Source organism: Nocardia sp. NPDC051570 (assembly GCF_044454005.1).
Lineage (GTDB): Bacteria > Actinomycetota > Actinomycetes > Mycobacteriales > Mycobacteriaceae > Nocardia.
In genome coordinates this window covers 1-57,671 of the sequence record NZ_JBITDI010000004.1, presented here as the reverse complement: position 1 = coordinate 57,671, position 57,671 = coordinate 1, and the positions used below count along the sequence as shown (strand labels likewise).

The window sequence follows — 57,671 nt, the reverse complement described above, 5'->3', positions numbered from 1 at the left end:
GCCCGGCTGCTCAACAGCGGGCTGGTTCCGGTGGTGCCGGAATACGGATCGCTGGGCTGCTCGGGCGATCTGGCGCCGCTGTCGGCGGTCGCGCTGGCGATGATGGGCGAGGGCGAGGTCTTCGGCGTCGAAGGGGCGCTGGTCGCGGCGGGTCCCGCGCTGGTCGCGGCGGGCATCGAACCGCTGGTGCCGGCCGAGAAGGAGGGCCTGGCGCTGATCAACGGCACCGACGGCATGCTCGGCATGCTGCTGCTGGCGCTGGCGGATCTGCGGCAGCTGCTGGATCTGGCCGACCTGACCGCGGCGATGAGCGTCGAGGCACTGCTGGGCACCGACCGGGTGTTCGCGGCCGATCTGCACACCCTGCGGCCGCATCCGGGGCAGATGGAGTCGGCAGCGAGAATGCTTGCGGTGCTGGCGGATTCGGGCATCGTCGCGAGCCATCGCGGCGATGACTGCCCGCGGGTGCAGGACGCCTATTCGCTGCGCTGCGCCCCGCAGGTGCACGGTGCGGCCCGCGATACGGTCGCCCATGCCGCGACTGTCGCCGAGCGCGAATTGGCCTCGGCCATCGACAATCCCGTGGTTCTGTCCGACGGGCGGGTGGAATCCAACGGCAACTTCCATGGCGCGCCCGTGGCCTATGTGCTGGACTTCCTGGCGATCGCGACGGCGGATGTGGCGAGCATCGCCGAGCGCCGTACCGACCGGATGCTGGATGTGCACCGCTCCCACGGACTTCCGGCCTTCCTGGCCGATGATCCGGGCGTGGACTCCGGTTACATGATCGCCCAGTACACCCAGGCGGGCGTGGTCTCCGAGCTCAAGCGGCTCGCGGTGCCCGCCTCGGTGGACTCCATCCCGTCCAGCGCCATGCAGGAGGACCATGTGTCCATGGGCTGGTCGGCCGCGCGCAAGCTGCGCCGCGCGGTGGACGGCCTGACCACCGTGCTGGCCATCGAATTGCTCACGGCCGCACGGGCTCTGGACATGCGTGCGCCGCTGACTCCCGCGCCGGTGACCGGCGCGGTGCGCGATCTGGTGCGCACCGCGGTGGCCGGGCCCGGCCCGGACCGGCATGTGGCCCCGGAGATCGCCGCGGTCGTCGAGCTGATCCGCGCCGGCGCCGTCAACGAAGTACTCGATCGAGAGGTGAACCTGTGACGACCCGAACCATCCGTGCCGCGAGGGGAACCGAGCTGACCGCTCGTAACTGGCAGACAGAGGCCGCGCTGCGCATGCTGCACAACAACCTCGACCCCGAGGTGGCCGAGCGTCCCGAGGATCTGGTCGTCTACGGCGGCCGCGGCAAGGCCGCGCGCAATTGGGCCAGCTTCGACGCGCTGACCCGCACCCTCACCGATCTGGGCGCCGACGAGACGCTGCTGGTGCAGTCGGGTAAGCCGGTCGGCGTGATGCGCACCCACGAGTGGGCGCCGCGGGTGCTGATCGCCAACTCCAATCTCGTTCCGGACTGGGCGAATTGGCCGGAGTTCCGGCGTCTCGAGGCGGCCGGGCTGACCATGTACGGCCAGATGACCGCGGGCTCGTGGATCTACATCGGCACCCAGGGCATCCTGCAGGGCACCTATGAGACCTTCGCGGCGGTGGCGACCAAGCGATTCGGCGGCACCCTGGCCGGAACCCTCACCGTCACGGCCGGACTCGGCGGCATGGGCGGCGCGCAGCCGCTGGCGGTCACCATGAACGACGGTGTCGCGCTGTGCATCGACGCCAGCGCCGAACGCGCGAAGCGCCGCGTGCAGACCCGCTATCTGGACGAGATCGCCGACGACCTCGACGACGCGCTGCGCCGGGTGCTGGCCGCCAAACAGCAGCGAAAGCCGTTGTCGGTGGGCCTGATCGGCAATGCCGCGGAGATCCTGCCGGAGCTGCTGCGCCGCGACGTACCGGTCGATATCGTCACCGATCAGACCTCCGCGCACGATCCGCTGGCCTATCTGCCGATCGGTGTCGCGCCGGAGGAATGGGACGATTACGCCGCCAAGAAACCCGACGAATTCACCCGTCGCGCACGGGAATCCATGGCCACCCACGTCGAGGCGATGGTCGGATTCCTCGATCGCGGCGCGGAGGTGTTCGACTACGGCAACTCGATTCGCGGCGAGGCGCAGCTGGGCGGCTACGAGCGCGCCTTCGACTTCCCCGGTTTCGTGCCCGCCTATATCCGGCCGCTGTTCTGCGAGGGCCGGGGACCGTTCCGCTGGGCGGCGCTGTCGGGCGATCCGGCCGATATCGCGGCCACCGATCGCGCGATGCTCGAGCTGTTCCCGGAGAACGAATCGCTGGCGCGCTGGATTCGCCTCGCCGGGGAGCGGGTCGCGTTCCAGGGCCTGCCCGCGCGGATCTGCTGGCTCGGCTACGGCGAACGGGACAAGGCCGGACTGCGATTCAACGAGATGGTCGCCAGCGGTGAGCTGGCCGCGCCGGTGGTGATCGGCCGCGATCACCTCGACTGTGGCTCGGTGGCCTCGCCGTATCGCGAGACCGAGGGGATGGCCGACGGTTCGGACGCCATCGCCGACTGGCCGCTGCTCAACGCGATGATCAATACCGCGTCCGGGGCGACCTGGGTGTCGATCCACCACGGCGGCGGCGTCGGCATCGGCCGATCCATCCACGCCGGGCAGGTCACCGTGGCCGACGGCACCGAGCTGGCGGCGCAGAAGATCGAGCGCGTGCTCACCAACGATCCCGGCATGGGCGTCATCCGCCATGTCGACGCCGGATACGACGAGGCGGAGACGGTCGCGCGGGAGCAGGATGTGCGAATTCCGATGTGGGACAAGTGAACGGCGCCAACGGGCTGCTCGCCGAGATCGAGCGGCTGGGCGCCGATCCGGCGCGCGGCGGCTATTCGCGGCATGTGTTCGCACCGGCCGAACTCGAACTGCGGGAATGGTTCACCGCGGCCGCGCGGGCGCGCGGGCTGACCGTGCACACCGATCGCAATGCGAACATCTGGGCGTGGCTGGGCGAACCGGGCCCGAATGCCGTGGTGACGGGCAGTCATCTGGATTCGGTGCCGGGCGGCGGGGCGTTCGACGGTCCGCTCGGGGTGGTGAGCGCGCTCGCCGCGCTGGATGAGCTTCGGGCGGAAGGGTTTTCACCGCGTCGTCCACTGGCGGTGGTGGTATTCGCCGAGGAGGAGGGCGGGCGCTACGGGGTGCCGTGCCTGGGCTCGCGGCTGCTGACCGGGGCCATCGCGCCCGAACGGGTGCTCGCGCTGCGCGACGGCGAGGGCGACAGCTTCGCCGACGCCGCACGGGCGGCGGGCTTCGACACCGAGCACCTCGGTCGCGACGACGAAACCCTCGGGCGCATCGGCACATTCGTCGAACTGCATGTGGAACAAGGCAAGGGACTGATCCACCTGGATGCGCCGATCGCGGTCGGCAGCGCCATCATCGCGCACGGGCGGTGGCGGTTCAGCTTCGCCGGACAGGGCAATCACGCCGGGACGACGCTGATGGACGACCGCCGCGATCCGATGCTGCCCGCGGCCCAATTGGTCGCGGCCGCACGGCGACTCGCGGCGAGCGTGCCGCAGGCCCGGGCGACGGTCGGGCGGATCGTGCCCACGCCGGGCGGCACCAATGTGATCGCCTCGCGGGTGGATGTCTGGCTCGACGCTCGGGTGCCCGAGCCGGGCGTCGTTCACGATCTGGTGGACCGGATCGCGCAGACCGCGCGCGAGGCGGCCGAGCTCGAGGGGTGCACGGTCGAGGTCGGCGAGGAATCCTACGAGGGGACAGCGGCATTCGATCCGGCGCTGCGCGATGAGCTGGTCGGGCTGCTCGGCGATGCGCCGGTGCTGCCGACGGGTGCGGGCCACGATGCCGCGGTGCTGGCGTCGCATGTGCCGACGGCCATGCTGTATGTCCGCAATCCCTCCGGTATCAGTCACTCGCCGGAGGAATACGCCGAACCCGCCGATATCGACCACGGCGCACGGGAATTGGCCCGGGTGCTGCGGAGGTTGGCGGGATGAGCACCTACTGGTGCCGGCGGGCGTGGCTGCCCGACGGGGTGGCCGAGAACGTCCGGATCGATCTCGACGGGACCGTCATCCGGTCCGTGCGCGCCGACGAGAAGCCCAGTGGCACAATCCTTTCCGGAATGGTCGTGCCCGGCTTCGCGAATGCGCATTCGCATGCCTTCCATCGCGCGCTGCGGGGACGCACGACCGACGATCGGGGCAGCTTCTGGACCTGGCGGGAGCGGATGTACGCCGTGGCCGGGAAGCTGGAGCCGGAGTCCTACTATCGGCTGGCGCGGGCGGTGTACGCGGAGATGGTGCTCGCCGGGTACACCAGCGTGGCCGAATTCCACTATCTGCATCATCCGGCCCGGGCCGGGCGCTACGACGCGGCCAATGCCTTCTCCTACGCACTGGTGGCCGCGGCCTCGGACGCCGGGATCAGGCTGACCCTGCTCGACACCTGTTATGTGGCAGGCGGTTTCGGTAAGCCGACCGAGGGCGTGCAGCGGCGATTCGACGACGGGGACGCCGAGGCGTGGGCAGTGCGGTTCGGGTCGTTCCGTCCGGTCGGTGATCTCGTCCGGGTCGGTGCGGCCATCCATTCGGTGCGCGCGGTGCCCGCCGAGCAGATTCCGATCGTGGTCGAGGCCGTGGGCGATCGGCCGCTGCACGTGCATCTGTCGGAGCAGCCGCGTGAGAACGAGGAGTGCCGTAACCACACCGGACATACGCCGACCGAACTGCTCTCCGCCGCAGGGGCTTTGACGCCGAATACGGTCGCGGTGCACGCCACCCATCTCACCGATGGTGATATCGCCGCTCTGTCGGGCTGCTGGGCCTGTCTGTGCCCGAGTACCGAGGCCGATCTCGCCGACGGTATCGGTCCCGCGCGGCGGCTGGCCGAGGCGGGCGCGCGGTTGTGCCTGGGTAGCGACGGTCAGACGATCATCGATCCGTGGTTCGAGGCTCGCGCCCTCGAGCTGCACGAACGTCTGGGCAGCGGTCAGCGCGGCCGCTTCGACGTCGCCGAACTGCTGCGCGCGGGCACCGCGCATGCCGCCTCCGGCTGGTCCGAGGTCGGCGCGTTGGCGCCGGGCCAGGGCGCCGACCTGGTGCACATCACGACCGAATCCGTCCGCACGGCGGGTGCGTCCGGGCCCGGAATGCTCTATGCCGCAACCGCTTCGGATGTCTCCGACGTCATGGTCGCGGGACGCTGGGTGGTCCGTGACGGCGCGCACGAAACCGTTCCGGACGTGGCGAGGGTGCTCGATCGGGAGATCGGGGCACTGTGGTCCTAGACCGAGGTCCGCGCCTTTATGATCGTCTGCGGCGGGTAGTACGCAGGACGGTCCCGTCGCGCCGCGATTCGCGGCGGCCGGCGGATCTGTCCCCGAACGATATTCGAGCCATCTGCACCCAGATCGGAGCGCACCACGGCCATGAGTGATGCCACGGTGATCACCGGAATCGGTGAACTCGTCACCAACACCGAGGAATTCGGGACCCTGCGCGACGCCGCGGTGGTGCTCGAGGGGGAGCGGGTGCGCTGGGTGGGCCCGGCCGGCGAGGCGCCCGCCGCGGATCAGCGCGTCGACGCCGCGGGCCGGGCGGTGCTGCCGGGCTGGGTGGACAGTCATACGCATCTGGTCTTCGCCGGGGACCGCACCGCCGAATTCGAGGCGCGGATGGCGGGGAAACCGTACGAGGCCGGGGGAATTCGCACGACCGTCGCCGCGACGCGGGCGGCCTCCGATGAGGTGCTGGCGCTGAATCTGCATCGGCTGCGGCAGGAGGCGCTGCGACAGGGCACCACCTGCCTGGAGACCAAGACCGGCTACGGGCTGACCGTGGCCGACGAGAAGCGTTGCGCGGCATTGGCCGCGGAGGTGGCCGATGAGGTCACCTTCCTCGGTGCGCACGTCGTGCCCGATACGGTGACGGCCGACGAATACGTGGATCTGGTGTGCGGGCCGATGCTCGACGCCGTCGCCGACCATGTGGGCTGGATCGATGTGTTCTGTGAGACAGGGGCTTTCGACGCCGGACAGTCGGCGCGGGTGCTGGCCGCAGGCCGGGCGCGCGGGCTCGGACTGCGGGTGCACGGCAATCAGCTCGGGCCCGGGCCGGGGGTGGCGCTGGCCGTCGAATACGGCGCGGCCAGCGTGGACCACTGCTCATATCTGACCGATGCCGACGTCGACGCGCTCGCCGCCTCGACCACCGTCGCCACTGTGCTGCCCGCCTGCGATCTGTCCACCCGCCAGCCCTTGGCCCCGGCGCGGCGGCTGCTGGATGCCGGAGCGCGAATCGCCTTGGCCACCAACGCGAATCCGGGCAGCTCCTACACCACCGCGATGGCCTACTGCGTGGCGACCGCGGTGCTGCAGATGAAACTCTCGATCGCCGAGGCGATCTGGGCCGCCACCGCGGGCGGCGCGCTGGCCCTGGGCCGCGACCTCGACGCCGACGGGGCCGTGGGCGTGCTGCGGCCGGGTGCGCGCGCCGATGTGCATATCCTCGACGCGCCCTCGGCGGTGCATCTGGCCTATCGGCCGGGCGTGCCGCTCACGTGGGCGGTGTGGCATCGCGGAACACAGGCGGTGATCCCGGCCGTGCCGTGAGCGCCCGGCTCAGTTGCGCTCGGCGGCGCTGACCTCGCGCTGCGCGGTGGCGGTGTGCTGGGCCGCCTGCGCGGCGAGCAGATCGCGGATCTCGAGCAGCAGTTGGATCTGGGTGGGCTCGGCGACGACCGCCTTCTTGCCGCCGAACCGCTTCTGCATCGTCTTCATCGGCAGGACGAGCACGAAGTACAGCACCGCGGCCACCATGACGAAGTTGACGGCCGCGGTGATGATGGCGCCGAGCGAGACGAAGGTCGCCGGTTTGCCGGATACCAGCTGCACGCCGAGTCCGAACTGGCTGCTGCTGCCCAGCACCGCGAGCAGAGGTTCCACGACACCCTTGGTCACGGAGCTGACCACCGCCGTGAACGCGGTGCCCATGACCACCGCGACGGACAGGTCGATGACGTTTCCGCGCATCAGGAAGTCTCTGAACCCTTTGAACATGACCCCGCAGTGTAATAAGGCCGCGCCGGCCGAATCAGGCAGGTGCCCAGCCGGATAGTGAGGTTCTCAATCGACGTGGAATGTGATGGTCGCCGCAATGGCGTCGGTGTGCCCGGTGAGCGTGCTCATGACCAGCGGTGCGCGCTGATTGTGCAGCAGCCGATAGCGGCGGCGGCGCGATTCGATACGGGGCAGTAGCACGATCACCATGGTGTCGGGCGCGGCGAGTGAGTCTGCGTAGTCGACGAGCGGTTCGACCAGTCGCTCACAGGGGCTGGGCAGGACCCGCAGTTCCAGGCCCGGATTCCAGGCCTGCCAGCGCTCGCGGAGCCAGGCGGTGCTCTCGGCGTCGACGTCCACGGCGATCGGATGTATCTCATCGCCCATGCGCGTGGCGGCCTCGAGCGCGCGGCGGGTGAGCCAGCTGACCGCCGCGATGGGCACCACCACGATGGTCTTCTTCGTCGAATCGAGCTGGGGCACCGGGATTTCGGCACTCAATCCGAGATGATCGGCGACATCGCGATAGTAGTGCTCGGTGCGATCGAACAGCAGCATGAGCACCGGTGCGACGAACAGTAGAACCCAGGTCGCCGAGCTGAATTCGGCGAGGAACTCCACGATCGCGGCCGCGGCGGTGAGCGCGGCCCCGATGCCGCTCACCAGTACCTTCCAGCGCCATCGCGGACCGTGCTCATCGACCCAGTGCCGCACCAGACCCACCTGCGACACGGTGAATCCGGTGAAGACCGCGATGGCGTAGATCGGCAGCAGCAGCTCCACCCGCGCATTCGCACAGGCCAGCGCCAGCGCCGCGAGCACCGCGAGCCCGGCGACCGCGTAGCGGTAGACCGGGCGTTCGGCCCGCAGCGCGAACAGAAACGGCATCCGGCGGTCGCGCGCGAGCCTGCTCAACAACATGGGCAGCCCGGCGAATCCGGTATTGGCGGTCAGGCCGAGCGTCCCCGCGATCACCAGACATATCGCGTAGAACAGGATTCCGGTGCCGCAGGCCGCGGCGGCCAACTGCGCCAGCATCGTCACGCCGTCGCGCGGCAGAACCTGGTGTGCGGCAATATCTTTCGCGATGCCCAGCAGTAGGACCGCCAGCAGTAGGCCCAGCATCAGCTCGGTGCGCTGCGCACGGCGGGCGGCCGGTGCGCGGAAGGCGGGCGCGTTGTCGGCGACCACCTCGAGTCCGGTCGTCGACGTGGCCGCGGCCGCGAGCGCCCGCAGCAGTACCCACGGCCCGATCACCCCGGGCAGATCGTGCAGGTCCGCGGGCGTGCCGATCTGGGCGGCCGGTTCGCCGCGCAGCAGCCCGGCCACGACGATCCCCGCGATCGCGGCGATGTACAGCAGCGTCGGAACCAGCAGCACCGCCGTGGATTCGGCGATGCCGATCAGATTGAGCGCGGTCAGCCCGGCCAGCGCGATGAGCGCGGTCACGAGCCGATGATCGGCGACGATCGGAAAGACGCTGCCCAGCACGGCCGTACCGACCGCCAGGCCGAGCGCGACCGTCAGCACCTGATCGAGTACGGCCGCGGCCGCCGCGATCAGGCTTGCGCCGCGCCCGAGTTCGCGGGTCGCGATCGCATACGAGCCGCCGCCCTCCGGGAACACCGCGATCGCGCGCCGGTAGGACCACACCAGGATCAGCAGCAGGACGGTCACCGCGATCGCGACCGGAAGGGTGTAGCGCACGGCCGAGGCGCCGACGGTGACCAGCACCCCCACGAGGGCCTCCGGGCCGTAGGCCAGGCTGGACAGGGCATTCAGCGAGAGCGCGGCCACCCCGCCCAGCGCGGTGAACCGATGCGCGGCGCTCTGCCTGCGGCGCTCGCGGCGATCGGGGATGAGGTCCCGCTGGGCCGCGGTGTCCATGGGCGCCCGTCCTCCCTCGTCTGATGCTGAGCAATTGCCGAACGGACCGACGGGGCGGTCGTACTCAGACTAGAGGGGTTGCCACGGACTCGGGTGAGGCGCGGGGCGTGCCGCGCTAGTCTCGGCTGGTGTCGATCGATCCGGTGCCCGCGTATCGGGAACGGCCCGCGCGCGGGATCGAGGGCGCGCTGGTGTGGAGCCGGACGGTCGCGCCCGGCGCCGCCGCGCCCGTCCTGCCGGACGGGTGCATGGATCTGCTGTGGACGGGCGAGCGGCTGCTGGTCGCGGGCCCCGACACCCGGGCGTATCGGACGGCGAGCCGGGAGACGGTGACCACGATCTCGGGCCTCAGATTCTTCCCGGGAACGGCTCCGGCCTTGTTCGGCGTGCCCGCGCACGAATTGCTGGACCGCAGAGTCGAACTCACCGACCTGTGGCCCGCGGCGCGGGTGCGGGCACTCGCGGGAATCGTGGCGGGTGCGGGCGATCCGATGCTCGGTCTGGAGGCGGCGGCTCGTCGTGGCGCGGCCGGGACCGAGCCCGCCGATCCGCGGCTGCGCCGGATCGTGACCCGGCTGGCCGACGGTGCGTCGGTGGCCGCCACCGCCGACGAGCTGGGCCTGGGCGCCCGGCGGCTGCATCGAATGTCGTTGGCGGCCTTCGGTTACGGGCCCAAGGTGCTGGCGCGGGTGCTGCGGCTGCAGCGTGCGCTGGCATTGGCCTACGACGGAATTCCGTTCGCGGAGACCGCCTTTCGCGCCGGATATGCCGATCAGGCGCATCTGGCGCGCGAGGTGCGCCGGCTGTCGGGACGCTCGCTGGGGCAGCTGATCGGTCAGGCCGACGGCGCGTAGAGGTCGACCCCATTGCCGTCCGGATCGTGCACCGTGGCGTAGCGCTGCCCCCAGACCGCGTCGAACGGTGTCAGTTCGCCGTGATAGCCGGCCTCGGTCAGCTCGGCGTAGAGCGCGTCGACCTCGGCCGCGTCGGCGCAGCGAAATGCCAGGCCGATCCGCCCGGCCGCGTCGCGCCATCCGGGATGGAACTCGCGGATGTTGTCCTCGGTATCGAGGGTCAGCCGGAATCCTCCGGGCAGCGCGGCCTCCACATGCCCGGCGATGGGTTCGCCCACATGCCCGCCCAAGCCGAATTCCAGGCCCAGGCGGCGATAGAAGTCCTGCGCGGTGGACAGATCGGCGACGACAACGCCGATGACATCGAATCGTGCGGTCATGGGCGCAACGGTAGGCAGGGCGGCCGCGGGCGGTCTTGTACGAATCGGACATCCGCGGCACAAAAGTGTCGGTGACCACACGTACCACGATTACGGTTCGAGAACGTCTGACCACAGATAGCGTTCCGCACAAAACTCGGCACGAATATGGATCGCAGGGCCGAGACCGAGGAGGGCTATGGGGACCGATCAGACGTTGTTGCACCGGTTCGTGATCGCGCAGCTCGGCACGGTGGGTCTGGAACCGGACCGGTTACTGCGCGAATGCGGGCTGCCGGACTGGTCCATGGCCGGGCCCGGCGTGCATGTCCCCAGCGAGACCTTCTCGCGGCTGTGGGAGGTCGGCGAGAGCCTGCTCGGTGATCCGAATGTGGCCCTGCACGTGGCCGGACGGTACGAACTGACCGCGACCCGGCTCTACGACTATCTGTTCTCCACCGCGGCCACGGTCGGCGCGGGGCTGGCCACCTGCGGTCCGTACGTCACCGCAGTCACCACCAATCACCGCTTCGATCTGGTGGCCGAGAACGACGGGGAGACCACGCTGTATCTGGACATGATCTCCGGCGACGGTCGCGGCCGCGACCATACCCAGCTGTGGGGACTGGTGGCCGTGCTGACCCGGGCGCGGGCCTGCGTGCGGGCCCGGCTGGATCCGATCCGGGTGTCGCTGCGTCAGCGCGCCCCGCGCGATCTCAGCGCCTTCACCGACGTCTTCGGCACGGCCGTGATCGAATTCGGCGCCCCGGTCGACGCCATGACCTTCCGCGCCGCCGATATGGATCTGCCGCTGGCCACCGCCGATCCGGTGCTGGCCGAGGTGCTGCGCCCGCTGGCCGCCGCTCTGCCGCCCCCGCCGCCGCTGGCCGCCGCCTGGCCCGAGCGCGTGCACGCGGCCCTGGTCGAGATGTTCGACGATGGTGAGGTCTCACTGGATCGGGTGGCGCGTCGGCTGGCCACCAGCCCGCGCACCCTGCAGCGTCGGCTGGCCGAGGCCGGGACCACCTGGCGCCGGGAACTGGATCGGGCCCGATTGGAACGGGCGGCCGCGGCGGGTCCGGTGACCCGCGAGCGGCAGGCCGAGCTGCTCGGCTACGCCGATGCCACCTCGCTGCGCCGCGCGGCGCTGCGCTGGTCGGTGGTCGCGCGATCGCATCGATCCGACGAACTGGACCGGTTGCGTTAGACGCGCAGATTGCTGGCGGCGATATTCCAGAACGTGCCGCGGTCGATCTCGGCGAAATCCCAGCTGTCGGCGATGGCGTGCGACGCCGCGACGATGGCCGGCACGTCGAAGTCGTCCCGCGTGGCGGTGCCCTTGGCCTCCAGCTCGGCGATCACATAGGCGGTCGCACTTTCGCAGGTGTTCGACACGGTGTTCTCCAATCGGTCGCAGGGACATACGGTCGATCACGGCTCGCTCGGGGAGCGGAACCGACACCGCGGGCGTCCCGTCGTCCCGGGAGGGGGATCCGTCAGGTGGAAGAGAGCCGGATCCGAGGACGACGGGTCGGTGCCCCGCGGCGGGCACGATTACCAGTTTTGTGGCTGAGAGACCGGTCGGCCAGCGCCGAACGCGCCACATTCGGGCAAACGCGCCAAGTTCGGCCCGCCGCGATGCGAGGGTCTCCCGCCAAGGCTACGGCACCGGTATCCGTTTTCGTCGCAATGAGCGGGCAATCACCAACCGGCGGTTTGCGGCAGTATCTCCTCGTAGCGGTACTCGGTCGCGAGGGGCGTCCCCGCGGCATATGCCTGCTCCTCGCGACGGCGCAATTCGACGCGGCGGATCTTGCCGGAGATGGTCTTGGGCAGCTCGGCGAACTCGATGCGCCGCACCCGGAGATAGGGAGCCAGGTGGTCGCGGGCGTATTCGAGGATGGCCCGGGCGGTCTCCGCATCGGGCAGCCAGCCGTCGGCCAGCGCGATATACGCCTTCGGCACGGCCAGCCGGGTCGGATCGGGCTGCGGCACGACCGCGGCCTCGACCACGGCCGGATGTTCGATGAGCACGCTCTCCAGCTCGAACGGCGACACCTTGTAATCGGAGCATTTGAATACGTCGTCGGTGCGGCCGATATAGGTGATGTAACCGTCGGCGTCGCGGGCCGCGACATCGCCGGTGTGATAGTGCCCGCCCGCCATGACCGCCGAATTGCGTTCGGGGTCTTGGAGATACCCGGTCATGAGGTTGACCGGATGGGTGCTCAGATCCAGGCAGATCTCGCCCTCCTCGGCGAGTTCGCCGCTGATCGGATCGACCAGCACCACCGGCACGCCCGGCGCGGGTCGGCCCATCGAGCCGGGTTTGACGGGCTGGCCTGGCGTATTGCCCACCTGCAGTGTGGTTTCGGTCTGGCCGAAGCCGTCGCGGATGGTCAGGCCCCAGGCCCGCTCGATGCGGGCGATGACATCCGGATTGAGCGGCTCACCGGCGCCGAGGATTTCGCGCAGACCGTCCGGGCGCGATCCGAGCTCGGCCTGGATCAGCATGCGCCACACCGTCGGTGGCGCGCAGAAGGTGTTCACCCGCGCCCGGCGCAGCTGATGCAGCAGGGCCGCGGCGTCGAATCGGCCGTAGTTGTAGACGAAGATCGTGGCCTCGGCGATCCACGGCGCGAACAGACAACTCCAGGCATGCTTCGCCCAGCCGGGCGCGCTGATGGCCAGATGTACGTCGCCGGGCCGCACGCCGATCCAGTACATGGTGCTCAGATGGCCGACCGGATAGCTGATCTGGTTGTGCTGCACCAGCTTCGGCCTGCTGGTGGTGCCGGAGGTGAAGTACACCAGCAGCGGATCGCCGATATCGGTGATCGCCTCGAACGAATGCGCCTCGCTGCGCGCGGCGTCGGCGTAGCTGTGCCAGCCGGGGACCGGCTCGCCCACCACGATGCGGAGGTAATCGCCCGGCACGGCGACGAACTTATCGGTGTCGTCGGAGTTCGCGATGACGAAACCGACTGCGCCCCGGTGGATCCGGTCGCTGAGATCGGCCGGGCCGAGCGCCGCGGTGGTCGGCATGACGACCGCGCCCAGTTTGGCGATCGCCAGCATCGCCTCCCACAGCTCCACCTGATTGCCCAGCATGAGCAGGACCCGATCGCCCTTGCCCACACCGAGTTCGGCCAGCCACGTGGCGACGCGGTCGGAGCGCCGCGCCATCTCGTCGAAGCTGACCCGCCCTTCGCGGCCGTCCTCCTCGACGATCCACAGCGCGGTGCGGTCGTTGTCGCGGGCGATCACATCGAACCAATCGGTGGCCCAGTTGAATCGGCCGCTCAGCGCGGGCCAGGCGAACTCGCGGACGGCGGCGTCGTAATCGGTCGCCCGCGCGACCAACTGGTCGCGGGCGGCACGGTACAGCTCGGTATTCGAGGTCACTGCGACCCTCCTGACGGAACGAACAGTCGCGCGGAGATCTCCCGCATGTCGACCTTGCGGATCTTGCCGGTGACCGTCATCGGGAACTCCTCGACGACGTGCACATAGCGGGGAATCTTGAAATGCGCGAGCCGCCCGGTGCAGAATTCGCGCAGCGTGCCGGCGTCGAGAGCCGTTGCGCCCTCGCGCATCCGGACCCAGGCCACCAGCTCCTCGCCGTACTTCGGATCGGGCACGCCGACCACCTGGGCGTCGAGGATATCGGGGTGGGTGTAGAGGAACTCTTCGATCTCGCGCGGATAGATGTTCTCACCGCCGCGGATGACCATATCCTTGATGCGTCCGGTGATGGCGACATAACCGTCGTCGTCCATCACGGCCAGATCGCCGGTGTGCATCCAGCGCGCGGAATCGATGGCCTCGGCGGACTTCTCGGGCTCGTTCCAGTAGCCGAGCATGACCGAGTAACCGCGCGTGCAGAATTCGCCCGGCTCACCGCGCGGTACGGTGAGACCCGTTGCCGGATCGACGATCTTGATCTCCAGATGCGGCCCGACCCGGCCGACGGTGGCGGTGCGCTGGGCCAGCGAATCGTCGCGGCGGGTCTGGGTGGATACCGGGGAGGTCTCGGTCATGCCGTAGCAGATGCACACCTCGGCCATCCCCATCCGCTCGATCACCTGCTTCATCACCTCGACCGGACAGGGCGAGCCGGCCATGATGCCGGTGCGCAGCGAGGACAGGTCGTGGCGGTCGAAATCGGGTTCGGCCAGTTCGGCGATGAACATGGTCGGCACCCCGTACAGCGAGGTACACCGTTCGGCGACAACGGTTTCCAGGGTCCGGCGCGCATCGAAGGCGGGCGCGGGGATCACCATGGCGGCGCCGTGCGTGGTGGCGGCCAGATTGCCCATCACCATGCCGAAGCAGTGGTAGAACGGCACGGGCAGGCAGATCCGGTCGGCCTCGGTGTAGCCGCACAGCTCGCCGACGAAGTAGCCGTTGTTGAGGATGTTGTGATGCGACAGTGTGGCGCCCTTCGGGAAACCCGTGGTGCCCGAGGTGTATTGGATATTGATCGGATCGTCGGGGGACAATCGCGCCTGTGCCGCGACGAGTTCCGCCGGATCGCCCGCGCGACCGGCGTCGATCAGCGCGGACCACTGCGCACCGTCGAGCAGCACGACCCGATCCAGATCGGGGCATTGCGGCCGCACCTGTTCGATCATCGCCGCATAGTCCGAACCCTTGAACTCGCGGGCCGCGACCAGCAGCCGAATTCCGGCTTGTCCCAGCACATATCTCAGCTCGTGGGCGCGGTAGGCGGGGTTGATGGTGACCAGGATCGCGCCGATCTGCGCGGTGGCGTACTGCACCAGCGTCCACTCGGCGCGGTTGGGCGACCAGATGCCGACCCGGTCACCCTTGCTCACGCCCGCGGCCAGCAGTCCGAGCGCGACGGCGTCGACCTCGGCGGCGAACTCGCGATAGGTCCAGCGCACGCCGGTGACCCGGTCGACGAGTGCCTCGCGATCGCCGTGCGCGGCGACCGTGCGGTCCAGATTCGCGCCGATCGTGTCGCCCAACAGCGGTGCGTCCCATACTCCATGCGTATAGCTGACCGGCCGAGACCGGCCCATACTCGAACTCACGGATATAGGATCCAGGTCACATTTCCCGCCCACTACCCCCGGAAAGGGGTGCCGAGATGAGCGGCGCCGAGCTGTTGCGCCCGCGCGATGCCGATGCGTTGCGCGCCGAATTGCGGCAGGTGGCAGGCGTTTCGGGGATGTCGGTCGTATTCGGCGGGCAGGTGTACGAGGGCACCCTGATCCTGAGCGAGTTCTTCGGCACACGCACCAGTGCCATGCGCGGTCTGGCGGTTTCGCCCGCCTCCGGTGTCGGCGGGGCCGCGGTCGCCACCATGCGCCCTGCCTCGGTGTCGGACTATCGGGGCGCGACGACGATCACCCATCACTACGACGCCCCGGTGCTGACCGAGGGGCTGCGAGCGGTGGTGGGCGTGCCCGTCGTGGTGGGCGGGCGGTCGCGGGCGGTGCTGTACGTCGCCAGCCGCGATGTGGGTCCGATCGGCGGCCGCGCGGCCGATCTGGTGCTGCGGGCGAGTCGGCGCCTGGCGGTCGAGATGGCCGTGCGCGACGAGGTCGACCGGCGGCTGCGGCTGCGCGAGGCGGCGCTACCGGTCCAGTCGGATGCCGCTGCCGCCCAACAGCTTCGCGATATCCACGCCGAGGTGCGCGGCATCGCCCAGACGGTGGTCGACGCCGCGGCGCGCGCCCGGCTGCGGGATGTCTCGGATCGGCTGGCCCGGCTGCTGGCCGGGCCCGAGATCGCGGGCGAGACACCGGCATTGGCGCCCCGGGAGCTGGACGTGCTCGCGCACGTCGCGCTCGGTTGCACCAATGCCGAGGCCGCCCGACGCCTTTCGCTGCGCCCGGAGACGGTCAAGAGCTATCTGCGCAGCGCCATGACAAAGCTCGGCGCCCACACCCGCCACGAGGCGGTGGTGCGGGCGCGGCGAACGGGCTTGTTGCCCTAGGCCTTCGGCTCGACCAGCTGGATGTCGAGCTCGATGGCGATCTTCTCGCTGAGCATGGCCGAGGGGATGCCGTTGCCGACGCCGAAATCGGTGCGCTTGAGCGTGCCGGTGGCCGAGAAGCCGATGTGGCGGTCGCCGGTGTTCGGGTTCTCCTGGATGCCACCCCATTCGACGTCGAGGGTGACCGGGTGGGTCTGGTCGCCGATCGCGACCTCGCCGACGACCTGGAAGTCCTCCGCGACGCGGACCGGCTCGGTGGCGGTGAAGGTCAGCGTGGGCCGCTCGTCCACGTGCAGCAGGTCGGCGCTGCGCACATGCGCGTCGCGGTCGGCGTTGCCGGTGTCGAAGGAGTCCAGGTGGATGGTCGCCGAGACCTGGGCGGTGCCGGCCTCGTCGACGACGAAGCTGGTCTCGAAGCGGTTGAAACGCCCGCGGACCTTGGAGATGCCCAGGTGCCGCACGGTGAAGTTGACCGCGGAGTGCGCGGTGTCCAGCGGCCAGGAGCCGGCCTTGAGCGTCTGTTCGGAAGTCGTCATGAGTACAGATTTGCGGACCGTGGTCCGGATAGCCACACCGCCGTTATCCTGGCACTGGCAGGGCGCGGATAACGAGACCCGGATAGGACAGGATGGACAGGTGGCACGCTCCGAACTCGCTGAATTCCTCATCGCCCGCCGCGCCCAGTTGCAGCCTCAGGAAGTGGGCCTACCTGCGGGGCGGCGGCGTCGCACGCCCGGTCTGCGCCGCGAGGAGGTGGCCGCCCTCGCCGGGGTGAGCGCCGACTATCTGGCCCGGATCGAACAGGGCCGGGATACCAATCCCTCGACCGCGGTCCTGGGAGCACTGGCCGACGCGCTACGTCTCAACGAGGTCGAGCGGCATCACTTCGCCAAGCTGGCCCTGCGCGGCGACGGCGCGGGCGGCTGCCCGTCCTCGGGTCAGGCGCTCGAACAGGTTCCGGAGACGCTGCAGGCGGTGCTCGAGGCGCTGCATCCGACGCCGGCATTCGTGGTCGGCCGCTGGCTCAACGTGCTGGCCTGGAATCCGGCCTGGCGCGATTTCGTCGAGCCGCTGGGCTTGTTCGACGCCGAGGCCGAGGGCAATCTGGCCCGCTACTTCTTCGCCCATCCGATTGCGCAGCGCTGGAGCAACTGGGGTGATGCCGCGGATATGGTCACCTCGCGGCTGCGCATGGCCCGCTCGATCTGGGTCGACGACGCGGACCTTCGCGCGACTGTCGCTGCGTTGCAACGTCATCCGGAGTTCGCGCGCCGCTGGCGAGAGCATCGGATGAGCGAATTCCGCTCGGGCACACTGTATTTGGATCATCCGCTGCGCGGACACGTCGAGGTGGAATTCGAAACCCTCGATCCCGCCGCCGATCAGAGCGTGCAGGTGTGGTTCCTCGATCGCCGCCACGCGCGCACACCGAGTCTGCGACTGGTCAACGAATAGTCACGGTAACCTCATAACGGCAAACTTCCGGCATCCTAGGGGAGGGACCGTCTATGAGCACCGTGATCGACGACGCCCCATTCACGTCGTTCCACAAGTGGCTCACCCTGGCCTGTTCCGGCGGCCCGCTGCTGGACGGCTATATCCTCAGCATCGTCGGCACCGCGCTCATCGGCATGACCGCCGAACTGGATCTGAGCACCTCGCAGACCCAGCTGATCGGCGCCGCGGCGCTGATCGGGATGTTCGTGGGCGGCGCGCTGTTCGGTGTGCTCACCGATCGGATCGGCCGCGAGGTGATGTACACCGCCGATCTGGTGGTGATGGCGGTCTGTTCGGTGCTGTCGTTCTGGGCCGAGTCCACCTGGCTGATCGTGGCGCTGCGATTCGTGCTCGGTATGGCCGTGGCCGCGGACTATCCGATCGCCACTTCGCTACTGGCCGAATGGCTTCCGGTGAAGCAGCGTGGCCGGCTGCTCGGGCTGCAGATCGTGGCCTGGTACGCCGGATCCGTACTCGCCTATGTGGTCGGCTATCTGGCGCTGACCTTCGGCGGGCCGGGGAGCTGGCGGTGGCAATTGGCCAGCGCCGCAGTGCTGTGCGTGTTCTTCCTGATCATCCGGCAGAAGACCGCGCCGGAATCGCCGCGCTGGCTGGCCCAGCACGGCAGGGCCGAACAGGGGGCCGAGATGATCGAGAAGTACCTCGAGGTCCGCATCGATCCGGCCGAACTCGTCGAGCAGAGCGGGCGGCCCGGTAAGCACGGCTCGATTCGCGAACTGTTCGGGCCGACCTATCGCAAGCGCACGCTGTTCTGTAGCGGATTCTTCCTGTGCCAGGTCGCGGTGCTGTTCGCGATGCTGACCTTCGGCCCGCGGATCCTGTCCGCGTTCGGCATGCCCGCGGGCACCTGGATGGACACCCTCGGCACGGCGCTGATCAGCCTGGTGTTCCTGATCGGCTGCCTGCCCGCCATGCGGTTGATCGATACCCTCGGCCGCCGCCCGACCATCATCTGGTGTTTCGGATTGATGGTCGTGCCCACGCTGCTCCTCGGCCTGTTCCCGAGCATGCCCACGCTGCTGGCCTTCGGCATGTTGTGCCTGTACGCCTTCTTCTGCGGCGGACCGAACGTGCTGGACTGGACCTATCCGAACGAATTGTTCCCCACCCACATTCGCGCCACCGCGGTCGGATTCGCTACCTCGGCCAGCCGGATCGGCGCCGCGCTGGGCACCTATCTACTGCCGTGGTCACTCGACCATCAGGGCCTGGGCCCCACGATGCTCTATGCGGCGGCGCTCACCGCGATCGGCTTCGGTATCTGCGTCTGGGGCGCCCCGGAGACCAAGGGCCGCGAACTGGAGGCGGCCGCCCGGTGACGACATGAAATCGGCCCGCGGCTCCGAGTGCACAGGAGCCGCGAGCCGGTTCGTTGGGCAGGCGCTAGTGGGCGAGCCTGTCCCGGTTCCCGCGCTCCGCGTCGTCACGACGGATGTTCTGGCTGCCTCGATTCATGTCGTCGCGGTCGCGGTCGCGGTCCTTGTCATCGCGGTCGTTCATACCGCGATTCGAGGCCTGCGCCTGCTGGCCGCGCTGCTGCTGGTCGCGCTGCTGTCCCTGCTGGCTCTGCTGGCCGCTCTGCTGGCCGCGCTGCTGTGCCTGCTGGCCGCGCTGCTGCTGGTCGTTCGCGCCCTTGCGGGCCTTGTCGGCATTGTGGTCCATCTTGGTGCCCATCGAAACCTCCGTATTGGATGGATAGCAACCGCTCAGGAAACTGCCAATTGCCATACTCGTCGCGCGCGTTCGGGCGTGTCAACGAATTGCTGGAAATGGCACCATGACCTGGCAAACTGCCTTTGACCTCGCTTCTGGATTACCAGAAGGGTCGAATAGGTACGAGCAAACACCTGTCAATTAGGACTATTGCCCAATATTGACTCTTACCAATCCGGGCGTGTCGACTGCGCTGCGACGAGTGGGGAGCTAGTGTTTCGCTACCAAGGGGGGACGGTCGTATGCCCACTGCCGCGTTCGCGGATTACCAGGAGGACCCGATGACGAGCACGGTGACCGACATCGCCTCTGCGGCCGCCGAATCCGCATTCGAGCCGCCGAGATTGCGCACGGTCGACGATGTGAGTGTGGCCGGGCTGGCGGTCGCGGCCGCCCGCGAGATCACCGGTGTCGACGCCGATGTCATGGTGTTCGCGCGCGTTCGCGGCACCGCCGTCACCCTGTCCGTGCGGTTGCCGATCCGCTATCCGATGCCGGTCTGGCAGGTGGCCGCGGTCTGCCGCGAGCACATCGCCGAGCGGGTGCGCCAGCGTGCCGGATTGACGGTGCGCCGGATGGATATCGAGGTGACCGGTCTGCCCGTGCTGAACACCGCGCGGGGAAGGCGATGAGGCGTTCGCCGCGACGCGTGGTTCCCGCTGTTCTGGTGGCGCTGATACTGCTGGCCGGATGTGTGACGGTGATCGTCTCGTTGGTCCAGAGGCTCATGGGCGCGAGCGAATTCGTCTCCTACGACGGCGTGATGAATCGGCTGCACGAGACCAGTTGGGCCGATTCGCGCGGGCTCGCCCTGGGCGTGCTCGGCGCCGCGGCCGGACTCGTGCTGCTGGCCCTGGCCGTGCTGCCGGGCCGTTCGATCCTGGTGCCGCTGGTCGCCGAGGACGAGATCGCCGCCGGTGTGGGCCGCCGCGGGCTGGACGAGGCCCTGCGCCTGGCGGCGCAGTCGGTCGAGGGCGTTCAATCGGCGCGAGTCCGACTGCGCCGCAAGCGGGTTCGCATCACCGCCAAGGCGCTGCAATCACATCGGCCCGAATTGCCCGATGCCGTGCGATCCGCCGTCGACGATCGGCTCGGCCGCATCGGACCCTGTGCGAGTTCGCGGCTGTCGGCGCTGGTGCACGGCTTCGCGGCCGAATCCGCCACCGACCGCAACCGCCCGGCCCGGCTCAACCGCATCGTGCTGGGCGCGATCGGCGCGCTGCTGCTGCTCCTCGGCTGCTCTGTGCTGCTGGCCCACTACGGCCGGCTGGGCTGGGTGGACGCCGACGCGCCGCTGACGCCGCAGAACCCGACGCCGCCGGCGTGGGCACACTGGATGATCGTGGCCGTGGCGGCCGCGATCGGAATCGCCTGTATGCGCTGGGTGAGCCTGCAGATCCATCGCCTGCCCACCCCCGCGCGGTGGCGTGCCCGCCCGGCGACCGACGACACCATCACCCTGGATTCGGCGACCGCCGCGCTGCCCGTGGTCGCCGATATCGAGACCTATGCCGGGGTGCATACGGCCTCGGCGTGGCTGCTGGGTCCTGGCCTCGCACCCGAACTGCATCTGGTCGTGACGACCACGCCCGAGGCCGATGTGATCGCGCTGCGCCGGCGCATCCTCACCCATGCGGTGCCGCGCCTGCGTCAGGCGCTCGAGGTCGACGCGGTTCCGGTGACGATGGAGCTGCATCTGGCCGATCGGCCCGGCCGCTGATCAGTCCAGCGGACCGAGTACCCGCTCCACATAGGGATTGGCGAAGCGGCCCTTGGGATCGAAACGCCGCCGCACCTCCTGGAAACGGTCCCACTCCGGATAGCGCCCGCGCAGCGTCGCCGCGGTCTGGAAGTGCCGCTTGCCCCAGTGCGGTCGGCCGTGGAAACGATCGAAGATCGCCTCGCATGCGCGGAAGTACGGTTCGTAATCCATGCCGCGGTACTGATGCACCGCGATATAGCAGGTGTCGCGACCACCGGCCGGGGAGAGGAAGGCATCGTCGGGGGCGACGAAGCGCACCTCGGTCGGCATCGGCGAATCGAATTGCTTCCCGAGCTCTTTGATCGCGCGGATCGCCTCGACCGCATGCTCGCGCGGGATGGCGTATTCCATCTCGGTGAAGCGCATCAGCCTGGGGGAGGCGAACACTCGATAGGACCGGTCCACCTGGCGGCGATAGCTGCCCGCATGGGCCGCGCCGCGATGGATCCACGGCGTCAACTGCGGGCGGCGGCGGCCCAGGCGGCACAGCGCGTCGAAGGTGTAGTTCGACATCAGGATGTCGGCGAACCAGTCCACCGCCTTACCGCGCGGCTGTTCGGGCAACTCCACCCGGTTGTTGCGCTTGGTCAACGCCAGTGGACTGTGGGCGAACATATAGAACTCGAAATGCTCGTTCTCATCGGCATATCGGTCGATATCGGCGAGCACCTCCTCCACCGGCACCGGCCGCTCCACGCCCTCGAGGACGAACGACGGAACCAGCCGCAGGGTGACCGCGGTGACCACGCCGAGCGCGCCCAGGCTCACCCGCGCCGCACGCCAGCCGTCCGGATCGGACTGCTCGGTCAACTCCACGCGACTGCCGTCGGCGAGCATGAGTTCCACCGAATGCAGTGCGGCCGAGATGTTCTGGAATGTCGCGCCGGTGCCGTGGGTGCCGGTCGCGGTGGCCCCGGCGATGGTCTGCACGTCGATATCGCCCAGATTCGGGAAGGCCAGGCCCAGGGGATGCAGCGCATGGCTCAACTCGTTGAGGGTGGCGCCCGCCTCGACCCGCACCAGCCCGCTGGAGCGGTCCACCCGCAGGATCCGATTCAGCTGCGACAGCCGCAACAGCAGGCCGTCGGTGAGCACGGTGTCGGTGAACGAATGACCCGCGCCCGCGACGCGCACGGTCTGCCCGGCCGCCTCGGCCCGCACGAGCAGCTCGCCCACCTCTTCGGCCGTTCGCGGGCTGGCGATCTCGGCCGGCGCACACTTCTCATCCCCAGCCCAGTTCACCCACGAATTGGTCATATGACCAACTGTAAGGTATAGGTGTGAGGCGCGCTACCGTTTGGCGACTGTGAATATCACCGTTTTCGGGCGTCGAACATCTTGCACTTTGCCTGATCGACCTCGTCCTCGGTGAGTGGGGGAACCGTCAGCGGCAGGCGGGGCAGGCAATCGGCGCGCACGCCGTCCAGCACGATCGCCATATAGCGCCGCCAGGTCTCGGGGTTGACCGGGCGGGAGAACGCGGCCATCGACTCGACCATGTTCACCATGGCGAAGAAGTCGGCCCCCGTGATGCCCGGCCGCAGCACGCCCGCCTCGTGGGCGCGGTCCATCAGCTCGCCCAGCGCGGGCCGGATGCGTCCGCGCACCAAGGTGAATCGCTCCATGGCGTCGGGCAGTTCCAGCATCACCTCGCTGAAGCCACGGTTGCTCGCCATGTGCTGGCAGGACCATTCGAACAGCTCGACCAGACCCGCCCAGGGATCGGGATTGTGGTTGCAGCGCTCGGTGGCCTCGGCCATCGCGCCGACGTGTTGTTCGAAGACCTCCTCGATCAGCTCGCGCTTATTGGCGAATCTGCGATACACCGTCCCCACGCCGACGCCCGCCGCCTCGGCGACATCGTCGAGGGTCACGTCGAGACCGCGTTCGGCGAACAGTTCGCGGGCGGCCGCGAGGATGCGTTGCTGATTGCGGGCGGCATCGGCACGCAGCCGCCGCGGGGGCGGCAAATGCCGAGGTGGGGACGGGGACGTGGCGCGATTCACACCCTCATGCTAACAAGCGACGGGATTAACTGGAGGGTTTCTCTCCGTTATGGTGATAGCTTCTTCATAGAAGTGGAGGTAGTACCTCCGGATATGTGTCGGCTATCACTCCTCTCCATGAAGGAGATCCATGACTACCGCGATCGACCTCGAGACACAGACGACGGATCCGTCGTCCAGAGCGGGCCGCCGCGGCTCGCACGCGCTGCGTTGGTGGGTCCTCGCCGTGCTCGGCGTGGCTCAGCTCATGGTCGTACTGGATGCGACAGTGGTGAATATCGCGCTGCCCATGGCGCAGCGCGACCTCGGCTTCTCCAACGGTGACCGGCAGTGGGTGGTCACCGGCTACGCGCTGGCCTTCGGCAGCCTGCTGTTGCTCGGTGGTCGGCTCAGCGACCTGTTCGGTCGCCGCAACACCTTCCTGGTCGGCCTGGTCGGCTTCGCCGTCGCCTCCGCGATCGGTGGCGCCGCGAACGGATTCGAGATGCTGGTCGCCGCGCGCGTCGCGCAGGGTGTATTCGGCGCGCTGCTCGCGCCCGCCGCGCTGTCGCTGCTGACGGTCACCTTCACCGAACCGTCCGAGCGCGCAAAGGCATTCGGCATCTTCGGTGCGGTCGCCGGCGCCGGTGGCGCACTCGGCCTGCTGCTCGGCGGCGCGCTCACCGAATGGGCGTCCTGGCGCTGGGTGATGTACGTGAACCTGATCTTCGCCGCGATCGCCTTCATCGGCGGCGCGCTGCTGCTGGCCAAGCATGTCAGCGAGCACCGGCCCAAGCTCGACATCCCGGGCACGATCACGGTGACGGCCGCATTGTTCGGCATCGTCTACGGCTTCTCGCATGCCGAATCGCACGGCTGGACCAACGGTGTGACGCTGGCATTCCTGATCGGCGGCGTGGTGCTGCTCGGCCTGTTCGTCTGGATCGAGACCCGGGTCCCGCATCCGCTGCTGCCGCTGCGCATCGTGCTCGATCCCACCCGCGGCGCCTCCTATATGACCGTATTCGTCATGGGCATCGGGATGTTCGCGATCTTCCTGTTCCTCACCTACTACATGCAGCTGACGCTGGGCTACTCGCCGATCATCACCGGCGTGGCATTCCTGCCGATGGTGGCGGGCATGGTGCTGTCCTCGACCACCGTTCCGCCGCTGGTGCTGCCGAAGCTCGGCCCCAAGGTGACGGTCACCGCGGGCTTCATCATCGCCGCGATCGGAATGGCGCTGCTCACCCGGATCGGCCTGGACACCAGCTACGTCACTCACATCCTGCCGTCGCTGATCCTGTTGGGTCTGGGCCTCGGTAGTGCGATGTCCCCGGCGTTCCAGGGCTCGACCGCCGGTGTGCACCACGAGGATGCGGGTGTGGCCTCGGCCATGGTCAACACCAGCCAGCAGGTGGGTGGTTCGATCGGCACGGCGCTGCTGAGCACGATCGCGGCCTCGGCTGCCTCGCAGTACCTGACCACGCACGGCTCCTCGTCGGTCGCGATGGCGGAGTCGGCGATCCACAGCTACACCACCAGCTTCTGGTGGGCCACGGCCATCTTCCTGGTCGGTGCCGCGATCACCGCGGTGCTCATGCCGAGCACGATGCCCGCGCTTGCCGAGGGTGAGCCGGTCATCGTGCACTGATCCCGGCGAAAGGCATGCCGGGACCAATGGATTGGAGCATGCCGGGACTGTGGATTGGGGGCGTGCTGGGAACTATGGATCGGGGCATGCCGGGACCCACGGATCGGGGTGTGCCGGGACCTACGGATCGGGGTGTGCTGGGACCTACGGATCGGGGTGTGCTGGGACCTACGGATCGGGGTGTGCTGGGACCTACGGATCGGGGTGTGCTGGGAACCCACGGATCGGGGTCTGCCGGGACCTGTGGATTGGGGTTGCCGGGATCCATGATTGAGACCTGACAGGAGAGATGCGCCCCCGCCCGATGTATCGGGCGGGGGCGCAGCCGTTTTCAGATCAGCAGTTGCTCAGATCAGCAGTTGCTCGGGGCCGGGAGGTTCGCGAAGCGGTCGCCCAGGTAGTTGAAGGCGCGGATCGCGCCGGGGGCGATCGCGGTGCCGTGGTCGGCGCCGGGGATGATGTCGAACTGCACGCGGTCGCCCGCGGCGCAGTAGCGACCGGCCACCTCTCGGGCCAGCCACGGATTCACCTGATCGTTGCTGCCCGCCCACTGATAGATCGGTGCGCGCGGCACGCCCGGATAGATCTCGGTGCTGTTCTCGTGCAGTACACGGATCCGGTCGTCGGTGACATCGTTGACATCGCCGTGGAGGTAATCGGTGTAGCTCTTGTTGGCGGCGGCATTGATGATCTCGTCGGTGCAGGCGTTGGCGAGCCGATTGCGCAGCTCGACTCCGGCCGGATTGAGCGTGTCGTCCAGTGACATCACCGACGGATACTCCCGCTCCAGTCCGATCGCGGCGGCGAAGCCGAGTCCGAACAGCGGATTCGGTTTCGAGCCCAGATCCAGCGCCAGCTTGCCGATGTTTACCGGCACCCCGCCCATGGCGGCGCCGACGATCGGCAGTTCGGGCGCGTAGTCCGGGGCCATGGCGGCCGCGAAGGCGGTCGCCATGCCGCCGCCGGAATATCCGGCCATGCCGACCGGCGCGTTGCCGAGCCCGGCCGGTCCGAAACGCTTGACCGCGCGGACGCCGTCGAGGGTCAACCGCCCGCCGAGTTTGGCGGCCCCGTAGGAACTGGTAGGCCCGAGGTGATCCGGCACCGCGACCGCCCAGCCGCGCGCCAGCAGCAGATTCAGCGCCGGCGCCTCCTGCAGCCCGCCGTTGAACAGGGTGTGCGACGGGGCGCATTGCAGCCCAAGGGCATTCACGAACGGCTGATACGACACCAGCGGCCGGTTCCCGCCCCCGCCGGACATCAGCAGCGTCGTCATCGCGGCGATCGGGGCATCGGTGGAATTGGTCGAGCGATACAGCAGCTGCCATGCCACCGCGCCGGGGAATCCGCTCGCGGGCACCGAACGGCTGCGGATGATGTCGCCGGGCTGATAGTCACCGACATTCGGTGGGGCCGCGTAGAACCCGTCGGGATCGGGGATCGGGTAGACCGCCGCACCGGCCGGGGCGGTGCTCAGCCCGCCCGCGACGGCCGACAGTAGTGCCGTCGCCAGCACCGCGGCGGCGCGCCGTCTGCCGAACCGCCGCGCCCGATGTACCGTCCGATCTACCGCCATTGTCACTCCTGTGTTCCGGACGGGCCGGGCGGCGAACCGCGCCCTGCCCGGCGCAACCATCTGTGTGTGGGGTGAAGCCGGATATCGAGAACCGTCCCGCATACCGACCGGCAGGGACTCATCGATGGACGCTATTACAGCAGTCTCGCAGTCGTACTCGCGGTCGCCGCGCCGGACACGCGGCCCGCGCGAACGCGACGCGCCGTTCGCGGGTAAGGGTGATGGACGGCCGCCCCGGTGGGAGGTGGTGTGGGGCGATCGCCGCGCCGATTCACAGCCGCATGCCGGTCGGTCGGCGGTCGCTGGCAGTTAGCATGACTCGATAGGTTCCGGTCACGGGTAGGAGGTTGTCCAGGTGGTTTCGCGGCTGCCGCAAGCGAATCCATCGCCGCGAACGGGATCGACCGGCCCCGGGTTCACCGCGGTGTCGGCGCTGCCGAGGAAGTTCGTAAACTGCTCGAATCGGGTGTGGCGTCCTCGGGTCGGAGATTGGGCAACGGGAACGACACGACGATTGGGGGCAGGTAATGAGTGAGGCGGCGGCTGATCCGGTGGTGCAGATCGAGACGGAAGCCGATGCGTGGCAGCCGGATCCGCGCTGGCGCCCGGCCGCCCGGCTCACCGTCCTGCTGGGTGAGGACGACCACTGGAAGCACCGCCCCCGCTATCACGAGATCGTGCGGCGGGCCCGGGAGGCGGGCCTGGCCGGGGCGAGCGTCTGGCGCGGCGTGGAGGGATACGGGGTGTCCTCGCGCATCCACACCGCCCGCATGCTCGATCTGGCCGAGAACCTGCCCGTGCTGGTGATGATCATCGACGACGCGGAATTGCTGCGCGATTTCGTGGCCGGCAATGCCGAGCTGTTCGACTCCGGGACGGTCGCGCTCTCGCCCGTACAGGTCTGGATTCCCGGCGCCGGGACGCGCGGATGAGCGAGCGAAGCGAGCGGGTAGTGGGTGCAGCCGCGTTCGCGGTCATGCTGGAGCTGAGCGCCAGCGAGGCGGAGGCATGAGCGAGCGAAGCGAGCGGGTAATGGGTGCAGCCGCGTTCGCGGTCATGCTGGAGCCGAGCGCCAGCGAGGCGGAGGCATGAGCGCGCTACCCCCTAACCGATTTCCGGTGGATCGTGGTCTGTCGGTGGGATTCGATACGGTATCCCCCCTGGGTTCGGCGCGGTGGGTGGGGCCGTGATCCTGATGACGAGCCGGGCACAGGCGATAAAGAAAGGAGGCCCGAGCATGGCCCACGATCGAGCTGGACGACCGGCCCGGGCCACCGACCTGGAGGATCTGCCGCATCTGGTGACGGCCTACTACAGCCGTATCCCGGACCCTTCGGATCCGGCGCAGCTGGTGGCGTTCGGCACCTCGGGCCATCGCGGATCGAGCCTGGACTGTGCGTTCAACGAGGCGCATATCCTGGCCATCACCCAGGCCATCGTGGAATACCGTGCCACCCGGGGCATCACGGGCCCGGTCTATCTCGCCCGCGACACCCACGCCCTGTCCGAGCCCGCGTGGACCACCGCGCTCGAGGTGCTGGCCGCCAACGACGTCACCGCGATCATCGACGCGCGTGACCGCTACACGCCCACCCCCGCCCTGAGCCACGCTGTGCTGCGCCACAATCGGGGCGGCACCCGGCATCAGGCCGACGGCATCGTGGTCACCCCCTCGCACAATCCGCCCCGCGACGGCGGCTTCAAATACAATCCGCCGCACGGCGGTCCGGCCGATACGGTCGCCACCGACGCCATCGCCGAGCGGGCCAACGAGCTGCTGCGCGGCGGACTGGCCGGGGTCAAGCGCAGCACCCTGCAACATGCGCTGGCCACCAGCGTCGAACGCTACGACTATCTCGACCACTACATTGGCGATCTGCCGAATGTGCTGAACCTGGACGCCATTCGCGGCGCGGGTATCCGTCTGGGCGCCGATCCGATGGGCGGGGCCAGCGTCGACTACTGGGAGGAGATCGGCCAGCGCTACGATCTCGAACTCGAGGTGGTCAATCCGTTCGTCGATCCGACCTGGCGGTTCATGACCCTCGACGGCGACGGCAAGATCCGGATGGATCCGTCCTCGCGCTACGCCATGGCCTCGCTGGTCGCCATCCGCGACGACTACGACATCTCCACCGCCAACGACGCCGACGCCGACCGGCACGGCATCGTGACACCCGATGCGGGACTGATGAATCCGAATCACTATCTGGCCGTGGCGATCGAGTATCTGATCGCCAACCGGATGGGCTGGGATGCGCTGACCAAGATCGGCAAGACCGCGGTCACCTCCTCGATGATCGACCGAGTGGTGAGCGTGCTCGGGCGGCAGGTGCACGAGGTGCCGGTCGGCTTCAAATGGTTCGTGCCCGGATTGTTCAGCGGCTCCCTGGCTTTCGGCGGTGAGGAGAGCGCGGGCGCGTCGTTCCTGCGGATGGACGGCACGGTGTGGACCACCGACAAGGACGGCCTGCTGCTGTCCCTGCTGGCCGCCGAGATCACCGCCGTTACCGGCCAGAGCCCCTCGGCACGCTACGCCGAACTCGAAAAGCGTTACGGCAGTCCCGCATACGCCCGCCTCGACGCGCCCGCCACCAGCGAGCAGAAGGCCCGCCTGTCTGCCCTGACCCCCGATGACATCACCGCCACCGAGGTCGCCGGCGAGCCCCTCATCGCCGTGCAGACCCGCGCCCGGGGCAACGGCGCCGCGCTGGGCGGTGTGAAGGTGACTACCGAGAACGCCTGGTTCGCCGCTCGGCCGTCCGGCACCGAGGACAAGTACAAGATCTACGCCGAATCCTTCCACGGCCCCGACCATCTCGCGCAGGTGCAGGCCGCCGCGGAGGAGGTAGTCGGGCGCGCGCTGGGGTAAGTCCGCACCGACCGGCGGCGGTCGGTCTGATTAGCTGATGGCATGACACTCGGCGTGCTGGAGGCGGTGGGATTTCTCTTCGACGCGGATACTCCGAAGCGGATTTCGGCGGTGGACCTGCGATTCGGTGCATCCACATGGCGGTTCGCGCCCACGGAGGACGGCACCGCGACCTTCGCGCCGCGCCCGGCCGACGCCGCGGGCACCGATGTGACAGATTGCTTTCCGTGGCCGAGAGCCACCGGACTTCCTGCGGATTACACCTATCTGTGTGATGCCGGGGGAGGCACCGTCGGTGTGCAGCTCGACTTCGGCGATCCCACCGCCGTTCCCACAATGGTTGTGCAACTGCGGATCCGGTCGGGGCGGGTCGAGGTCAATGCCGTCTACGCCCTGGAGATTCCGCTGCGTGCCGTGGTTCGTCGTCAATTCGCCGATCAGGGCACTCCCGAAGCGCGATTTCGGCTTTCGGTTCACCCCGAGGCCGCCGAGGCCGCGGAGATCACCCTCGAACCGACCGGGATGGAGTGGCGCGTGGATCCCGGAACCTGGGTCGATGTCGAGGTTCTCAACGGTGACGGCACGCAGCCGGAGGTCGAACTGTATACCGGTGGGCAGCTGTCGATCCTCGCTGGAACCTATGCCTGGGTTATGACTCCCGACGGCAGGCTCATCGACTAGCGGGTGTCTTCATGACGCGCAGATAGCGGTGCCGGTAGAACCGTTGGGCGACAAGCACTATCGGGAACGCTGATCGCCACACCCCGCTCGGTGCCGGGCGAGTGAGCGAGCGCAGTGTCAGGTGGATCGTGTCGTCGGCGTCTCGGTGCACGATGAAGGCTTCCTCACCCGAGACCGGGTGTCCGGCCAGGGTGCCGTAGGCGAATCCACACCTGTCGGGCAGCTCGACGACCCGCACGACTCGTACGGGCTCGTATACGGTCACCGGTCCCCACCCGGCCGCGATCCGGTACTCCGCTCCGGGCGCCACCCGGTCGGTGGCCTCTGCGCACGGCAGAACGCGAAAACCGCTGCGGCGCTTGATTCCCCACCGAAGTACCTCCTCGGCGGCGCTGTGCCAGAACTCAGCGCCGGATCCGATCGTCACGGTCCGCTCGAACCGTCGGAATCCGGGGATGTCCGTGTCCCAGTGGTGATCTTCGGGGTGGGTCGCGCCGGGCGGGCGGTAGGTGAGGCCGACGGTCACCGGGAACTCGCCGTTGTCTGAGAGAAGTTCGTGGTCACATGGTCACGATAGGCGCGACAGTCTGCGTGGGGAGGGTGCTCGGGTCGTGGTCGGACCCTGGCAGGGAGGGCCGCCGAGTCTTTGGCGTGGGTGGCCGCGCCGAGCATCTCGTAGGCACTGGTGGACAACAGGTTGTGGCGGGCGGCGAATGTCTCGGTAGCGGTTCGCGGTATCGGGAACGAACAGCAGGTCGGGCGGGGTGATGAACGGATCGGCGTACGTCGTTCATGGCGTCGTGGGTCGCGCGAGCCGGCATGATTCGCGGCTGCGGTGGATCCCTGCGCTGTGGGTGTGAAAGTCCTTGCCCAGGCACGTCATTCACTGCGCGGGCTCGATCGTCCGGGCTGCGGGTCACCGGGATCGGCGGTGGGTGCACGTCATCAGCCGGCGATCCTGCGGCGAAGGCGGCGCGAGGTCTCCGGGACGGCCCGCAGTCGTCCGGTGATCCCGGTCTCAGGAGTCCGGGGCATGCGTGCCCTCGGGCGGCGGGGGCATGACGTCCTCGATCGGATCGTCGGCCGGGCAAATGCCGGTGCGGATACCGCCACCCCTCGCCGATAAGAGCTGTGAGATGGACGGCGAGGGCTGTCGGCGGTGGAATGGATTGTCGTGATGGAGGAGTTGTGATGCGTTGTGGATGAATGGTGTCCCCGGTGAGGGGTAGTCGGGGCGCGCGGTTGCCGATCGAGATCTGGGTCATGATCGGTGCGGCGTTCCTCATCGCACTGGGGTTCGGGTTGGTGGCGCCGGCGTTGCCGCAGTATGCGCTCAGTTTCGGGGTGGGGGTGGCGGCGGCCTCGGCGATCGTCAGCACGTTCGCATTGATGCGGCTGCTGTTCGCGCCGGTGAGCGGGCGTCTGGTGCAGCGGCTGGGGGAGCGGTCGGTGTATCTGGGCGGGGTGCTGATCGTGGCCCTGTCGACGGGGGCCTGTGCGCTGGCGCACAGCTATTGGCAGCTGATCGTCCTGCGTTCGCTCGGCGGCATCGGATCGATCATGTTCAGCGTCTCGTCGCTGGGGCTGGTGATCCGGCTGTCGCCGCCCGGCGAGCGGGGGCGGGTGTCGGGCCTATGGTCGAGCAGCTTCCTCGCCGGATCGATCGGCGGGCCGCTGATCGGTGGGGCACTGGTCGGATTCGGGCTGCGGGCTCCCTTCGTGATCTATGCCGTAACCTTGCTGGCCGCGACGGGCGTCGTGTACTGGAGCCTGCGCAATTCGCAGCTGGCCGCGCCCGAACTGCCCGGCACGGTGGAGGTGATGAGCTTCCGGCAGGCGCTGGCCCGACCGAGCTATCTGGCCGTGCTGTGGTCGAATTTCGCCAACGGCGCGGCCATCCTCGGGGTGCGAATGGCCCTGGTCCCGTTGCTGGTGGTGACGGTGCTCGGGCTCTCGCCGGGACTGGCGGGTGTGGCGTTGACGGTATTCGCCGCGGGAAACGCCGCCGTACTCTTCACCTCCGGTCGACTGTCGGATCGATTGGGGCGCAAGCCTTTTCTCGTGATCGGCACGCTGGTATGCGCGATCGGGACGATTATGCTGGGGCTGTCGGGGAACTTCGCCTGGCTGCTGGTGTCCTCATTCATCGCGGGCCTGGGTTCGGGCATGTACACCCCCGCGCAACAGGCCGCCGTGGCCGACATCATCGGCCCGCGGGCGCGCGGCGGACCCGTGCTCGCCGGCTATCAAATGGCCGCCGATCTGGGCACCGTGCTCGGGCCGATCGCGGTGGGCGCACTCGCACAACGGGTGTCGTTCGGATTCGCCCTCGGGGTGACCGGCGCGTTGCTGGTGGCGGCATCGCTGTGCTGGGTGCTGGTGCCCGAGCCGATGCGGCGGCGCGCCGTCGTCGACGCGTGAGGTGTCGACTTCGAGTCGGGACCGGGGCTTTGGCAGAGTGGACGTCGTGAACTCCTCCTCGGGATCGAAGTACACGCCGCGACCCATGTCCAGCCGCACCACCTACGCCCTGGGCGGCGTCGCCCTGCTGGTGATCGTGCTGATCGTCGTGCTCGTCGTGCGTTGGAACAGCGACCACACTCTCAAGGTTCAGGGCGACGGGTACGGCCCCGTGCACGATCCGGCGGTCAGCGCCCTGCTGGATTCCGACGGCGCGATCGTGCTCGGTAAACCCAACGCCGCCAAGACGATCGACGTGTACGAGGATCCGATGTGCCCGAATTGTGGTTCGCTGGAACACCTCTACGGACAGCAGATCGCGCAGAAGATCGATGAGGGCAAACTGGCCGTGCGCTATCGGCTCGTCAACTTCCTCGATCCGAAGTCGGCCGGCAAGGACTACTCCACCCGGGCCGTGGCCGCGAACGAATGCGTGGCCGATGCCGGTGACGGACCGGCGTATGCGAAGTTCCATACGGCGCTGTTCACCGCCAAGCAGCCGAGCGAGGACGGCGGCGATCTCAGCAATGACCAGCTCGCCGCGATCGCGAAGGACGCCGGCGCATCCACAGAGGCGCAGCAGTGCATCACCAAGGGTCAGCGAGTCGACTCCGCGCGCAATCACGCGCAGGCCGCGATGGCCGCGGTGAAGGCGGCCGTGGGTCAGGTGCGCACTCCGACGGTTGTCGACGGGACCACCGAAATCGACGTCAACGATGCCGGCTGGGTCGGCAAGATCGCACCGTAGAAGGAGCGTCCGGGCGGCATCCCCAGCCGTCCGGACGCCCGCTCCCCGCGAGGCAGCAACCTCTGGGCTACTCATCGTCGAGCTCGTCTGTGAGCAGGGCCTCGTAGATTCGATTGCGCGCATCGGCAATCGCGTTGATCGTGTCGCGCAGCTGCTTCGCCATGGCGGCGTAGCCACATCCCGCCTCGGCCTTGTCCAGTTCGGACTCCAGCCGCCGGCGGACCGACTCCAGAGCCGCGATGCGCTCGCGCTCCACGCCGACATCGATAACGGTCGGGGCCGGAGGAGGGTCCGGGAGGTCCATCGCAGTTGCCGTGTCCTTGTGGTCATGGGATGGGGTCGTTTCAGCGGCCGCGATTGTCGAGGGCGTAGGGGCGGTCGTCCTCAGGGATCGCCGTGGACAGCCCCGGATGGATCGGCACCTCCCGTTCGAGGGGATAGGTCAGGTCGACGGCCGCCGGATGCGACGTTCCGGGCGCGGCGGCGGGCATCGGCCAGGGCAGCTGGGGCGCGTCGATATCGGTGTGCGGGAACAGATATCGGGCACCCTCGCGCACGGTGGTGTGCTCGTCACCCTCCGGGCTGGTCCATTGCAGGCGATCGATATCCAGTCGCCTTGTCCGCCAGGATATTTCGCCCGCATCCGAGGCCCGCTTCAGGCGATGATGACGCGAACACAGCACGGCCAGATCGGCGAGGATCGTCGCCCCGCCGCGGTCCGGATGGGCCAGATCGAATGGTTCGCTGTGGTCGACACGCCCTTGTGCCGCGGGGACGGTGCAGCCGGGAAACCGGCACAATCCGTCGACGGCGCGCACCTCGCGGTCCAGCCACAGCGACGGATCCTCGCGGATCGACTCCTCGGTCGAGGTCGGATCCTCCGTACGTTCCGGAATCACTTGGAACTCGGCCGATTCCGCGATCCGGCGCGCGAGTTCCGCATCGATCGGACCGTGCCCCGCCAGGAAGGCCGGATCGTCGCCGGCGCCCAACAGGCTCGCCGCGGATACCCCGATCTGGATGAGCGGTCGCCGACGGTCGTTCGCGGGTTCCAGTGCGGTGCATCGCGTTCCGCGGTCACAGGCACACCGCAGCCGCTCCGAACCGTCGGCGAGCGCGACCAGGGCATCGGCGCGTCGCTGCGGCATGGTCCGTGGATCCGCCGAGCAGACCTGAAGGCTCATCTCTCGCAACCGCATGGCTACCGTCTGCGCGCCGACCGCCGGAAGCAGGCCGTCGAATACCGCCATCCCCTCACGCACCGCCTTGATCCGGACGTCGCGCTCGCTCTCGCGCAGCTCCCGCCTTCGTTGCTCGCCCTCGGGATCCAGCCTGGTCACCCAGCGCCCCGCCGTCTGCCGCAGGCGTGTCGGATCCGTCCGCGCCGCGGCCTCGATCAGTCTGGGCTCCACCTCCGCCCGCACCTCATGCGGCAGATCGCGTGCGGCATCGACGACGACCTGCGCCCGGGCGAGATCGATCCGCCCCGATGCGAAGGCCGCACGGGTCTGTGGCAATTCCTCGAGCCCCAGCCCGATATCGATCAGCACCGCCGCGACCTGTTCGGAAATCTGTACGGCCACCGCCGCCTCGCTGGCCGCGTACTCCCCGGCCCGCGTCTCGTCCGCCCCGTCCCCTTCCTCCCGCCGCCGTCGATACAACTCATGCACGGCCAACACCTCGGCCGCCTGCGCGAACGCCGCCGCCCCGTGTGCCCGCCGCAGCGCATCGATCAGCCCCTCATCGCTCATCGCCTGAAGCTCTCCGGTATCGAACATGTGTTCGAGACTACTCTTCGAACACATGTTCCACCAGCCTTCGGACCAGTCGATTTGGATGCGTAACAACGTGTGGTGTAACTTCATTCAAGCCAACGGGGACCTCCCCGGAGGCGGAAAACTGAACACGGGGCTATGGCGCAGCTGGTAGCGCACCACACTGGCAGTGTGGGGGTCAGGGGTTCGAGTCCCCTTAGCTCCACTCCATTGACGCAGGTTAGGCCTGGTGATCTACCAGGCCTAACCTGTTTTTATTTGGACCAACCCCACGGATACCCCACGGTTTGGTTCCTACGTTTCGTCGACCGCGAACGCGGACTCCTGGTGGATCGACCGCCTGCGCATCAGGAACCTTGGCCGGGTGAAGCACCTACTATTCGGCGGGGGTGTTCGGTGTGGACGCCAGGGCTTGCAGGCGCCCTCGTACCAGGCGTGGACAGCCAACCAGATGTAGGGAGGCTCTCCGTCCTCCTCTTCCAGCTCTCGCGCCTTCTGGATCAGGTACTCCAGCATCGGGTTGTCCCGGTTCGGAAAGGGATACGGGAATTCGCTCGCCTCGGTGATGCTGTCGGCTCTGAAGTCTTTGTGTCCGTTGGTGATGATGCGGGTCGATCGGCGGGTGACGTACTCGGTCGGGATCATTGCCGGTCGGTCTGGGTGGTCGCGCGGCAATCTGGTTGCGGCCTGCCAGCCTGGCCACTGCCGTCCTTTCCGGGAAAACGCAAGGTCTCCCGACTGCCGGGATGCGTCATGATCGAAAAATGATGGGTTCGTGATTCTGAAGTTACGTGTGCTCATGTATTCATCGGGTGAGAGCGAGTAACCCTCACCAATTCGCCTGCTGCCAGCTGTGACTCGCCCAAGTGCGGACGGCGATAGACGGGAATGTGTAGACAGTGCAAGGTTCTGGGCCCTCCGTGGTGACTTCAGGTGATTTGGAACTGGAGGGGCGTCCCTTCCCGTTCTCCGACCGCCCACTGGCGCTGACATGCGACGGATGGGAACGGTTGACAGAGTTTGCCGAAGGGGTCTGGGAAACAACTCGGTCTGCGGTCGAACGGATCGCAGACGGTGCAGTTCAACCCCAATTCTGGCTCGCCCAGCGTTACGGTCCGCTCCTCGACCTCGCTCTGCGACGTGGCTCACGACACGCCGAGCTCCCCATCATGCGGCTCGACCTGGCCTGGACCGGTGGCGGCGAGCCAAGGGTGCTGGAGTTCAACACCGCCTGCCCGGGTGGGTTTCTGTTCGCCCCGTTGGTAGCTGAGAAGATGGGCGCGGACTCGTTCGGTCGTTCAATCTCGCCCGCCCGCAACCGATTCGCCTCATTCCTGTTGCGCGAACTGGGGCCGCGGGTCGCCATCGTCACTTGGGGCTCGGACTACGCCTTCGAGCTGGACACCCTGGTTGCCGGCATCGATGCGCTGGGCGGTGACGCGATCATCACCGACCCGCTGCGCGACGACGGCGCCGCACTGGCCAGGTTCCGGCCGACAGGGCTGTATTGGAAGAGCGACCCGCTGCGACTGCTACTCGCACCCGCGGCGGTCGCCGCGACGGTCGGCGATTTGCCATCGTTCTCCCCATTCGACGCGATGACCTTCGTGGAGGACAAGTCGTTCGTCGCATACGTATCCGAAAACAGTGTGGTTCCCGTGGGGCCCGCCTCGATCGAGGTGGACGGCCGTTGCGCCGCGGAACTGCTTGCTTGGCGCCCCCGCGAGCACGCGGTGCTGAAGCCGACGAACCTCACCCGGGGCGAGGGGATCGTGGTCGGCGCGCTCTGTACGGACCAGGACTGGGCCGCGGCGGTGGATGCGGCGGTCGAGTCCGCCGGGTCCTGGCTCATCCAGGAGCGCCTGCAAGTGCGGTACGACGCCGAAACCGGACTGTTCGGCGATCTTTCGGTGTTTTTGCTCGGTGGCAGGGTGGTCGGCGCCATGGCCCGCAAGTCCACCGAACGGGTCATCAATATCGGGCGCACCGGAATGCTGCAGAGCGTTGTTGTCACCGATGCCGACACGGACACCGTTGAGCGAATCCACTTGTCTTGGTGAATGACTGATGCGGAGCAAACGCAGTAAGGGGGTCGGATGTTGTCAGTAGGAGCGGGTTCCGGGCTGTCGTCGAATACGGAACGGCGCAATCCTCTTCTGTTGTGGGAACACGAGGGGCTGGATATCGAGCAGGTCGCCGCCCTGCCTGCCATGGAACGGACCACTATTCTTTGGGAACATAGCAAGAAGCATCTGTACTCGCGGATCCCGTACTATTCCGAGCTGCTCGACGCTGCGGGCGATCCGGACTGGCGCCACCTCGCGGCTGTGCCCACTTTCGATCGGAATCTGGACTGGGCCGGTGGCGGTCTGCTGGTGGCCGGATACCGCAGTGATTGCTACTACTTTTCGGGCGGCACCACCAATCGGCACAAGGTGCTGCACAGCGACCTGCGCGAGGCTGCCTATCTCAACGCGGTCCGATCATTGCAGTACAAGGACACGCCACGGTCGTACCGTGTGATTTCGGTGCGCCCCGTCGACGTGACCCACGGTGTCCCCGATCCGATTCCGGAATTGCATCACCACGCCACAATCGCATTCCCCCTCCAGTCCGAGCAGGATTACCAGGAACTGGTCGAGCTACTCCAGGACAATGGTCGCGACAACGACACCCAGAAGGTCATCTCGATCCGGTCGCAGACCCCGACCGTTCTCGGGCTGACGGCCTATCTGTCTGAGCAGGGCGTCGATCCGGACCGGATGGCGGTGCAGGCACTGCTACACGGCGGATTCCACCTGTCGACCACGTGGCGACGGAAACTGCAGGACTATTGGCAGGTCGAGATCGTCGACATGTACGGCTGTACCGAGTTCTACCAGAGCTACGGGATGCGCTGCGGGCACTGCGCTGCTTACCACTTCAATTGGACGATTTTGGTCGAGGTGACCGATGAGCGAGGGGCGCCGGTCGAGCGAGGCGTTGGTGAACTGACGCTCACCCACCTCGCGCCGTTCGCACTGCGGCAGCCGCTACTCCGGTACCGCACTGGCGACCTGGCGGAGATCGACGGTGTGTGCGAGGTGACCGGCCGTGACCGGTACCTGTTCGGCGGCAGGCTGCGTGATGCGATCAGGTTGGTTCCCAGCTCGGGTGGAATCGAGGACTCGTACCTGACCACGTTGCAGATCAAGGACGCGATCGACGCGTTGCCATTCGTCTTTCGCGAGCACAACACACGGCGGGAGGCGGGGATCTACCGGACCTATGAGTGCACCTCGCCGGTCATCGCCTGGGACACCTCGTTCGATCACGCCGGTGTGTGTCGGATCGACTTCCGGATCGGCCTGCACCCGGACTACCCGGACCGGGTCGAGGATCGTCGGCACTTCGGGTCCCTGGCACGCGAGCAATTGGTGACCGTGTCGGCTTTGCTGGCCACGGAGGTGGCCGCCGGCCGGGTAGTGGTGTCCTGCGAGATCGTGGCACCGGACGAACTGGGCGAATCGGTGAGGGTCATCTGATGGCGGACAGTCGGTGGGATGTGGTGGGACCGCGCTCGGTGTCGGTGATCATCCCGGTACACGGGCGGCAGGTCGAACTGCTTCGCACGCTGCGGAGCCTGACCGTGCAGTCGTTGCCGTCGGACCGGTTCGAGGTGATAGTGGTCGACGACGGGTCGCCCGCGGGCATGCATCTGAAAGCCGAAGCGGCCCTTGGCGAGTTCGCCGCGAGCCGGTTTCTGCGGCACGACACCGCGAAGGGGGTCTCCGCCGCGCGCAATACCGGAGCCGTGCACGCGACCGGTGACCTCCTGGTCTTTCTCGATGTGGACTGCATGGCACATCCGGACTGCCTGCGGGCTCACCTCGACGCCCAACAGGCCGATCCGATCGCCGCGTGCGGTTATGTCTACGGGCGGGAACTGACCCCGCCGATCTGGGACGCGAGGTTGGGCTCGGATTGGGACCTGGACGATCCGGTGGGCGCCTTCAACCGCGCCGCCGAAACGCCCGTGTTCGCCGATCCGCTGGAGCAGTTGCTGGATCAGCCGCGGCGGACCGACTGGGCTTTCTTCTGGACGCACAATGTGAGCATTCCTCGTTCGGTGTTCGAGAGGTGCGGCGGATTTCTCGAGGAATTCGAGATCAAGGGCGTCGAGGACTTGGAGATCGGCCTGCGGCTGCAACGGGACGGCGTTCCCACGGTCTTCCTGGCCGCGGCGAAGGCCATGCATCAGCCGCACACCCGCAACCGCCACGACGACCTGCAACGGGATCGCCGCAACGACCTACTCCTGCTGCGTCGTCATCCGTTCCCCGACGTGGAGGCGGTGTGCAGCTTCGACATCGTCAACGCGCGCGATCTGGTTCCGGAGCTGGAGTCGTTCGGTGAGCGCCTCGACCCGAAAGCCGTCGACCTTGCCGGCATCGGTGCGCTGCCAGGGGTTATCGACGACCTGCGTGCAGCGCAACGAGTCTTGGTCCTGGGTACGGCAGAAGGCTGGCCCACCGACCAGCCGGCGCCGGAGTCCGCGGTGTCGCCGCTGGCCGGGCTGAGGTTGTTCGGCACCCGGCTGCCTTTCGAGGCGGGTCACTTCGACGCGGCGGTCATCACAGACTATTGGCGTCTGCTGCCGGAACGGACCTTGTGCCGGATCCTCGAAGAGCTACTGCGTTGCAGCACAAGGGTATTCCTGCTGTCCGACGTGTCGGCCAGGCCCGCGGCCGAACCGGACCAGTCACTGGCCGCCGCCCTCGACCGCCACGACCGACCGTTCTGGGAGTTCACGGTGAAGCTGCGCCGCGAACTGCACCAGTTCCGACTGTCCCTGCGAGAGAAAGCCGCTACCGGTGCACGTGCATACGAGGTCACTGCGATCGACTGGCCGACCACCCGGCTGCCATGACGATCGACCGAACCCATCGTGTGTCCACCGGAATCTGCAAGGAGCGCTATGACCAGCACCGAAGTCGGTACCGACTGGGCAGCTCGACGGGCCGCCAATCGCGAGCGCAATATCGCCGAGTTCGAGGCGGGGGCGGTCGACCTGAGCAGCATGCCCCGTGTGCTGTTCGTGGAACTGACCGAGAATTGCAACCTGTCCTGTCCGATGTGCCGATCCAACGGTCCGTTCGACCGAACCAAGAACATGGCCCCGGAGCTGTTCGACCGGCTGGCGCGGGAGCTATTCCCGACCGCTGAGATCGTGGACCTGCGCGGCTGGGGCGAGAGCACGATCCTGCGCAGATTCCCGGAGTACCTGGACAAGACGTTGGACTACGGTTGCACACCCCGGCTGGTCACCAACCTGACGGTGCCCAACGAGCAGTTGTGGCGCAAGCTGGTGCGCAACAAGGCGTTCCTCTCGGTGTCGTTCGACGCGGCGACCGAGGAGACGCTGGCGGTGCTGCGGCCGGGTGCCAAGCTGCGATCCATTCTGGACAACTTGGACATCATCGCCGACGAGGCCAGCGTGAGCGGTGTCGGTCTGGACCGGGTGAACCTGAATGTCGTGGTGCAGCAACAGGGCATCGGGGAGCTCAAGCAGATCGTCGCACTGGCCGCAGAGTTGGGCATCGCGGTGCACCTCAACCCGCTCTCCACTGACGATCAGGATCCGGGCAATCTCAAGTTCCACCTCGACGAGATGCGTGCCGCACTGGGCGAGGCCGCGGTGATCGGTGTGCAGCAAGACGTCGACATCCGGATCAACGCCGCGCTCGACGAAATGTGGGCCGAGCCCGAGCACGCGGCCAAGACATGTACGCACCCCTGGATGTACTGCTACGTCAACTATCGCGGCCAGGTCGGGTTCTGCGATCACCTTATCGGCGTACCAGGCCAGGAGTACCTGATCGGTGACCTGACCACCGAGTCGTTCGCCGATGTCTGGAACGGTCCGCGCTACCAGCGATTGCGTACCGAGCATCGGAATTGGCAGCACGGCGGGATCACCTCGTTCGAGGAGTGCAACTGGTGCTACCGCAACCGGTACGTCGACTTCGACGAGGTCGCCTACCCGCCCTACGCCCAGCACATCGTGCCGCTCACGGTGGCGTCGTGTGCCGGATTCGTGAGTAAACCGATTGCCTGACCGGAACGACCAGGGATGTCCGCTGGTATCGGACGAAGGAGATAGCACACGTGAGTCAGTCATCGGCACCGGCCGAGCGGCGCCCCATCGCCTGGCCGAAATGGCCGGAACTCGACCAGCGCTCCGAGCGAGCCGTGGCCCGCGCGCTGATGAGCGGCAGGCTGGCGGTCAGCGGCAACAAGAGCCGGTGGCCATCGCAAACCATAAGCGCGGCACAGACCGTGGCGCGGATGTCCGGTCGCAGGCACTGTCTGCTGACTACGAGCGGATCGACCGCGATCCTCGCCGCCTTACACGCGTTGGGCATCGGGACCGGTGACACCGTCGCGATGACGGCCTCCACCTGGGTCGCCTGCGCCACTTCGGTGCTGCGGGTCGGTGCGACGCCGGTCTTCTTCGACGCCACACCGCAATCGCCGTGCGGCGACCCGTCGACCCTGGCGGTGGCGCCGTCCGCGATCCTCGGCATCCATCTCTACGCGCAGTATTTCGACATCGATGCGGCCAGGGCCCGATTCCCCGGTGTGCCGATCATCGAGGATGCGTCGCACACCCAGTTCGGGCAGACCGCAGACGGCCGCCGGATCGGCTCGCTCGGCGACATCTCCATCATGAGCTTGCAAGCATCCAAGATCATCACCAGTGGTGAGGGCGGTGCGGTCCTGACCGACTACGAGTACACCCTGCGACGGCTGGAGTCACTGGTGATGGACTCGCGTCGACGGGCTGATCGTGATCTGCCGACCGAGTGCACCGAACTCGAACCCGCGAATCTCCTGCACGGCGCCAATCACTCACCGCCGGAGTGCAGTGCCGCGCTGCTGGTCGACCAGTTGGCGCGGTTCGCCGACCAGGCCGACCGTCGTGCTGCCGGCGCCAAGGTGCTGATCGCGGGCCTCGAGGGCAGCGGCTGGGACCTCGTCGCGGACGAAGTCGCCGTGGCCGGTGGCACGTTCTACGGCATCGCGATGCGTATCCCCGACGGTGCGGGCACGCCGGCCGACGTTCTTGCCGCCGTCGCAAGAGAAACCGGTCTCGTACTGTCCACCGTTTACAACCCGATGCCCGAAGGGCCGCTGTACCTGCCGGAGACCATCAAGCAGTTCGCCGCGCTGCGCACACCGGAAATGGATCTGCCGCATTCCCGTGCCTGGCACCAGAACTACGTCGTCGTTCCACATCAGGCGTTCCTCGCCGACGAACCCACCCTGCGACACCTCGCCACCGTGCTCCGAGCACACCGAGCGGGCACGACGGTCACGCTGGACGGCGGGACCACCGAGCAACCGGTGATCGACGTTGTCGTGATCACCCGGGGCGAGCGCGACACACTCGGCCAGGCACTGGCGAGCGCGCTGAAACAGGATGTGGACGCGCGGATCCGGATCACAGTGTGGGTGGACGGGGAGCGCACGCCCCCCGCCGTGGCCGACGTGCCCTGCGGCGTGATCCGGTTGGCGTCCATCGAAGTGCTGCCCGACGGCCCGTTCGAGCGGATCGCGGCCCTGCGCGATCTGGCCGTGTCCCGGTGCACCGGCGACTATGTGGCCTTCCTCGACGACGACAACGAGTGGGAGGCCAACCACCTGTCCAGCCTGTTGGAGCTGGCCGGTGCCGGCCACCCACTGGTGCATTCCTGGCGGACGCTGGTCGGCCCGGACGGCTTGCCGATCACGGTGGACCGGTTCCCATGGCTCGCGCCGTCCGAAGCGGCTCGATCACGGCTGGGCGAGCTGCGTGGCATTGGAGTGATGGACGCCGACGGCCCGGTCGTGCGCGACAGCGCGGTGATCGATGGCGTCACCGGTCTCACCGGCATGGTCGACCTGGGGGAGTGGCTGTTCGACCGCACCGTGTTACCCCTGCTGGCCTTCAGCCGCCCGCGCACAGACACCGAGATCCAGGCCCGGCATGGCGAGGACGACATCCTGCTCGAACAGGTCGACCTATTGGAGATCCCGGTCGGCTGCACCGGCCTGCCGACCCTGCGCTACCGGCTCGGCGGCATGTCCACCCCGGAATACGCGACCGATTCGGGCGCCGAATGAAAAACGTCCTGTTGGTAGGTGGCGGGCGCTGGGGCCGGATCATCGCCGCCACGGTGCTCGGCCAGCGCCTGGCCGAGCGGATCACTCTGGTCACCGAGCACAATCTCGACAGGTGTCGGCAGTGGGCCGAGGGCAGGGACGGGCTTCAGGTCGTCCGGGAGATCCCTGTCGACCTGGCCAGGTTCGACGCGGGCATCATCGCGACCCGGCCATCGAAGCACGCCGATGCCGCGATCACTGTGCTGCGCGGACACCTGCCGGTGTTGGTGGAGAAGCCGTTCGCGGCACATCCCGATGACGAGCGGACCCTGCTGGACCTGGCCGATCGCATGGGCACACTGCTGGCGATCGATCACGAATTCCTGCTCGCATCATGGGCGTTGGAACTCAGTCGGCTGCTCAGCGAGGTGAAGGGGCTGCACATCGTCTGGCGCGAGCAGCGCTCGGTCAGCTACGGCACGGAGAGGCGCACGACCGATCTGAGCGTCACGGCGGTGCGGGATCTGATGCCGCACGTGCTCAGCATCCTGACTGTCCTCTTGGGAGCTTCCGATCCCGTCGGGATCAGTCTCTCCCAGCGTGCCGACGAGGACGGGTTCGAGGCCGAGTTCAGCTACGCAGGGGTTCGCGTCACCTGTGAGGTGCTGCGGAACTCCACCGAGCGCCACCGCCGGGTGTATGTCAACACCGACGAAGTCGAAGTGAACTGGGACTCCGACAAGGCGACGCTGACCCGAGCCGGTGGTGAACCGACCGCTCTCGGCGATGACCAACCCGGCACGCTGGTGCGTGCGCTCACCGCATTCCTCGCACCGGCGGGTGACTCGTCCCCCTTGGCTGCCGAAAACTGCCGACACATTCTCGACGGGACCTGGGCCTTCGAGAATGCGTTGACAGCCGACATCGAGCACACCCTGACCACGATGGACCCCGGCGGCGCCGACGTGGTCGATCGTGTTGCGGCGGTGGTCCGCACGAGAGTCGCGGGTGCCCTCGAACGGTCCGGACTCATCGCTCACGCGGGCGATTGGGATGGCGTGGCGGCACTATCACGCGAGCTGGCCCTGATCGCGACGCGGATGGCCGACGCCCCGTTCACGCCGTTGGAGGACCTGCGGGCGCGACTCGGCCGGGACCATGAGTCCTTCACGTCGCTGATCCAGGTGTTCCAGCAGGTGCCCGACCTGAGCGTTCCACTGCTGTCCGGGCAGTCGGCAAAGTACTGGCGCAACACCCTATTGCCGATGGAGTCGGCCGGGGTCTTCGACGCCGTGCTGGCGGGCAAGCCCCGTCATCCGTATCGGGTCGGGCTGTATCCCGGGCCTGTCTGCATGTTCCACTGCACCTTCTGTGCTCGGATCGAGGGCGAGCGCTACGACGCAGCCGAGATCACCACCGGCGAGGAACTTCTCGGCAAAGTGATCGAGGAGGCGCCCACGGACGATCCGGCCACGTTCTACATCTCCGGTGGTCTCGAGCCGTTGACCAATCCGACCCTGGGCGGACTGGTTCAGCGGGCAGCGGCGCGTGGTTTCGAACCGGTCTGCTACTCGAACGGGTTTGCGCTCACGCCGCAGACCCTTACCAGGCAGCCAGGCCTGTGGGACCTCGGCGCGATCCGGATCTCGCTGTACGGGCTGGACGAACAGGAGTACGCCGCGACTACCCGGCGCACCGGAGCGTTCGGCCGGGTACAAGCCAACGTGGCCCGGTTCCTCCAACTCCGCGAGGACCGTGGCGCACGTCTGCGGGTCGGTATGAACTACGTTGTGCTGCCCGGCCGGGCAGAGCGGCTGCCCCGGCTGATCGACTACATCGCCAAGATCAACGAGGCCGCGCCGAACCGGCCGATCGACTATCTCACCCTGCGTGAGGACTACAGCGGACGTGACAGCGGACGGCTGCCCGAGTCCGAGCGCCAGGAACTGCTCGGCGCGTTGTGCGCGCTGGAGGGCCGGGCCGACGAGCTGACCCCAACCTTGCACATCGACTACGGGTACGCGTTGCAGACCATCCGCCGGGGCGGCTCGACAACGCTGCCTTATTCCTCGCCAGAGTTGATGCGAGGCCGAGGCTATCCGCAGGCGTCGGTGGTGGTGGATCTGCGTGGCGATGTCTACCTCTACCGCGAGGCGGCTTTTCCTGGTCTGCCGGGCGCGCTGCGGTACGTGATCGGCCGAGTGTCGCCGACGCTCGGGCTGGAGGAGATCGTTTCGGAGTACCTCGCCGACCCGACCAGGACGGTCGAACCAGTCAAGGGCGACGAATTCTACCTGGATGCCTTCGACCAGGTCGTCACCGCGCGGCTGCGCCAGCTCGACGCGGACGTGGATGCGGGCTGGGCGGCCTACCGGGGGCTACTGCGATGAACCGATCCGACAACCACGCTGACGGGAATGGAGGCGGCTCCATGCGTACCGCTGTTGCCCTCGATCACAGGCAGCTGGAGTTCTTCCGCGAGTTCGGCTTCCTCGAGTTGCCGGGTTTCCTCGACGCGGGTGTCGTCGCTGACCTGGAGGTCGAGGTCCGCGACGGACTGGCCCGCAACTACCGGCTGCCGACCGACAAACCCGAAGTGGTCAGCGGCTACGAAGGCTTCTATCTGCCGTTGATGGGGAAGTGGAGCCCGGTCAGCCGTGCGCTGACCTCGGGGGACCTGCTGCGGTCTCTCGCACGCGAGCTGCTCGGCGCCGACGTGATGCCCAAGCCTGCGAAAGGCGTGCTCTATAGCGACGCGACAGGCTGGCACCGGGACGCGGCCGCTCCAGAGCTGCGCGCGATCAAGGTGGCGGCCTACCTGAGCCCCGTCGCAGCTGAGTCCGGTGCGCTGCGGTTCATCCCCGGCTCGCACGAACTCGCATTCTCCGACCGGCTCGCGCGTTTCCGGAAGGTGATCCCGGAGGGCTCGCCGTTGGACGAGGCCGCCGAGGCCAAGTGGTGGCCCGGGGTCACAGTGGCGACCGATCCCGGTGACATTGTCGTGTTCGACGTCCACATCTGGCACGCGGCGCTGTTCGGCAGCCTGCGCGCGCAGTGGAGCGTCTCTTACGCCGCCGTGCCCGAGACCGAGCCGCAGCGGACGGACACCCGCGACTACATCGACCTGTTCCTGCGCGCGGGGCACCGCTACAACGCGCAGGAATTCCCTTACTACGACCCGGATTGGCTGACCGACGACCGACCGGACTTCGCCTGTGCCATGGCGGAACTGGGGTTGTTCGATATCCGAAAGGGCGGCGAGCAGTGATGCCGCGTCGACTGGGGATCGCCGGCGGCGCCGGATTCGTCGGCATCAACCTGGCACAGGCCGCGGTGGCGGCAGGACACCAAGTGGTGCTGCTGGACCAGGCGGACCGGCTGGGACGGTACGCGCACAGCGGGTTGGGGCCGCAGGTCACGCTGCTGGCCACCGACCTGGCGGCTGGTCAGCTCGACGCTTTCGCGGACCTGGACGTGATCGTCAACCTCGCGGCGCTCGCACACGTCGATTACTCGTTGCACTTCGGTGACCAGGTGATCGCCAACAACGTGTCCGTGCAGCGGACGGTGCTGGATGCGGCGGCGCGGTACGGGACGCCGGTCCTATTCACTTCTTCCATCGAGGTGTACGGGGGCAATGACGGCGAGCGGTTCGACGAAACCGCACCACGGCTGCCGCTGTCGCCGTACGCCGAGTCGAAGATCCTCTGTGAGGACCTGGTCGACACCTACCGGCGCGACCGTGCTGTGCGGGCCACCGTGGTGCGTTTGACGAACCTGTACGGGCCGTGGCAGTCCCCGGACCGCATCGTGCCGCGCATCATCTCGCAAGCGCACTCCGGGATGAAGTCGCAGGTGACCACCGGACGGTTGCGTGACTTCCTCTACATCACAGACGCCGCCGCGGCGATCCTCGGCCTGGTGGAACACGGTGGGTGGAGTGGGTGCTACAACATCGCGGCGGGCCACGGCGTGACGTTGGAGGAAGTCGCCGACGGCATCGCGGTCAGGATCCCGACGTGCAGCTACAGCACGGTCGACGCCGTCGACCATGACGGTCGCGGTCCTAGTCTCGTCGCCACCGCCGACCGGCTCCGGACCGTGCTGGACTGGCGGCCGACCGTCGGGCTCGACGAGGGACTGGGCCGGACGGTGGACTGGTATGAGCGCAATCGCGCATGGTGGGCTCGATTCAACGGACTGCTGCGCGCCGATCGCGGCGGCCCGGAGTTCTTGATCGACTTCCGCCTTCCACTGTGACGACAACAGAGGGGATCCCCGTAATGCCAACCCTGGCCGACTACCTTGCCGCGAATGCGATAGCGGGTGAGGTGGCCACACCTCGGGAGAGCAACCTAGCGAACATCGCCGGCATGCTCGACGACGGACTGGACGATTCGTTCGGGCTGACCCGCGCCCCGCACTGGACCGTGCCGTCGGTGTTGGAGGTGATGGTCGAGAAGGTTGGCGTCAACGCCGACATCCGGTACACGACAGGCCAGGACACGATTGACCCGATGCTGACCGTTGCCGCGTTGGGGCGCCTGGGTGACCGGCTCGGCCGAGCAGTGCAGCGGCGCGAACGGGTGCTGTTCGCCACCGGCCACCCTGTCGGACTGCTCGCCATGCACATCGACCTGGCCGCCGCGTTGAAGGCGCGCGGCTGCGAGGTGCTGCGGATCGGTGCAGGTCTCGGATACGTGCGTGCGGATGGCATGCGGCGCGACATCCGCTACCTGGCGGGCGTCGCGATGTCTGCCTGCGACGGCAACCTGGAGCACACCCACCGACCGGACCTGATGAGCCTGCTGCTGAAGGCGGACGTTCCCCGGCCGGACCTGGTGGTGGCCGACCATGGCTGGGCGGGTGCGGCGGCCGAAGCCGGACTGCCGGTCGTCGGGTTTGCCGACTGCAACGACCCCGCACTGTTCGTGGCCGAAGCGGAGGGCCGGATCGAGGTCGTCGTGCCATTGGACGACTCCGTCGCACCGCACCTCTACACCCCGCTAGCCGACTATGTGCTGAACGGTGCCGAAATCCGCTCATGACAGGGATCGACACGAAGCGGCAGTTGCACGCGGTCATGCATGAGTACCCGATCGGCGCGCGGGTACTAGAGCTGACATTGGCGGGGCGCGGGTCGATGGGCCAGGTCTGGCGGCTTGTCACCGAAATCGGTTCCTGGGCGGTGAAACTGCTGCACGAGCCGCCCGATCCCGACCTGCTGGACAACGAGATGGCCCTGCTCACGCGCGCCACCTCGATCACCAGGTCGATCCCGTTGCTGACCAGCACCGGCAGCTCAGTGCTGGCCGTCGACCAGGGTCATGTCCGGGTCGCGGCCTGGCTCGAGGGCGAACACCCGGCACGACCCTCAGAGGTCGCCACTCGTGTCGGCGCACTGCTGGCCCGGTTACACAAGATCGATGCGCCATACCGGGTCGCCTTTCCGGCCTGGTACAACGAGTTGCCGACCGCCGTGCAGTGGTCGGATCTGGTGGACAGGTTCTCGGCGGTCAGTCCACAGTGTGCTGACATGCTGCGCGCCGCAGCTGCTCGTCTCGGCGCGCTCGGCGAAATCCCGCGTCCACCGATGACCGATCTGATCTCGTGTCACCGCGATATCAAACCGGCAAACATTCTGGTGCGCGGGGATTCGTCCGATCTGGTCGTGCTCGACTGGGAGAACGCGGGTGCGGCCACTCCCAGCCGCGAACTCGCGTCGGTCATCATGCACTGGTCGCGCTGGTGGACACCGCAGCGTGACGCCGCCATCGCCCGCGCCATCCACGAGGGCTACCACGCGGCCGGTGGTCGGGGCCAGCTGTCGACGCTGGAAGATTTCGGCCTGTACATCACCGAGGCGGGCAACCATCTGTACGTGGTGGCGCTGGCCGAACTCGCCAACCCCGCTGGTCCGGACGGGGACAGGCTGTCCTGGCTGGCCTCCCTGGTCCTGGACGCCAACCTGTTCGACCACCTGCTCGACGTCCTACCGGCCTGAGCCACGGCCATGCCCTTGCCAGTATCGAAGAAGAGAGATCCCGCCATGCCGGACGCCACGTTGCTGTGGCTCTATCCCGACCGCGACACCGCGGGTAAGAACAAGTACGCCGAGGAGCACTACTGGAGTTACCGGCGGTCGGTAGCCGAGCGTGCGGGGTTCCGCTTCCTGCTGAAGGCGCCACAAGATCTGGTGTTGTGGAAGGACGAGGACGGCAAGATCCGACTCATGATCGACGCCGAGGAGATCCACAGGGACTCCTGCATCCTGGTCACCGACCTCGGTCTCGACCCCCGTTCGCTGCCGGACCTGTGGGGGTGCATCTCGACACTGCTGTGCCTGGAGACCGCGGGCTACCACCTGGCGACCCCGGTGCACTGGCTGCTGCTGAGCAGTGAGAAGTTCGCCACCCTGAACTCCCTCGCCGACCTGGGCCTGCACTCGCTGCCGACCCTGCGGGTCATCCCCAACCATCACCTGGATGGCACAGGGGTCGTGGAGGCCGCGATGGAGCTGGGTTTCCCACTCGTGGTCAGGCCGGCGAGCTGGTACGCCGGGATGGGCGTTTGCTTCGTCGACACCCGCCCGCAACTGGAGCAGGTGCTGAGCCTGGCAGCCGGGTACGACCAGCCCTTCGTCATCCAGCACCGGTTACCCGAGCCGCTGATCGACGCGCGGGCATACTGCGTGGACGGCCGGGTCCTGGCGTTCGTGGAGCGCTCCGCGATGCCCGACGAGCCGTTGAACTACCGCACCGGGTTCACCACGAAGCTCGGCACGCCGCCGGAGTTCATCATGGCCGCGGCGCGGGAACTGTTCCGCCGCACCGGATTGGCGTACTTCAGCATCGACATGTTGTTCGACGGCACGGACTGGTGGCTGTCCGAGGTCGAGATCGATGCGGGCGCACTGCCGGTAGGCGAATTCGACGACGCACAGGTGGATAAGGTGCTCAGTGCGCGATTCGCCAGCTACCGACGTCGGCTGGCGGGGGTACATCGCTGATGTCGGAGACGGACATCGCACCTGCGGAGAAGCGGTCACTGTGGCGGCATCGGGACTTCCGGCTGCTGTGGGCCGGTCAGACGATCAGCGAGCTGGGCGCTAGCGTATCCAGTCTGGCATTACCTCTGGTGGCGGTGATCCAGCTCGGGGCGAACGCGTTCGAGGCCGCCACTCTGACGGCGGCGACCTGGTCAGGCTATCTACTGGCGATGCTGCCGTTCGGATCGCTGGTCGACCGCGTGGCGTCCAGGCGGCGATTGCTCGCCTGGTGTGATATCGGCCGGATGATTGTCATCGCACTGGTTCCCGTCGCGGCTCTGACGGGTGTGCTCAACTTACCGCTACTGTACGCAGTCACCGTGCTGTCGAGCGTGCTGTCGGCGCTGTTCGACGTGGCCTATCCCAGTTATGTGCCGTCCCTTGTGGATACAGACCGCCTGATGGATGCCAACGGCAAGCTCTCAACGGCCGGGTCCGTCGCGAAGCTGGCCGGGCCGTCGCTGGCCGGCCTGCTGATTTCCGCCATCGGTGCAACGTTCGCCATCATCGCGGACGCAGTCTCGTTCGCCGCTTCGGCACTGTCCCTGCTGGCGATCCGAGCACCCGACGCCGAACCGCAGGCGCCCGAGGTCGCGCCGCCGCAGAACCTACGCAACGAGCTCCTCGATGGCCTTCGATTCCTGCTCACCCACACGATCCTGCGCAAGATCGTGGTCAGTACGGCGATCAGCAACCTGTTCGTCGCGATGGGACTCGCACTGGAGATGATTTTCCTGGTCCGAGACCTGCATGCACAGGCGTGGCAGATCGGGCTCGTTGTGCTGGGCGGCGCACTCGGCGGCCTGCTCGGTGGGCTGACCACCGGCTGGCTGACCGAGCGGATCGGCACCGCGCGGATGATCTGGCTGCCGTTCCTGGTGCTGGGCTGGAGCGGTCTGCTAGCGCCCGCCGCCCACGGCTGGTGGGGTGTCTACCTGGTGGCCATCGGCTCGCTGGTCTTCGCGGTCAGCTCGGCTCCGTTCAACTCGGCCGCCATCGGCTACAGGCAGATGATTTGTCCGCCCGCCTTGCTCGGCCGAGTGACCGCCGCGTCGCGGTGGATGTCGTGGGGAACCGCGCCGATAGGCGCCATTCTCGGCGGTGTTCTCGGCGACTCGATCGGCATCCGTACGACGCTGGTCGTCGCCGGGCTCGGTGCGTGGGCATGCTGCCTGTTTGTGGTGTTCTCGCCGTTGCGCCGGATGCGGGACATCGATGAGTCGCCGTAGCGCGGTCACCGGGAACGTTCGCGTTGCCGGTCCTGGTCCGACTGATCACAGTGCAGGACGCGCATACAGCACTCGATGAACTGGATAACGCCGTGTTCCCCTTGGACGCCGGCCGCACCAACTTTCTTTCAGGACCCGCGCACATCGTGCGGTGGTGCATCGCAGGGCGTAGGGCGATATTGGCGGTGTAGGTCGGTCCGGTCGACCCCAATCAACCCCACGCTTTCGCGATCGATGCGGAGTTGACGATGGCCGTTGCCGGGGCGAGACGGTTTGCCGAGTCATTGGTCGCGTTGATCCACCAGATCGAATTTTGCCTGCTCATCCCCGATTTCGGGGCTGTTGTGGGCCGGTTCGCGCGCGGATGGGAGAGGCGACGAGTTGCCACGGATCGACTTGACGTCCTGATGGTCGGCCGTTTGGGCCCGAGTATCGGTACGGCGGTGGCTCGCAGGCTTCGGGGATCGGCGGTCTCGGAACCGCGCGAACCGCTCTGAAAACAGAATGGGATGCTCGATTGCTGTTGTGGTCGTGTGTAATTCGGTACGGTCCGGAGTCGATGGCATGGTGGTGGTCGTTGCTGTTCCGGTGGTAACGGTCGGGACTTGTGCCTCACATGGATTCGCTGGCAAGACCGTCGAGTCTCATGAACCTCTCCGTGGGGGTCAGCGGTTCGAGTCCCCTTAGCTCCAGCATGCGGCCCATCGGAGTGGAAGTGTCGAATGGTTCCGTAGCGGAGCGGAACACGACCCTGGCCCGGTCCAGCTCGTCGAGCAGAGTGACCAGGTCGCGCAGGTTGCGGGAGAAGCGGTCGACCCGGTAGACCACGAGCACATCGATGAGTCCCGCACGCGCGGCTTGCAAGGCGCGTTGCAGGCCAGGCCGTTCGGTGCTCGCGCCGGAGGCGTCGTCGGTAAAGGACGTCATGTGCCGCCAGCCGGGTTGGGAAGCGATGTAGGAGTCCAGGCGGGCGTCCTGGGCTTCAATCGAGTAGGGCTGATTGTCCTCGGTGGTGGAGCGGCGAGTGTAAGTCCCCACCCGCAGGTTCTGTCCCCGCGTGGCTGTGTCGGTGGAGATACGCGAAGTCGAGGATTTCTTGGTGCCTGCCATGCTGCCGGTCCTTCCTATCGATACAGGTCTCTCGCAAACTCGGATGTCCGAAACAATGTGTGGCCATCCGGATTTCGATATTCGGTGCGGTGTGCCGCCGGGTTCATTGTCCCTCGATCGGCTTTTGAATGTATTGGTGTGGCGGTTATTTCGGTTGTGGCGCTTCATGCGGCTTTCCGTTCGCCGTTGTTGGTGTGGTGACGGTGGGTCCATGCGGTGATGAGGTTGGCGAGGAGGGTGACGGCATGGTCGTGTTGGATGGTGGTGAGGGGTTCGGTGTCGATTCGGTCGATGTGCCAGCGTTGGTAGGCGCGGTCGCGGGCAGGCGGTTTGGCGGGTTCGATGCCGTTCGGGGCATGTTTTCCGGGTTCGGGGCGATCTATCGGGCCTCCTGTAGGATGTTCGGCGTTTGGAATGGCGTCATCCATGTACTGGCAGGGGCACCCGCGTTTATCCGATTACGGGACTGGAATTGATGCAATTCCGTGCTGGGCGGTCAAGGTTCGGAGTCGATCACGGGGCCGCTGGATTTCGGCGTGTGGGCTGGGTGCGCCTGTTAACTGCCGAGAAGGGGCCCGATTTCGACATTGCGGTGCGAAACGGTTCGATAACGATTGGTGTCGACGCGGGCGAGCGCCCTAGGGGCGATTGCCTTGTCCCTGAGGCGCTCTGGATGTGGTCGTGACGGCGGGTGACGCTATCGCCGGTTGACCAGCCCGGCCTCGTCTTGTCCGTCATCAGTGGCGGTGTCGTACCTGGTGCCGGTGTCCACACAGATCACGTCGGTGATCTTGACCAATGCCTGGACGTCGCCGGGCTCAAAATGGTCTGCGCTCGGGGCGATCACGATGTTGGCGTACTCGCTGTACGCGAGGTTCATCAGGCGGTTGATCACCGCACCACCCGGCCGGTCCGGGTCACCGTAATACACCAGGATCACCGACCACCCGCGCTCGGCAGCAAGGGCGTGGATCTGCGTCTCGTCTTCGCCCGACGCCTCGCCGGACACGTCCGGTTGCAGGAATCCGATCACGTAGTTGCTCATGGGCGTGTCCCGACGTAGTCGCCTACAACATCGTGGGGGTGGTGCGTTAACCGATGCTGGTACCGCCGGCGTCTCGTGGGTCTCTTGAGCCACTCCTGCACCTCGATTGCACCTGGTACTAACCGACCAAAGACAGTGCGACGCTTGGATGTTCTCGCCATTCATTGCGCCGAAGGCGCTTGACGACGCGACGATCAGCAACGCATACTGCAAAGTTGCTCGATCGTGCGGGGGTTCGACCATGGAAGACACTGACCGCCAACCAAGGCCCGACGACGCGTCTATTCGGCAGGATGCGATCAAGCTGGTTGAGTACGCCCGCGACACCGCCGTCGCCGGTAGCCGCGATGTAGTGGACGTCAAGAGCTATCCGAACTGTTGGTGGCTCAATGAATTTCCCGCAGGTGTGGAGTTCCGAGATACGCCAGCCGCCGATGGGTCATTGGCTCGTGTGCCCTACAAGCGTATTCCGTCAGCTCCGGCCGTGCCTGAGCCGCTGCGGGAGTGCCTTGAGGAAAAGGTGTGGTCGGATGCTGATGTTGCGAATGCCGATGTCTCCGAGCGTCTGGCCGCCGCAGTGGACAGCGGGAACGTGCGCCGGGCAACTCACGATCGCGCGCTTTCGTTGCGCCAGGACTGGCTCGATCGCGTAGCAGCCGTTCGGGATCATCACAAGTTGTACGAGCTGCTTCGCGAACGGGTCCAGAGCCTGGACACCGAAGACGACAAGTTTGAACTTCTCCTCTGTTCAGGCCTGTTCGTCGGGACCGATCCGAAGTTGGGCGTGGTTCGCCGGCACCTGCTGACAAAACGATGCTGGGCACGAGTGGACAAGAAGTCCTCGGCCATCCTGATTGGAGCTGATGCGAATTCGCCGCTGCAGTTCGAGGATCGGCGCTTTCTGGTCAGAGTCTTCGGTGATCAGCTGGAGCGGGTGACTGAGCTGCGGGACGAAGTCGCAGAGTCGGATCTGCTCCCGCACGCACCCGACGAACCGTCAAAATGGCTTGCCGAGTGGACTCACCGGATGCTGCCCGACGGGCCCGCATACAGTGCAAGTAGAGTGCCGCCACCCCGAGAGGAGAAGGCCACTTCTGTCACTGCGGCGCCAGCCCTGATATTCCGCCAACGCGACCGTTCCGGCGTCGTGACCTTCTTCGAGCGCATGCTCGAACAGCTTCGCTCGGGTCGCGCTGTCGTCCCGCTGGGTTTGTACCAGCTGCTGCACACACCAGACGAAACGCATCAACGATCCTGGCTAGCGGCCCTGGGCGCGGTGCCCGACAACCTGTTGAGCGACGACCCACTCTTCTACAAGGAAACGAACGCCGAGCAGCGGAAAGTTCTCGATCGGGTCCGCCGTTTCAGCGGCGCTGTGGTACAGGGGCCGCCGGGCACTGGAAAGACCCACACCATCGCAAACCTATTGGGGGCCATGCTCGCAGATGGGCTACGCGTGCTGGTGGTCAGTCAGCGCGAACAGCCGCTGCGGGTGTTGCGTGACAAGCTTCCGGAGAAGATGCAGCCGCTGTGCGTGTCGATGGCCGCGAAACGCGGCAGCGAGAATGGACTCGAGGCCAGCGTGCGGGATATGCAGGCACGTCTGTCGCCAACCGATGCCGTTGAGATCGCGAAGACTGTCGAACAGCTCAGCGAGCAGCGACGTGTCGTTCAGCGGAAAGTGACCGCGCTGGAAGAGGAACTCGCCCAGCTTCTACGCAGCGAACACGATGAGTTCCCCGAAGTCGCTCCAGGTTACGGCGGCCTCTTGGCCGAGATCGCCGAGCGTGTTGCTGACCGCACCGAGACCTTTGCATGGTTTCCGGCGCTTCCGTCGTCGGCTCCCGCGCTGTGCCCACTATCGATACCGGACATGCGTGATCTGCTGACGCTTTCGCGCGAGCATCCGGAGGGACCAGTCCGGGCCGAGCAGTTCTTACCGGATTCCCAGCAGATTCCGGCCCCTGATGTCGTCGCCGAAACCGTTCGTGCGATAGCCGCCCCGTCAGTGGATAATCCGCTCATTGAGCGGTTGGCACCCGTCGAGTTCGAATGCCTGGACAACTGGCGCAAGATCGCGTGGCGCGTGATCGAACTGGTAGACCACCTGAATCAAGTTGCAGCCCAAGGGTTTCCTCCCATAGGTCGTGGTGTTCTCGACATACTCTCTGGTCAGAATGCCGACGCTTGGACGGACGTACTCAAGCACGACGGAATCGCTGCCGACCTCGAACGACGCTATCGCGCGCCCGAACTGCACGATCTGCAACGAACAGCCCGAACACCAGAGGAGTGGGCGGCCGTCCGGCAGGCAGTGGAACCGTTACGCAAGCAAGCACGCCGCCTGCAGGAGGGCCTCGAGCGGGGCGAGCCGCTGCGCATCAAGGTTCTCAGAATCCCGACCGAGTTCGGCAAGGCGACCACCAATGTGCGGCAGGCATTCACGTACCAGGGCACCGAGCCGACAACACCACAGGCAGCTCGCGCGATCGTCGAATACCTGGACGTGATCGCCGGTATGCGGACGCTGGATCGCGTATGGGGGCACGTCAGCAGCCCACCGGAATGGTCCGACGCCGAGCTCGTGCGACTCAGTCAGCGGCGCGCAACCGAGCAGCATCTGGGTGTCCTTCGCGAACTCGTCGAGAAAGCAACGGAACTTCGCGAAGGGCTTGCGACACATCGCGTCTTGGTGATCCTGACACCGGATGCGTGGCAGGGATTCGCAGAAGCAGTCGACGGTGCTCTAGCTCGGCACCATGCCAATACCGTCCGTGAAACCTACGACGAGTGGATCTCGCAGTGGAAAACCTTTGCCGAGCAACCCGACCCAGCGCCGGAGATCTCCGTCCTGCTTGATGCCCTCCATAGCCGCGACCTGGACGCCTACCGCGTCGCACACGATGGCATCCCCCAGGCGCGGAGCTCTGTCGCACAGCAACGCCGCTATCGGGATCTGCTGGACAAATTCTCGGAAGCGCATCCGCAGTTAGCGCAGGACATGACCCGAACATGCGTCGATTCTGGCTGGGACACGCGCATTGCGGAGATGGACGAAGCTTGGTCCTGGGGCCTGGCTGATCGGTTCCTGCGCACCAGATTCCAGTCCGAGCTCATCGCCAAGCGAGAGTCGGACCTCGTCGCGGCGAAAGCCCTCCTGCTCAAGGTCACGGCAGACCTAGCCACCGAGCAAGCCTGGGGCCACTGCCTGAACGCGATGACTGCCGATGACAGGCGGGCACTGAAGTCCTTCGAGGTGCTTGCGCAGAAGCAAGGTCCGGGACGCGGTGACTACACAGCGGACTACCGACGCGCTGCGAAGGACGCCATGAAGGCCGCGAAGAACTCCGTCCTGGCCTGGGTTATGCCGATACCCAAAGTGGCTGAAATGGTAGAACCACAGCCGAACTCGTTCGACGTGGTCATCGTGGACGAAGCCAGCCAGGCAGCGATGAGCTCAATCTTCCTGCTATGGCTCGCACCGCGGATCATCGTGGTGGGCGACGACAAGCAATGCGCACCGCAGTCGAGCACTCGTAACCTCGGCGAGGTGCTCCACCGATTGCGCGGGGACTTCCCGAACATCAAGGAGCACATACGCATCCAACTGCTTCCCAACGGAAATCTCTACAATATTTTGGGTTGCGCATTCCCCAATGTCGTCACGCTCACCGAGCATTTTCGGTGCATGCCTGAGATCATCGATTGGCCATCCCACCAGTTCTATGGCAATCGTCTCGCACCGCTTCGGCAGTACGGCGCCTCACGGCTCGAACCTGTTGTCATTGAACGGGTTGAAGGCGGCGAGGCAACAGGCACCAACGAAAACATGGCCAACCGGCCCGAGGCGCACCACATCGTGGCGACGATCAAAGCCTGCCTTGCTGATCCTGAATACGCCGATAAAACCCTCGGTGTGATTGCCCTACGGAGCCGCGGACAGCGCCGATTGATCCAACACTTGCTCCTCCAGCAAGTCCCTGCAGAACAGATTGAGCGACATGAGATTACGGTCGGCTCTGCCGCCGAGTTCCAAGGCGACGAGCGCGACGTCATGATCGTGTCTACCGTCGTCGCACGTCACGTCCGTCAAATGCGCCGGGATACGGCCTACAACCGCGATCTCAACGTTGCCGTTACAGAGACTGAATTCGTGATGTCGCCGGGCTTGACGCTGTTGCGGGCTGGGTGGAGTACACCTGTTGGATGAGGTATCCGCAAGGCGGTGGATT

At 67.1% G+C, this 57,671-nt stretch carries 49 protein-coding genes and 1 tRNA gene (1 of these 50 running past the window's edge); 32 read left to right on the top strand and 18 right to left on the bottom strand.

The features are described from left to right. The 5 genes from hutH to hutI all read left to right on the top strand — a co-directional run. Positions 1–1,164, top strand: the 3' portion of a protein-coding gene (gene hutH, locus ACIA76_RS10490; RefSeq protein ID WP_397150841.1) for a histidine ammonia-lyase. 384 nt of this gene lie to the left of the window's left edge; the window shows 1,164 of its 1,548 coding nt (coding positions 385–1,548); the start codon falls outside the window, past its left edge; its stop codon occupies positions 1,162–1,164. Further along, complete coding sequence (hutU, locus tag ACIA76_RS10485; protein WP_397150839.1) at positions 1,161–2,813, top strand: urocanate hydratase; 1,653 nt, start codon at positions 1,161–1,163, stop codon at positions 2,811–2,813. Before hutH ends, hutU begins: the two co-directional genes overlap by 4 nt. Continuing rightward, the gene (locus ACIA76_RS10480) at positions 2,801–4,012 is read left to right on the top strand and encodes an allantoate amidohydrolase (protein WP_397150837.1); all 1,212 of its coding nucleotides are present in this window, start codon (positions 2,801–2,803) and stop codon (positions 4,010–4,012) included. Before hutU ends, ACIA76_RS10480 begins: the two co-directional genes overlap by 13 nt. Then, a complete protein-coding gene (locus ACIA76_RS10475; protein WP_397150835.1) occupies positions 4,009–5,304 on the top strand; it encodes a formimidoylglutamate deiminase in 1,296 nt (431 codons plus the stop codon). Before ACIA76_RS10480 ends, ACIA76_RS10475 begins: the two co-directional genes overlap by 4 nt. Positions 5,305–5,445: 141 nt before the next feature. Next, positions 5,446–6,627, top strand: coding sequence for an imidazolonepropionase (gene hutI, locus ACIA76_RS10470; RefSeq protein ID WP_397150833.1), 1,182 nt, complete (start codon positions 5,446–5,448; stop codon positions 6,625–6,627). A gap of 9 nt (positions 6,628–6,636) precedes the next feature. Here hutI and mscL read toward each other — a convergent pair whose 3' ends face one another. Next, entirely contained in the window at positions 6,637–7,074 is a 438-nt protein-coding gene (mscL, locus tag ACIA76_RS10465; protein WP_397150831.1) for a large conductance mechanosensitive channel protein MscL, read from the bottom strand. Between the two features lie 66 nt (positions 7,075–7,140). After that, positions 7,141–8,961 carry an amino acid permease gene (locus ACIA76_RS10460; RefSeq protein ID WP_397150829.1) on the bottom strand — a complete coding sequence of 607 codons (1,821 nt, stop codon included), beginning with the start codon at positions 8,959–8,961 and terminating at the stop codon, positions 7,141–7,143. Between the two features lie 128 nt (positions 8,962–9,089). Here ACIA76_RS10460 and ACIA76_RS10455 point away from each other — a divergent pair, with 128 nt between their 5' ends. Next, positions 9,090–9,815, top strand: a complete 726-nt coding sequence (locus tag ACIA76_RS10455) for a helix-turn-helix domain-containing protein (protein ID WP_397150827.1) — start codon at positions 9,090–9,092, stop codon at positions 9,813–9,815. On the opposite strand, the gene ACIA76_RS10450 is transcribed toward ACIA76_RS10455, so the two are convergent. After that, on the bottom strand, positions 9,797–10,195 hold the full coding sequence (locus tag ACIA76_RS10450) for a VOC family protein (RefSeq protein ID WP_397150825.1): 399 nt from the start codon (positions 10,193–10,195) through the stop codon (positions 9,797–9,799). The genes ACIA76_RS10455 and ACIA76_RS10450 overlap by 19 nt on opposite strands. Positions 10,196–10,373: 178 nt before the next feature. Between ACIA76_RS10450 and ACIA76_RS10445 the strand changes: the two genes are divergently transcribed. Further along, a complete protein-coding gene (locus ACIA76_RS10445) occupies positions 10,374–11,381 on the top strand; it encodes an AraC family transcriptional regulator ligand-binding domain-containing protein (RefSeq protein WP_397150823.1) in 1,008 nt (335 codons plus the stop codon). On the opposite strand, the gene ACIA76_RS10440 is transcribed toward ACIA76_RS10445, so the two are convergent. From ACIA76_RS10440 to ACIA76_RS10430, 3 genes are all read right to left on the bottom strand, one after another. Further along, positions 11,378–11,581 (bottom strand): hypothetical protein, encoded by a 204-nt coding sequence (locus tag ACIA76_RS10440; RefSeq protein ID WP_397150821.1) that lies wholly within the window; start codon positions 11,579–11,581, stop codon positions 11,378–11,380. The two genes, ACIA76_RS10445 and ACIA76_RS10440, sit on opposite strands and share 4 nt — an antisense overlap. A 294-nt stretch (positions 11,582–11,875) precedes the next feature. Then, positions 11,876–13,579: an AMP-binding protein gene (locus ACIA76_RS10435; RefSeq protein ID WP_397150819.1), complete on the bottom strand. Its 1,704-nt coding sequence runs from the start codon at positions 13,577–13,579 to the stop codon at positions 11,876–11,878. Beyond that, positions 13,576–15,219, bottom strand: coding sequence for an AMP-binding protein (locus tag ACIA76_RS10430; RefSeq protein WP_397151905.1), 1,644 nt, complete (start codon positions 15,217–15,219; stop codon positions 13,576–13,578). The genes ACIA76_RS10435 and ACIA76_RS10430 overlap by 4 nt, the downstream gene beginning before the upstream one ends. A 68-nt stretch (positions 15,220–15,287) precedes the next feature. Here ACIA76_RS10430 and ACIA76_RS10425 point away from each other — a divergent pair, with 68 nt between their 5' ends. After that, the gene (locus ACIA76_RS10425; protein ID WP_397150817.1) at positions 15,288–16,139 is read left to right on the top strand and encodes a response regulator transcription factor; all 852 of its coding nucleotides are present in this window, start codon (positions 15,288–15,290) and stop codon (positions 16,137–16,139) included. Here the strand turns inward: ACIA76_RS10425 and ACIA76_RS10420 are convergent. Beyond that, complete coding sequence (locus tag ACIA76_RS10420) at positions 16,136–16,675, bottom strand: YceI family protein (protein ID WP_397150815.1); 540 nt, start codon at positions 16,673–16,675, stop codon at positions 16,136–16,138. The genes ACIA76_RS10425 and ACIA76_RS10420 overlap by 4 nt on opposite strands. Here ACIA76_RS10420 and ACIA76_RS10415 point away from each other — a divergent pair. Next, positions 16,674–17,594 carry a helix-turn-helix domain-containing protein gene (locus ACIA76_RS10415; protein WP_397150813.1) on the top strand — a complete coding sequence of 307 codons (921 nt, stop codon included), beginning with the start codon at positions 16,674–16,676 and terminating at the stop codon, positions 17,592–17,594. The two genes, ACIA76_RS10420 and ACIA76_RS10415, sit on opposite strands and share 2 nt — an antisense overlap. 53 nt (positions 17,595–17,647) lie before the next feature. Next, positions 17,648–18,976 (top strand): MFS transporter, encoded by a 1,329-nt coding sequence (locus tag ACIA76_RS10410; protein ID WP_397150811.1) that lies wholly within the window; start codon positions 17,648–17,650, stop codon positions 18,974–18,976. Positions 18,977–19,040: 64 nt separating this feature from the next. On the opposite strand, the gene ACIA76_RS10405 is transcribed toward ACIA76_RS10410, so the two are convergent. Beyond that, entirely contained in the window at positions 19,041–19,331 is a 291-nt protein-coding gene (locus ACIA76_RS10405) for a hypothetical protein (protein WP_397150809.1), read from the bottom strand. Positions 19,332–19,651: 320 nt separating this feature from the next. Here ACIA76_RS10405 and ACIA76_RS10400 point away from each other — a divergent pair, with 320 nt between their 5' ends. Continuing rightward, entirely contained in the window at positions 19,652–20,002 is a 351-nt protein-coding gene (locus ACIA76_RS10400) for an Asp23/Gls24 family envelope stress response protein (RefSeq protein WP_397150807.1), read from the top strand. A gap of 17 nt (positions 20,003–20,019) precedes the next feature. Next, positions 20,020–21,090 carry a DUF6286 domain-containing protein gene (locus ACIA76_RS10395; protein WP_397150805.1) on the top strand — a complete coding sequence of 357 codons (1,071 nt, stop codon included), beginning with the start codon at positions 20,020–20,022 and terminating at the stop codon, positions 21,088–21,090. Here ACIA76_RS10395 and ACIA76_RS10390 read toward each other — a convergent pair whose 3' ends face one another. Then, complete coding sequence (locus tag ACIA76_RS10390; RefSeq protein ID WP_397150803.1) at positions 21,091–22,389, bottom strand: D-arabinono-1,4-lactone oxidase; 1,299 nt, start codon at positions 22,387–22,389, stop codon at positions 21,091–21,093. 56 nt (positions 22,390–22,445) lie between these two features. After that, entirely contained in the window at positions 22,446–23,138 is a 693-nt protein-coding gene (locus ACIA76_RS10385; protein WP_397150801.1) for a TetR/AcrR family transcriptional regulator, read from the bottom strand. Between the two features lie 130 nt (positions 23,139–23,268). On the opposite strand from ACIA76_RS10385, the gene ACIA76_RS10380 reads away from it, so the two are divergent. Then, the gene (locus tag ACIA76_RS10380) at positions 23,269–24,771 is read left to right on the top strand and encodes an MFS transporter (protein WP_397150799.1); all 1,503 of its coding nucleotides are present in this window, start codon (positions 23,269–23,271) and stop codon (positions 24,769–24,771) included. Positions 24,772–25,123: 352 nt separating this feature from the next. Here the strand turns inward: ACIA76_RS10380 and ACIA76_RS10375 are convergent, their stop codons facing one another. Beyond that, entirely contained in the window at positions 25,124–26,347 is a 1,224-nt protein-coding gene (locus ACIA76_RS10375; RefSeq protein ID WP_397150797.1) for a lipase family protein, read from the bottom strand. Between the two features lie 527 nt (positions 26,348–26,874). Here ACIA76_RS10375 and ACIA76_RS10370 point away from each other — a divergent pair. The 3 genes from ACIA76_RS10370 (at position 26,875) to ACIA76_RS10360 (ending at position 29,900) form a co-directional block, all read left to right on the top strand. Then, positions 26,875–27,279, top strand: coding sequence for a DUF190 domain-containing protein (locus ACIA76_RS10370; RefSeq protein WP_397150795.1), 405 nt, complete (start codon positions 26,875–26,877; stop codon positions 27,277–27,279). 305 nt (positions 27,280–27,584) lie between these two features. Then, positions 27,585–29,219: a phosphoglucomutase (alpha-D-glucose-1,6-bisphosphate-dependent) gene (gene pgm, locus ACIA76_RS10365; RefSeq protein ID WP_397150793.1), complete on the top strand. Its 1,635-nt coding sequence runs from the start codon at positions 27,585–27,587 to the stop codon at positions 29,217–29,219. A gap of 42 nt (positions 29,220–29,261) precedes the next feature. Then, positions 29,262–29,900, top strand: coding sequence for a hypothetical protein (locus tag ACIA76_RS10360; protein WP_397150791.1), 639 nt, complete (start codon positions 29,262–29,264; stop codon positions 29,898–29,900). Here ACIA76_RS10360 and ACIA76_RS10355 read toward each other — a convergent pair. Beyond that, the gene (locus ACIA76_RS10355) at positions 29,890–30,426 is read right to left on the bottom strand and encodes a DUF1990 family protein (RefSeq protein ID WP_397150789.1); all 537 of its coding nucleotides are present in this window, start codon (positions 30,424–30,426) and stop codon (positions 29,890–29,892) included. The genes ACIA76_RS10360 and ACIA76_RS10355 overlap by 11 nt on opposite strands. Before the next feature lie 680 nt (positions 30,427–31,106). On the opposite strand from ACIA76_RS10355, the gene ACIA76_RS10350 reads away from it, so the two are divergent. Both ACIA76_RS10350 and ACIA76_RS10345 read left to right on the top strand, forming a co-directional pair. Further along, positions 31,107–32,321, top strand: a complete 1,215-nt coding sequence (locus ACIA76_RS10350) for an MFS transporter (RefSeq protein ID WP_397150787.1) — start codon at positions 31,107–31,109, stop codon at positions 32,319–32,321. An 85-nt stretch (positions 32,322–32,406) separates the two neighbouring features. Then, positions 32,407–33,108 carry a DsbA family protein gene (locus tag ACIA76_RS10345; RefSeq protein ID WP_397151903.1) on the top strand — a complete coding sequence of 234 codons (702 nt, stop codon included), beginning with the start codon at positions 32,407–32,409 and terminating at the stop codon, positions 33,106–33,108. A gap of 67 nt (positions 33,109–33,175) precedes the next feature. Here the strand turns inward: ACIA76_RS10345 and ACIA76_RS10340 are convergent, their stop codons facing one another. Continuing rightward, a complete protein-coding gene (locus ACIA76_RS10340) occupies positions 33,176–33,412 on the bottom strand; it encodes a hypothetical protein (protein WP_397150785.1) in 237 nt (78 codons plus the stop codon). A 40-nt stretch (positions 33,413–33,452) separates the two neighbouring features. After that, on the bottom strand, positions 33,453–34,886 hold the full coding sequence (locus ACIA76_RS10335; RefSeq protein ID WP_397150783.1) for a DUF222 domain-containing protein: 1,434 nt from the start codon (positions 34,884–34,886) through the stop codon (positions 33,453–33,455). A gap of 129 nt (positions 34,887–35,015) precedes the next feature. Between ACIA76_RS10335 and ACIA76_RS10330 the strand changes: the two genes are divergently transcribed. Next, a tRNA-Ala gene (locus ACIA76_RS10330) sits at positions 35,016–35,088 on the top strand. An 89-nt stretch (positions 35,089–35,177) separates the two neighbouring features. On the opposite strand, the gene ACIA76_RS10325 is transcribed toward ACIA76_RS10330, so the two are convergent. Further along, positions 35,178–35,528 (bottom strand): hypothetical protein, encoded by a 351-nt coding sequence (locus tag ACIA76_RS10325; protein WP_397150781.1) that lies wholly within the window; start codon positions 35,526–35,528, stop codon positions 35,178–35,180. A 524-nt stretch (positions 35,529–36,052) separates the two neighbouring features. Here ACIA76_RS10325 and ACIA76_RS10320 point away from each other — a divergent pair. The 12 genes from ACIA76_RS10320 to ACIA76_RS10265 are packed head-to-tail and all read left to right on the top strand — an operon-like array spanning position 36,053 to position 51,284. Then, positions 36,053–36,943 (top strand): hypothetical protein, encoded by an 891-nt coding sequence (locus tag ACIA76_RS10320; protein ID WP_397150779.1) that lies wholly within the window; start codon positions 36,053–36,055, stop codon positions 36,941–36,943. A 36-nt stretch (positions 36,944–36,979) separates the two neighbouring features. Then, positions 36,980–38,407 (top strand): hypothetical protein, encoded by a 1,428-nt coding sequence (locus ACIA76_RS10315; protein WP_397150777.1) that lies wholly within the window; start codon positions 36,980–36,982, stop codon positions 38,405–38,407. Further along, positions 38,407–39,792: a glycosyltransferase family 2 protein gene (locus ACIA76_RS10310; RefSeq protein ID WP_397150775.1), complete on the top strand. Its 1,386-nt coding sequence runs from the start codon at positions 38,407–38,409 to the stop codon at positions 39,790–39,792. Before ACIA76_RS10315 ends, ACIA76_RS10310 begins: the two co-directional genes overlap by 1 nt. Positions 39,793–39,840: 48 nt before the next feature. Next, complete coding sequence (locus ACIA76_RS10305; protein WP_397150773.1) at positions 39,841–40,980, top strand: SPASM domain-containing protein; 1,140 nt, start codon at positions 39,841–39,843, stop codon at positions 40,978–40,980. 50 nt (positions 40,981–41,030) lie between these two features. Next, positions 41,031–43,028 carry a DegT/DnrJ/EryC1/StrS family aminotransferase gene (locus ACIA76_RS10300; RefSeq protein ID WP_397150771.1) on the top strand — a complete coding sequence of 666 codons (1,998 nt, stop codon included), beginning with the start codon at positions 41,031–41,033 and terminating at the stop codon, positions 43,026–43,028. Beyond that, positions 43,025–45,397: a dTDP-4-amino-4,6-dideoxy-D-glucose ammonia-lyase gene (gene desII / locus ACIA76_RS10295; protein ID WP_397150769.1), complete on the top strand. Its 2,373-nt coding sequence runs from the start codon at positions 43,025–43,027 to the stop codon at positions 45,395–45,397. Before ACIA76_RS10300 ends, desII begins: the two co-directional genes overlap by 4 nt. 41 nt (positions 45,398–45,438) lie before the next feature. Next, entirely contained in the window at positions 45,439–46,275 is an 837-nt protein-coding gene (locus ACIA76_RS10290; RefSeq protein ID WP_397150767.1) for a phytanoyl-CoA dioxygenase family protein, read from the top strand. Beyond that, a complete protein-coding gene (locus ACIA76_RS10285) occupies positions 46,275–47,267 on the top strand; it encodes an NAD-dependent epimerase/dehydratase family protein (RefSeq protein ID WP_397150765.1) in 993 nt (330 codons plus the stop codon). Before ACIA76_RS10290 ends, ACIA76_RS10285 begins: the two co-directional genes overlap by 1 nt. A gap of 23 nt (positions 47,268–47,290) precedes the next feature. Further along, entirely contained in the window at positions 47,291–48,055 is a 765-nt protein-coding gene (locus ACIA76_RS10280) for a phosphatase (protein ID WP_397150763.1), read from the top strand. Then, positions 48,052–49,011 (top strand): phosphotransferase, encoded by a 960-nt coding sequence (locus ACIA76_RS10275; protein WP_397150761.1) that lies wholly within the window; start codon positions 48,052–48,054, stop codon positions 49,009–49,011. The genes ACIA76_RS10280 and ACIA76_RS10275 overlap by 4 nt, the downstream gene beginning before the upstream one ends. A gap of 45 nt (positions 49,012–49,056) precedes the next feature. Then, the gene (locus ACIA76_RS10270) at positions 49,057–50,016 is read left to right on the top strand and encodes a RimK family alpha-L-glutamate ligase (protein ID WP_397150759.1); all 960 of its coding nucleotides are present in this window, start codon (positions 49,057–49,059) and stop codon (positions 50,014–50,016) included. After that, on the top strand, positions 50,016–51,284 hold the full coding sequence (locus ACIA76_RS10265; RefSeq protein WP_397150757.1) for an MFS transporter: 1,269 nt from the start codon (positions 50,016–50,018) through the stop codon (positions 51,282–51,284). Before ACIA76_RS10270 ends, ACIA76_RS10265 begins: the two co-directional genes overlap by 1 nt. 612 nt (positions 51,285–51,896) lie before the next feature. Here ACIA76_RS10265 and ACIA76_RS10260 read toward each other — a convergent pair. From ACIA76_RS10260 to ACIA76_RS10250, 3 genes are all read right to left on the bottom strand, one after another. Continuing rightward, positions 51,897–52,394 carry a recombinase family protein gene (locus ACIA76_RS10260; RefSeq protein ID WP_397150755.1) on the bottom strand — a complete coding sequence of 166 codons (498 nt, stop codon included), beginning with the start codon at positions 52,392–52,394 and terminating at the stop codon, positions 51,897–51,899. Between the two features lie 164 nt (positions 52,395–52,558). Next, a complete protein-coding gene (locus ACIA76_RS10255) occupies positions 52,559–52,822 on the bottom strand; it encodes a hypothetical protein (protein ID WP_397150753.1) in 264 nt (87 codons plus the stop codon). 269 nt (positions 52,823–53,091) lie between these two features. Then, entirely contained in the window at positions 53,092–53,427 is a 336-nt protein-coding gene (locus tag ACIA76_RS10250) for a hypothetical protein (protein ID WP_397150751.1), read from the bottom strand. 253 nt (positions 53,428–53,680) lie between these two features. On the opposite strand from ACIA76_RS10250, the gene ACIA76_RS10245 reads away from it, so the two are divergent. Further along, entirely contained in the window at positions 53,681–57,649 is a 3,969-nt protein-coding gene (locus ACIA76_RS10245) for an AAA domain-containing protein (RefSeq protein WP_397150749.1), read from the top strand. Positions 57,650–57,671: the final 22 nt, after the last annotated feature.

Coding starts and splice junctions, on each gene's coding strand:
- desII (WP_397150769.1), top strand. CDS start 43,025: ATGAAAAACGTCCTGTTGGTAGGTGGCGGGCGCTGGGGCCGGATCATC.
- ACIA76_RS10420 (WP_397150815.1), bottom strand. CDS start 16,675: ATGACGACTTCCGAACAGACGCTCAAGGCCGGCTCCTGGCCGCTGGAC.
- ACIA76_RS10360 (WP_397150791.1), top strand. CDS start 29,262: ATGACACTCGGCGTGCTGGAGGCGGTGGGATTTCTCTTCGACGCGGAT.
- ACIA76_RS10325 (WP_397150781.1), bottom strand. CDS start 35,528: ATGATCCCGACCGAGTACGTCACCCGCCGATCGACCCGCATCATCACC.
- ACIA76_RS10350 (WP_397150787.1), top strand. CDS start 31,107: ATGGTGTCCCCGGTGAGGGGTAGTCGGGGCGCGCGGTTGCCGATCGAG.
- ACIA76_RS10335 (WP_397150783.1), bottom strand. CDS start 34,886: ATGTTCGATACCGGAGAGCTTCAGGCGATGAGCGATGAGGGGCTGATC.
- ACIA76_RS10410 (WP_397150811.1), top strand. CDS start 17,648: ATGAGCACCGTGATCGACGACGCCCCATTCACGTCGTTCCACAAGTGG.
- ACIA76_RS10280 (WP_397150763.1), top strand. CDS start 47,291: ATGCCAACCCTGGCCGACTACCTTGCCGCGAATGCGATAGCGGGTGAG.
- ACIA76_RS10285 (WP_397150765.1), top strand. CDS start 46,275: ATGCCGCGTCGACTGGGGATCGCCGGCGGCGCCGGATTCGTCGGCATC.
- ACIA76_RS10405 (WP_397150809.1), bottom strand. CDS start 19,331: ATGGGCACCAAGATGGACCACAATGCCGACAAGGCCCGCAAGGGCGCG.
- ACIA76_RS10275 (WP_397150761.1), top strand. CDS start 48,052: ATGACAGGGATCGACACGAAGCGGCAGTTGCACGCGGTCATGCATGAG.
- ACIA76_RS10345 (WP_397151903.1), top strand. CDS start 32,407: ATGTCCAGCCGCACCACCTACGCCCTGGGCGGCGTCGCCCTGCTGGTG.
- pgm (WP_397150793.1), top strand. CDS start 27,585: ATGGCCCACGATCGAGCTGGACGACCGGCCCGGGCCACCGACCTGGAG.
- ACIA76_RS10400 (WP_397150807.1), top strand. CDS start 19,652: ATGACGAGCACGGTGACCGACATCGCCTCTGCGGCCGCCGAATCCGCA.
- ACIA76_RS10340 (WP_397150785.1), bottom strand. CDS start 33,412: ATGGACCTCCCGGACCCTCCTCCGGCCCCGACCGTTATCGATGTCGGC.
- ACIA76_RS10430 (WP_397151905.1), bottom strand. CDS start 15,219: ATGGGCCGGTCTCGGCCGGTCAGCTATACGCATGGAGTATGGGACGCA.
- mscL (WP_397150831.1), bottom strand. CDS start 7,074: ATGTTCAAAGGGTTCAGAGACTTCCTGATGCGCGGAAACGTCATCGAC.
- ACIA76_RS10370 (WP_397150795.1), top strand. CDS start 26,875: ATGAGTGAGGCGGCGGCTGATCCGGTGGTGCAGATCGAGACGGAAGCC.
- ACIA76_RS10460 (WP_397150829.1), bottom strand. CDS start 8,961: ATGGACACCGCGGCCCAGCGGGACCTCATCCCCGATCGCCGCGAGCGC.
- ACIA76_RS10315 (WP_397150777.1), top strand. CDS start 36,980: ATGTTGTCAGTAGGAGCGGGTTCCGGGCTGTCGTCGAATACGGAACGG.
- ACIA76_RS10390 (WP_397150803.1), bottom strand. CDS start 22,389: ATGACCAATTCGTGGGTGAACTGGGCTGGGGATGAGAAGTGTGCGCCG.
- ACIA76_RS10245 (WP_397150749.1), top strand. CDS start 53,681: ATGGAAGACACTGACCGCCAACCAAGGCCCGACGACGCGTCTATTCGG.
- ACIA76_RS10475 (WP_397150835.1), top strand. CDS start 4,009: ATGAGCACCTACTGGTGCCGGCGGGCGTGGCTGCCCGACGGGGTGGCC.
- ACIA76_RS10445 (WP_397150823.1), top strand. CDS start 10,374: ATGGGGACCGATCAGACGTTGTTGCACCGGTTCGTGATCGCGCAGCTC.
- ACIA76_RS10450 (WP_397150825.1), bottom strand. CDS start 10,195: ATGACCGCACGATTCGATGTCATCGGCGTTGTCGTCGCCGATCTGTCC.
- ACIA76_RS10375 (WP_397150797.1), bottom strand. CDS start 26,347: ATGGCGGTAGATCGGACGGTACATCGGGCGCGGCGGTTCGGCAGACGG.
- ACIA76_RS10290 (WP_397150767.1), top strand. CDS start 45,439: ATGCGTACCGCTGTTGCCCTCGATCACAGGCAGCTGGAGTTCTTCCGC.
- ACIA76_RS10425 (WP_397150817.1), top strand. CDS start 15,288: ATGAGCGGCGCCGAGCTGTTGCGCCCGCGCGATGCCGATGCGTTGCGC.
- ACIA76_RS10265 (WP_397150757.1), top strand. CDS start 50,016: ATGTCGGAGACGGACATCGCACCTGCGGAGAAGCGGTCACTGTGGCGG.
- ACIA76_RS10380 (WP_397150799.1), top strand. CDS start 23,269: ATGACTACCGCGATCGACCTCGAGACACAGACGACGGATCCGTCGTCC.
- ACIA76_RS10270 (WP_397150759.1), top strand. CDS start 49,057: ATGCCGGACGCCACGTTGCTGTGGCTCTATCCCGACCGCGACACCGCG.
- ACIA76_RS10305 (WP_397150773.1), top strand. CDS start 39,841: ATGACCAGCACCGAAGTCGGTACCGACTGGGCAGCTCGACGGGCCGCC.
- ACIA76_RS10255 (WP_397150753.1), bottom strand. CDS start 52,822: ATGGATGACGCCATTCCAAACGCCGAACATCCTACAGGAGGCCCGATA.
- ACIA76_RS10260 (WP_397150755.1), bottom strand. CDS start 52,394: ATGGCAGGCACCAAGAAATCCTCGACTTCGCGTATCTCCACCGACACA.
- ACIA76_RS10310 (WP_397150775.1), top strand. CDS start 38,407: ATGGCGGACAGTCGGTGGGATGTGGTGGGACCGCGCTCGGTGTCGGTG.
- hutI (WP_397150833.1), top strand. CDS start 5,446: ATGAGTGATGCCACGGTGATCACCGGAATCGGTGAACTCGTCACCAAC.
- ACIA76_RS10415 (WP_397150813.1), top strand. CDS start 16,674: ATGAGTACAGATTTGCGGACCGTGGTCCGGATAGCCACACCGCCGTTA.
- ACIA76_RS10320 (WP_397150779.1), top strand. CDS start 36,053: ATGCGGCTCGACCTGGCCTGGACCGGTGGCGGCGAGCCAAGGGTGCTG.